Source organism: Stenotrophomonas lacuserhaii, assembly GCF_039674585.1.
Classification (GTDB): domain Bacteria; phylum Pseudomonadota; class Gammaproteobacteria; order Xanthomonadales; family Xanthomonadaceae; genus Stenotrophomonas; species Stenotrophomonas pennii_A.
Map to the genome: position 1 here is coordinate 57,672 of NZ_JBDJNU010000004.1, position 57,413 is coordinate 115,084.

Consider the following 57,413-nt stretch of genomic DNA (forward strand, 5'->3'; position numbering starts at 1 on the left):
CGGCGCGGCCAAGACCATGGCCCGCCCCACCCTGTCCAACCTGTCGCCGAGCGTCAGCGGCGGACCGTCCGCTTTCCTGGATGAAGACCGTTACTACTCCATCAACCTGGGCAACCCGAAGCTGGATCCGTTCCGCTCCACCAACTATGACCTGAGCGCGGAGTGGTACTTCAAGGAGGGTGCGCTGTTGTCGGCGGCGGTGTTCTACAAGGACATCGAGACCTACGTGCAGCGCACCCGCCTGCTGACCACCTGGGGCGACATGGGCTATTCGCTGGACCTGCTGCCGGCCGGCTTCAGCCCCAGCACGCTGTTCAACGTGCAGAGCTACTTCAATACTCCCGGCGGTCCTTTGAAGGGCTACGAGCTGACCTACCAGCAGCCCTTCAGCTTCCTGCCCGGGTTCTGGAAGAACTTCGGCATCCAGCTCAACTACACCCACGTGGACTCGAAGATCCAGTACCTGTTCAGTTCCGGCAGTGGCAACACCATCGTCACCACCTACACCGAAAACGACCTGCTGAACCTGTCGCCGAACTCGTACAACGCAACGCTGTACTACGACGACGGCCGCTTCAGCGCCCGCGTTTCCACCAGCTACCGCGACGCGTACATCAACCAGATCCTGGCGCAGGAAAACGTCTGGGACCTGGATGGCAACCTGCTTGCCACCGCCGATGTCACCGGCAAGTACAGCGTGGAGAACGTGGATTTCAACATGTCCTGGAAGCTCAACAAGCAGCTGACCGTCAGTTTCGAGGCGATCAACCTGCTGGATACCGCCGACGAGCGCTACGTGGATTCCGCGCTGTCCCTGCCCGACCGTTACACCCAGACCGGCCGCCAGTACTACGTCGGCCTGCGCTACAAGTTCTGACCCTGCACCGCCCTGTCGTCGCCCGCTGTTGAAAGGAAGGTTCCATGCCACACCGCTCCGATGCCGTCGCCCGCCTGCCCCGTCGCCACCTGCTGGCACTGGCCACTGCACTGTTCGCTGCGCCGGTGTTCGCCGCCGCCCCGCCAACGCTGCTGTTCCATGTCGATGCCAACCGCGGCCTGCAGGCGGACGTGGCGCACGGTGAAGCGATACCGAACTTCCGCGACAAGGTGGCGGTGGTCGACGACGGCGCACGCGGCAAGGCGATCCAATGGCAGGACGACGGCGTGCTGTCCTGGGATGCACCGGGCAACATCCTGGCCCAGCGCGGCACGCTGGCCTTCGACTGGCGGCCGCGCTACGCCGTGGGCGAAGCGCCGTTCGTGATCTTCCGCGTCGGCTATGCCGACCACAGCAGCTGGGACATGGCGTGGCTGCGCATCGACTGGAACGGGCACGGCTTCGATGCGTTCGTCACCGACGCCAACCTGGCGCGCACCCGCGTGTCGTTCAAGATGCCGCAGGCACCGCGTGCCGAGCAGTGGCTGCACTTGGCGTTCGGCTGGGACGAAGACCACGGCGTGCGTCTGTTCGTGGACGGCAAGGAGGTCGCGCGGGCCGAGGCCACCGCCGATTACGATGCCGCGCTGGACCAGCTTGGGCTGGCCGGACGGGTGATGGCGCCCTACCAGGTGCAGAGCCGTTACAACTTCCTGCGGGGCAGTGATTTCCAGCACATCCGCGTCTACGACCAGCTGCTGGACGGTCCTGCCGTGGCCGCGCTGGCACAGGGCAAGACAGCGGCCAGCGCGGTTGCCGCCGCTGCCGATGACCGCGCGTGGCGGCATCGTTTCGGCTGGGAAGGCGCGGCCCCGCCCGCACTGGCCGCCGAGGGCACGCGCATCCGCAAGGTGGAGTTCGCCGATACCAAGGACCTCAAGCAGTGGATGTGGAAGGCCACCGACGGCATCGCCGAGACCACCTGGCCGGGCGTCTACAACCGCTCGCGCCTGCCCGGCCGCAACGATTATTTCCAGCTGCCGGACTGGAATACCTACGTGGAGGGCGGCCAGCACCTGGACCTGACCCTGCCGGCAGGGGAAACGGTCAACCGCATCGAAGTGCGTGGCGCGGCGTCCGGTTCGCTCGCCCATGGCAGTGATGCAGCCAATGCCAGCACGGTGCTGATGCAGCGCCCGCGCGGCGTGGTGCGCAGCGTGGATGACATTCCGGCGCAGCAGGGCGGCGTGCTGCGCTTTTCCAACGTGGAACAGGAAACGCCGATCCAGGAGATCTGGGCGTACCACGTGGACACCGGCGCCGAGCCCGAAGGCAGCGTCAAGCAGACCTACCGGGTGGACAGTCAGGCGCTGCCGGACTACACCAACCTGGACAGCCTTCGCCATTACATCGAGGGGCGCTACCCGGCGGCCGAACGCAGCACGGTGATGGCCCTGCCCAAGGGCGCCGGTTCGCGCCGTCGCGGCACCGACAGCCTGCCCGCGCAACCGCGACCGATCGTGCACGTGCTGGTTCCTTCCGGCGTGGGCGATGCACCGGCCAACCAGCCGCTGATCCGCAGCTGGGCGCACAGTTGGGAAAACATGCACGACGGCCTGGACGGGGTGGCCATCGACCTGCCCGCGCTGGACCTGCCGGCCACGCACGACGGGCTGATTCCGCTCAATATCCGCATCAAGGATCCGATCTGGCCGGCCCGCGACATGATCGATGTGTCGGTGTCGGTGCAGCCGGGCAAGCCGCGCACGCTGTGGCTGGACCTGCGCGACCGCATCCTCACCGCCGACAGCCTGTGGCTGAGCATCGCCTCGGCCGCGCCGGGCTTCGATGCGGGCGCGCTCGACGGCGCCGAAATCCGCATGGTGTTCAAGCCGCGCCAGGAGGCCATCGCCGAGCACGTTGCCGACCGCTTCAACCAGGTACGCGACAACTGGGGCTTCCTGGTCGAAGAGCACACCACGTCCAAGCGCCAGCGCCTGTATGCGCGCGTGTACGCCGACCTCAGCGACCTGCTGCGGGTGGATCCGGACCATGAGCTGGGCCGCCTGTACTGGAATTACATCAGCTACAACAGCCAGGGCAAACCGCCGTTCACCGCGCCGGCCGTGCCCAAGGGCGTGCCGGCGTGGGCCTTCAACCAGGTGCAGGACCTTGCCCATGTGCGCCGCTTCATCGACTGGTGGATCGACCACCGGCAGGTCGCCTATGGCGATTTCGGCGGCGGTATTTCCGATGATTCCGACCTCACCCAGCAGTGGCCCGGGCTGGCCCTGATGGGCGTGCAGCCGGACCGCCTGAATGCCTCGCTGACCGCGCTGTCCGACGCGGTGTACCGCAACGGCATGTTCAGCAACGGCCTGAGCACGATCGAGACCGATGAACTGCATGCCTACGAAGAAGGCATCAACACCAACAGCGCCATGTTGTACCTCAACTGGGGCGATCCGCTGACCGTGGAGCGCCTGATGGAAACGGTCAAGGCGTTCGAGGAAAAGATCATCCTGCCCAACCCGCAGGGCCACCTGCTGTTCTCCAGCAACTGGTTCGGTGGCAACAAGGTCTACCGCGAACCGAACTGGCAGTGGCAGAAGCCGTATTCGTTCCCGGTGCTGCACCCGGCGTTCCTGCTCGGCCAGTTCAATGCCGATCCGAACAGCCGCCGGCTGGTCACCGGCCTGGCCGATGGCTACCTGGCGCACGCCTATACCGATGACAAGGGACGCTGGGCTCTGCCGAACGAGATCAACTGGGCCACCGGCGAAACCCGCGGTGGCGAGCTCAACAACGGCTCCGGCAGCGGCGACATCATGCACACCTTCTGGGCCGCATGGCGCTGGACCGGCGATGACAAATACCTGAAGGCGCTGGACTACCGGGTGGAGCGCGGTGGTCCTGGCGCGCTGTCCAACCTGGGCGAAAACTACGTCGAGGTACTGGGCCGCCAGCAGGACTGGTACCCGAAACTGACCGCCGATGCGAAGGATGGCAAGACCGGCTTCGCCAGCCTGATGGCCTGGCAGGCCAGCGGCGATACCGCGTACATCGAGGCCCTGCACGCCGATGGCATCCAGGCCAAGGCGCAACGCGAGTACATGAACACCGAAGGCCACTGGTGGTCGGACCGGGTGGAAGCGCCGAGCGAATTCCTGCAACGCGCGCGATTGGGCGGCATCGCGCTGAAGCGCAACCAGAGCTGGCCGGGGCACACGGTGAGCTGGCGCTTCGACCGCGATGAAGCGGCCGAACAGGTGGCACTGCTGGTGCATGCGCCGTCGCGCGAGCGCTTCACCGTGACCAGCCATAACCTGGGCAAACGGGTGATCCATGCCGACATGACCGGCTGGAACGTGGCCAGCGGCACCTGGCGGCTGCGCAGTGGCGTGGACGCCGATGGTGACGGGCGCATCGATGGCACGCCGCGCGAGCGCGCGTTCGTGCTTGAAAGCAGTGCAAGCACGGCGCTGCAGTTCCAGCCGGGCCGCACTGAAGTGTTCGAGTTCGAACGGGTGCGCGCCGGTACCCCCGTGGAGCAGCGTGCCGACCTGGGCGTAGGCCGCGGCGACGTGCGGGTGGATGGCCGCCAGGTGCATGTCACCGTGCACAGCCTGGGCCACGTGGCCACCGGCGTGGGCGAGGCGGTGCTGGAAGATGCGCGCGGCCGCGAGATCGCCCGGATCGAGATCCCGGCCATGCAGGCGCCGCTCGACCTGCAGCCGAAGACCACCACGGTCAGCCTGCCGCTGCCGGCCGGTGGGCGCAGCGGACTGCGCGTGCGCGTGGGGTTGGCCGATGGTGGGGAAGAAGTCACCCGCCTCAACAACAGCGTGGTGCTGCCGTGAGGGGAGTGACGGCCGCTGGCCGTCATCCCTGCGCTGATCAGGCAAGGCTTGCGGTGATGAACTCGATATCGTCGACGATCAGGAACTGCTTCCCGTACTGCGAGCGCGACGGCGTGCCGACCGCGAGGATATAAGCCCCCGCGAGGTCTTCCGGATCGTCAACGCGGAAACGGCGCTTGAACTCCGTCCAGATCGTGCCCGGGATCCCAACGCTGATGTCGCCGCGCCCGCCGGAGTTCAGCCAGACGGTACCGTCGCGTTCTTTCGCGTCCGTAACCAGGCCCCAGCAGCCTGCCAGCCGATCGAAGTGGTGGGGCTGCAGGGCCGAGAATTCGACGAAGAAATCGCGCAGGGTGCGGCCGTCGATCCCGCCGATCTCGATGGCCTGGTCAGAGGCGCCGAACGCCGCTGAGCTGCGCAGGTGTTTCAGCAAGGTGCTCAACCTGCGGTGGGTACGGGCCGTGCGTTGGCCGTCAGCGTGCAGGTGCCGGCCGCCGCGCCGGCCCGGATCCGCCTGGCCATCGTCCTGCAGGTGCGGCGCGCCTTGCACGGCACCGAAGTTGAGATCCACCACCAGCACGTCGGTGTTGCGGGTGATCGCTTCGTCCGGACCGATTCCACCGTCCGCGCGCAGGTGGTCTTCGGCGGCCAGGGCGCAGCCATTCCCGTGGGGGCGCGCACCGAAGCAGGCGGCGCGACCACTGGCGGCCTTCTTGCGGAAGAACGCCTGCTGCCTGCAGGTCACGCAGATCAGGTTGCGTCGTTTCGCTTCCAGGTCGGCGGGCGGCAGCTGCTGGAACCGGACGGCGGTGTAATCGTGCCCGTCCAGTGTGCAATGCGCGATATCCATGATCGGTCTCACTCCCTTCGTGTGCCTGCAAAAAATCCTACAGACCGCAACGCGGCGGGAGGTTGCAGAAATCGATCAACGGATGGGCACCTCAGCCGTCGCGGTCCAGTTCCTGCACGCGCGGCTGGTACCAGCCATCGCCGAGCGGATCGAACACCGTGCTGCGCTCCATCGGTCCCTGGTAGACATGCAGCGAGACCGCGATGTCCTCGCTGCTGGCGTTTCGCAGCGTGTGGTATTCGTGCGGAGGGATCAGGCTGCCGGCACTGCCTGTTTCACCGTACAGCACCGGCTGCGCGGCAAAGCGCCAGCGCGGGCCTCGCTGTTCCAGCAGCGCATACGGGGTGACCCGCAGGTCGCCTCGCCAGACCCCTTCCACGCACCACATGGCATCGTGGTCATGCAGCGGTGTTCCCTGCCCCGGACCCCAGCACATCGCGATCACGCTGTAGCCCAGCGTCGTGCTGCGGTGCAGCTCGCGACGTGCGTAGCGGCCCTGCAGCGGCTGGTGGACGCAGGAAGGCAGTTCGATCTCCGGATCATGGATCGCCTGCCGCAGCGTGTGCTGCAGCGCGCGGGTGATCACTCCGGCATCGCCCTGCCCGACCGCCGCATCCAGCGCCGCGATCAGTCGGTCTTTCCCGCGGAAGGCCGGTGGGGTGAAGTGCAGATCCATGCCTGCAGTCTAGGCGAGTGACGTCCGCGGAACGTCTGCACGGTGTCAACAGCAGACGAGAGTGCCTGTTTCCGTGCGTATGCGGTGCAGCAGAGCGGTGGGCAACCCCGGGGGCAATGAGCTGAATACGTCATGGCAGCAGCAAGGGGCGCATCGCGGGAACGGCGCGCGCAAGCTCTTCGGCCATGATCGTGGCGAACACATCCGCGCCCTTGTCGCCCAGATGGGTGTAGTCGAAGGCCCGCTTGGCCTGGCCCATCGGTTCCAGCAGCGCGTGCTGCGCCGCGCGGCCGGCCGCGCTGGAAGGGGCCGCATCGACGGTGGTGCCGGTCAGTGCGGCGGCGACCTGCTGCTGCGACGCAGGCGCCTGGGCCAGCTGCATCGCCAGCACCGGGCCCATCGCCTGCACCAGCCGGCGGCTGCGGGCGTGCAGGTCGACCAGCGGCACGTCCAGTTCGGCTGCCACCGTGCGCACGGCCTCTGCCCAGGGGCCGAGGTCGTCGATCAGCGTGCCATCGGCGAACTGGCGCCGGGTCAACGGCGTGACCAGCACCGGCACCGCGCCGCCCGCGCGGACGTCGGCAACGTAACGACGCAGGTTGTCGGGGAAGTCACGCTGCAGGTCGGTGGAACGCCCGGGCTTGCCCGGCTGGTCGTTGTGCCCGAACTGGATCACTACCCAGGTGGTCGCATAGCCCGGGGTGCGCAGCTCCGCTTCCACCAGCGCCCAAGAGCCTTCGGCGCGGTAGTTGTAGGTGCTGCGTCCGCCGCGCGCCAGATTCGTGCAGGCCGCGAAGGACACCAGGTGGTCCGCACAGAAGCGCGGTCCCCAGCCGCCCTGCACGGCCGTGGTGGAGTCACCGACCAGGATGACCTTGCTGGCGCGGATCGGCGTTGGCGCCGGCCGGTCGGCGGGCACGTCGGCCGACGCCGGCAGCGCAATGCAGCAGGAGAGCAGCAGCAGCAAGCGCGGCATGATCGGGGCAGGTAGCGCCGGGCCATGCCCGGCGGGATGCCTGGAGGGAATACGGGTCATCAACAGCTCCTTTGGACAGGACTCAGAACGTACCGCGCTGCAGGAACGGTGCCTGCCGATACAGCTCACGCTCACCGCCACGCGGGTCGTCAGCCAGCGTGCTGCGCACATCGAACAGCAGCGTCTGCCGGCGCGGCAGGCCGTACGCTTCCCAGTGCGCCAGGCCGGCGTGGTTGGGGTCGCCATGGCGGGCGAACTGCAGCAGTGCGCTGCTCATGGTGGCCGCCAGTGCGCGTGCCTCTGGACCATCGCCACTGCGCGCCCCGACTTGGGCGGTGTTGTCGAACACCAGCGGGATATCCAGCGTGTGGAAGGCGCCGAGCCTGCCGCCGTCCACCGGCGAACCCCAGTCCAGCTGGTAGGCCCAGGTGGGCGCCGCACCGGCGGGCTGGCGCGCGCGTGCTTCCAGCTCTTCCACCGCCCCGCGCCAGGAGCGTCCGGCGGTGGTGGCGGCGAAGAACACCTGCGACGGCGTGTAGTCCGGATACATCCGGCGGTACGCGTCGATCACCCGCTGCGGGCGCAGGTCGACGTACTGCTCGCGTTCCAGCTTCGCCGGCAGGGTGTCCCAGGTGAGTTCGTGGTTGGCCGGATCGTTGCCGAGGAACGCACGGGTTTCATCGCGCGTGTTGCCGATCACCATCGGGATGTGCGCGGACTGCGCCGGCGCTTCGGGGAAGAACGGATGCACCGGTAGCACCACGTCATCCAGCACCGGCCCCACATACAGCCCGCTGGTCTCGATCCGCGACGGATCGCGTGCCTTGCCGGCGGCCAGCAGCGCGGCCGGGGACAGCCGCAGCAGCGCTTGGACGTCCTTCGCGCCGGCTGCGTCCATGGCGATGGCGGTACGCTGCGCGGCGGCGCGCGGGCCGGCGGCGGTGACCTGCTGGCCGCTCATCGTCCACGCGCGCTGGAACAGGCCCTTGGCAGCGGGCATGGCCATCAACGTGGCGATCTTCGCGCCGCCGCCGGACTGGCCGAACACGGTGATGTTGCCCGCATCGCCACCGAATACGGCAGCATGCTCGCGCACCCATTGCAGGGCCTGCACCAGGTCGAGCTGGCCGACATTGCCCGACGCGGCCATGCGCGGGTCACCGAGTGCACCCAGGTACAGGTAGCCGAACAGGTTGAGGCGATGGTTGACCGTCACCACCACCACGTCGCCGCGCCGGCACAGCGCGCCGCCGTCGTACAGCGGGTCACTGCCGGAGCCGTTGTTGAAGCCGCCGCCATGGATGTAGAACAGGATCGGCCGCTTGCCGCCGTCGCCAAGCGCCGGCGTCCAGACATTGAGGAACAGGCAGTCCTCGCTGCCCGGTCCCTCGCCACCGCCCTGCGGCGCGGCCGCCCCATAGTCCAGTGCATCGGCGATACCGCGCCACGGTGTTTCCCGGCGCGGTGGCTGGAAGCGGTAGGCGGCGGTGTCGGCGCCGTAGCGAAGCCCGCGGAACACGCAGGTGCCGTGTTCGCGCTGGCCGCGCACGCGCCCCCCGCGCACCCGCGCCAGTACCTGCTGGTCGGCGTGCAGGCCAGGCTGGGCCAGTGCGGTCGGCAGCAGGGAGGTGGCGGCGGCAGCGAAGGCCCAGCGTGCCCCGTCGCGCAGGACGCGGCGGCGTTGCAGGTCGGCGTGATCGTCGTTCATGGATGACCCTCCGGGGTCTGGGTCTGGGCGCGCAGCCAGTGCTGCGCGATCTCCGGCCACAGGGCCGTGGTCGAATCCGCGGCGGCGCGCATGCCGAAGCCGTGGCCACCGCGGGCGAACACGTGGAGTTCGTGTTCCACGCCCGCCGCGGCCAGCGCACGCGCCATCAGCAGGCTGTTGTCGACGCTGACGACGCGGTCATCCGCCGCGTGCAGAAGCAGGGTCGGTGGCATGTCCGCGCGGACCTGTTCCTGCATCGAGTACCAGCGGACCAGGTCTGCGTCCGCCGGTTCGCCTATCAGCCGCTGGCGCGAGCCACCGTGGGCCTGCGACCCCATGTCGATCACCGGGTACACCAGCACCGCGCGGGACGGCCGCGCGCTGAGCCGGTCGGCCGCATCGGCCGGCGGATACACGGGGCTATCGAAGCCGACCGCCAGGCGCGCGGCCACATGCCCACCGGCGGAAAACCCCATCACCGCGATGTCTTCGGCGTCCAGCCCACGTGCGGCTGCGCCGGCACGCACCTGGCGCATCGCGCGCTGCGCATCGGCGAGCGCCGCCTGCGGGTCACGCCCGGTCCCGGGCAACCGGTAACGCAGCACGAACAGGGTATAGCCGGCGCGCCCGACCCACTGCGGGACCAGTTCGGTGCCTTCCTTGTCGATCACCACCCGCTGGTAGCCGCCGCCGGGAATCACCAGCAGCGCCTTGCCATTCGGCCGCGCCGGGGCGTGCACCACCAACCAGGGCGCATCGATCTGGTCGACATAGCGGTCAGGCCGATGAGGATCGGCGCTGCGCTCCACCACGTGCAGCGCGCGCGGCGGCCCGGACTCGCCGGGAACGTGGCCCGCCGGCCACAACGCGATGCGCTCGCCGGCGGCTTCTTCGGCACCCGCAACGGCTGCCGGCGGTGCGCGCTGCGGCGCAGCGGCGGCAACCGCCGGCGCGGCGCCGATGGACAGTGAACAGAACAGCAGAAAAAGCGGCGATCTCATGTGGCGCAAGGCTCCGGGCGAAAAGACAGGTGGCGGTCGGCCACTCCCCACGTGCCTTCTGACGCACTGCACATTGCCAGATGACACCGGTTTACCATATACACGTCATCCGAACGCTGTCGATGCGCAGCGCAACAACGCCAATGGGAGAACCTCCTTGAGCAACGAACCCGGCAACATGGACCTGCCAACCGCACCGGCGGCCGCCGCCGACCCTGCCATCGCCATCGCCAGCGCCTTCACCGGCGCGCGCCGTGCAGGCGCATCGCTGGCCGATTTCCCCGGCCAGATTCCCGCCGACCTGGTCAGCGCCTATCACGTGCAGGACCTGGCAATCGGCCAGTGGGAGCATGAGGTGGTCGGTTGGAAAGTCGGCTATATCGCCGAAGAACGCCGCGACAGCTCCGGAGACGATCGTCTGCTGGGCCCGATCTTCAATAATCGGCTGCAGGATGCTACCGGTGGAACACCGCTCGACATCGCGGTCTTCGAGGGCGGCTTCGCAGCGGTCGAAGCCGAGTATGTGATCGAACTGCTGGAAGATGCCCCGGCCGACCAGCTGGAGTGGACGCCCGAGCAGGCTGAAGCGCTGCCGGCCCGCCTGTACATCGGCGTGGAGGTTGCCAGCAGCCCGCTGGCCACGATCAACATCCTGGGCCCGCTGGTGGTGGTGTCCGACTTCGGCAACAACAACGGCCTGCTGCTGGGACCGGAGATCACCGACTGGACCCGGCGCGACGACAGCGAACTGCGCGCGGAAACGCTGATCGAAGGCGAGGTGGTCGGCACCGGCGGTGCAACCCGCCTGCCCGGTGGCCTGCGCACCGCGATCGCCTTCGCGCTGTCCCGCTCGGCCAAACGCGGCCGTCCGCTCAAGCGCGGCGAGCTGATCGCCACCGGCAATGCGACCGGTATCCACGATATCCGCGTAGGCCAGACGGCAGTGGTGCGGTTTGCCGGTTTCGGAGACATTGCCTGCCGGGCCGTCGCTGCGGGATGACCGCAGCGGCCCGGTGAACACGCGCGGGAGGGCGCAGATGATCACACGTAGAAATTTCCTCGCCACCAGCCTCGGCGCGCTGGCCGCGCCGGCACTGGTCGGCTGCAGCAAGGCCGGCGACAGCGCAGCTGGCGGCCACCTGCTGACCGCCACCGATGTGCATGTGGCGGACTATCCCACGGTGACCGCGGTCAAGTGGATCGGCGATACGCTGCAACGCGAGACCGGTGGGCGCCTGCGCCTGCGCCAGTACCACTCCGGGCAGCTGGGCCGCGAATCGGAAGCGATCGACATGGCCCGCTTCGGCGCCATCGACATCACCCGGGTGTACTCCGGCGCGCTCAACAACGCCTTTCCGCTGACCCAGGCCCTGTGCCTGCCATACGTGTTCGACTCGGTCGCGCACATGCGCGCCGCGCTGGACAGCGGCGTCGCCGAGGCGGTGCTGCGCGGCTTCGAAAGCCGCGACCTGGTCGGCCTGGCGATCTACGATTCCGGTGCGCGCTGCTTCTACAACACCAAGCATCCCATCGTGTCGCCGCAGGACCTGCGCGGCCTGAAGCTGCGCGTCGCATCGTCGGACATCTTCATCCAGCTGATGCGCCTGTTCGGTGCCAACCCGACCCCGATGTCGTTGGGCGACACGTTCTCCGGGATGGAAACGCACATGATCGATGGCGCGGAAAACAACATGCGCAGCTTCCATTCCAGCCGTCATTTCGAGGCTGCGCGCTACTGGTCGCAGAGCGATCATTCGTATGCGCCGGACGTACTGCTGATGTCGCGTGCCAGCTTCGACCAGCTGCAGCCGGCCGATCGCCAGCTGTTGCTGGAAACCGCGCGTGCCTCGGTGAAGGTCATGCGCGAACAGTGGGATGCTTCCGAAGATGCCGCGCGCAAGGCAGTGCTCGACTTCGGCATCAAGACCAACGAAGTGGACATGCCGGCCTTCCGCAAGGCCGCTGAGCCGCTGCTGCAGGCGTACCTGAAGCAGCCCGAGCTGGCCGCCATGGTCAGCCGCATCCGCGATCTCGCCTGAGGAACTCTGCCATGACCGACATGACGACGGGCACCGCCCCGATCGCCCCCGGCGCAGGACAGCGCCTGCTGGACCGCATCGCCGACTTCGCCATCTACATCGCCGTGGCCGCCCTGCTGGGGCTGGTGGTGGTGCAGGGTTGGCAGGTATTCGCCCGCTACGTGCTCAACGATTCGCCCAGCTGGACCGAGCCGGTGACGCTGCTGCTGCTGAGCACGGCGATGAGCCTGGGCGCGGCCTGCGGCGTCTACACCAACCGCCACTTCGGCTTCTTCCTGCTGGCCGGTTACATGGGCCCGCGATTGCGCCGTGCGGTGGATACCTTCGTGCAGCTGGTGATCGGCGTGCTGGGTGGCTACCTGGCGGTGTTCGCGATGGTGCTGCTGCGCGACGGCCTGGACATCAAGGCCGCCGGTGCCAACCTGCCGCAGAGCATCAACTACCTGCCGCTGTCGGTGGGCGGTGCGCTGATGGTGCTGTTCGCGCTCAACCGTGCCTGGCGGGTCCATTTCCCGCTCGCGGTGGTGGCCGACGAAGACGCTGAAGGAGATCGTTGAACATGGGCATTACCCTGCTTTTCCTTGTGTTCGCCGGCCTGCTGGTGATCGGCGTGCCGGTCGCCTACGCGCTGGCGGCCGCCGCCCTGGCCACCCTGCTCTACCTGGACATCCCCAGCATCGTGCTGGTGCAGCAGATCTCGGCGGGTACCGGCTCGGCGTCGCTGATCGCGATCCCGCTGTTCATCTTCGCCGGTGAGATCATGATGCGCGGCGGCATCTCCGAACGCCTGATCGCGCTGGCGTCTTCGCTGGTCGGGCGCATGCGCGGCGGCCTGGGCCAGGTGTCGATCCTGTCCTCGCTGTTCTTCGGCGGCGTGTCCGGTTCGGCCATCGCCGATGTGTCGGCGGTCGGCGGCACGATGATCCCGCAGATGGTCAAGCGCGGGTATGACCGTGATTTCGCGGTCAATGTCAGCATCACCGCTGCGCTGGTGGCGCTGCTGGTGCCGCCGTCGCACAACCTGATCCTGTTCTCGGCCGCTGCCGGCGGAGGGTTGTCGATCGCCGACCTGTTCGCGGCGGGCATCGTGCCGGCGCTGCTGATGACGCTGTCCTTGATGGTCACCGGCTACGTGGTGGCACGTCGCCGGGGTTATGGCGTGGAAGTGTTCCCGGGCTGGCGCGCGGTGGCCCTGCGCATCTTCTCCGCCCTGCCCGGCCTGGGCCTGGTGGCGCTGATCTTCGTGGGTATCCGTGCGGGTATCTTCACCGCGGTGGAAAGTGCGGCCATCGCCGTGGTGTATGCGCTGCTGGTCACCACCCTGCTGTACCGCCAGCTGCCATGGCGCGAGTTCTTCGGCACGGTCATCCATGCCGCGCGCAGCACCGGGGTGATCCTGTTCGTGATCGCCACCGCCGCCGTGTTCGGCTGGCTGCTGGCCTTCCTGCAGGTGCCGGTCGCGGCGGTGGACTTCCTGCAGTCCTTCGCGCACAGCCAGTTCATGGTGCTGCTGATGATCGTGATCATGCTGCTGCTGCTGGGTACCTTCATGGACCTGGCGCCGATGATCCTGATCTGCACGCCGATCTTCCTGCCGGTGGCCAAGGCCTACGGCATCGATCCGATCCACTTCGGGCTGGTGCTGGTGCTGGCCGGCGGCCTCGGGCTGGTGACCCCGCCGGTGGGATCGGTGCTGTTCATCGGCACCGCCATCGGCAAGATCAGCGTGGGCGAAAGCATGCGCAGCATCTGGCCGTTCTGGTTCGTGGCGCTGGGCGTGCTGCTGGTCGTGGCGTTCTTCCCCGGCCTGTCGCTGTGGCTGCCGCACCTGCTGCGTGCCTGATGTGGGGAGAGGGGGGCGGCCCATGGTCGCCATCCACCGAAGAAAGCGTGACGACCAACGGTCGTCACCCACCGTAGTCGCGGGTCGTCACCCACCGCGGCCGCGGGTCGCCACCTACACATGTTTCCTGGGAGGGAAAACGATGCAGTTGAAGCACACCCTGAAGATCCTGCTGGCCGGTGGCCTGCTGCTGGCCACATCGGCCGTGGCTGCTGCCGAACCGGTGGCCGCGACGAACTGGAAGCGCGGCATCGAGAACCAGCGCCAGGCCGACCTCGGCAATGGCACGTTCCTCAATCCGGTGTTCGCCGGTGACCGCCCGGACCCGTCGGTACTGAAGGACGGCGATGACTACTACCTGACCCTGTCCTCGTTCGACGCGTATCCGGGCCTGCCGTTGTGGCATTCGGGCGACCTGGTCAACTGGCAGCCGCTGGGCCACGCGATCACCCGGAATGTCGGTGCGATCTGGGCCCCGGACATCATCAAGCACGAAGGTCGCTACTACATCTATTTCCCGGCGCGCACCGGTGAAACGCGGAGCAACTTCGTGGTGTGGGCCGATGACATCAAGGGGCCGTGGAGCGAACCGATCGACATCGGCCTGGAGAAGTACATCGATCCGGGCCACGCGGTCGGCGAGGACGGCAAGCGCTATCTGTTCCTGAGTGGCGGTGACTACGTGCAGCTGGCCGACGACGGCCTGAGCGTGGTCGGCACCCCCAAGCACGTCTACGACGGCTGGAAGTACCCGGAAAGCTGGGACGTGGAGGCATACGCGCAGGAAGGCCCGAAGATCAACTTCCGCGACGGCTGGTACTACATGACCACCGCGGTGGGCGGTACCGCCGGTCCCCCGACCGGGCACATGGTCATTGTTGCCCGTTCGCGTTCCATCCACGGTCCGTGGGTGAACGACCCGAACAATCCGATCATGCGCACGCAGTCGGCGGCCGAGCCGTGGTGGTCGCGCGGACATGCCACGGTGGTGGAAGGCACCGACGACCGCTGGTGGATGATCTACCACGGCTACGAAAACGGGTACTGGACGCTGGGTCGGCAGGCCTTGCTGGAGCCGATCGAATGGACCGCCGATGGCTGGTACGTCGCCAAGGGCGGCGACCTCGGCCAGCCGCTGCGCAAGCCCTCGGGCGAATCGGTGGGACAGCATGGCATGGCCCTGTCGGACCCCTTCACCGGCAGCAAGCTCGGCCCGCAGTGGTCGTTCTTCAATCCCGCACAGGATGAATACAAGCGGCTGGGCTTCAGCGGCAACGGCCTGGTGCTGCAGGGCAAGGGTGAAACGCCGCGCGACAGCTCGCCGCTCACCGCCATCGCCGGCGACAAGGCGTACCAGTTCGAGGTCGAGATGGATGTCGCCCCCGGCGCGGTCGGCGGCGCCCTGCTGTACTACAGTGACCGCCTGTACGTGGGCGTCGGCAGCAACGGCGAGAAGTTCATCATGCACCGCTATGGTGAAGAGCGCCCCACCCGCCTGACGCCCAGCAGCACCGGCGGCAAGCTGTGGCTGCGGGTCACCAACAACCGCCATATCGTCACCATCCACTCCAGCACCGACGGCCGCACCTGGGAGAAGTACCCGGTTCAGATGGAAGTGTCCGGTTACCATCACAATGTGGCGGGCAAGTTCCTGGCCCTGAAGCCGGCGCTGTACGCGGCCGGCGACGGCGCGGTCACCTTCCGCAACTTCCGCTACCGCGCGCTCGACTGAGCGCGCGGCTAGAATCCCCGGACACCTCGAGTCGAAGACATGTCAGTGCGCAACAGCAACGATGCCGCCAAGCCGGCAGTGATGAAAGGCAAGGCGGCAACGATCAACGACATCGCGCGCTTGTCCGGGGTGTCGAAGAAAACGGTTTCAAGGATCATCAACAACTCCCCGCTGGTGCGCAAGGACACGCGCGAGAAGGTGGAAACGCTGATGCGCGAGGTCGGTTACACGCCCGACCCGCTGGCGCGCGGGCTGGCCTTCCGGCGCTCGTTCCTGATCGGGATGGTGTACGACAACCCGACCGCGCAGTACATCGTGGACATGCAGTACGGCGCACTGGATGCGCTGCGCGGTTCGAGTTTCGAACTGGTGGTGCATCCCTGCGACAGCCGCAGCCCCGGCTATATCGAGGGTGTGTGCCGCTTCGTGCAGCAGCAGAAGCTGCACGGGGTGATCCTGGTGCCGCGCGCGTCCGAAGACCAGGCGCTGGCCGATGCCCTGGAAGAGATCGGCTGCCGCTTCACCCGCATCGCCTCGCTGCCGCTGGACGAAACCTCGCAGATGGTGGTCACCCACGATCGCGATGGCGCCGCCGAGGCCGCCGACTACCTGCTCTCGCTCGGCCACCGCGACATCGCGCTGGTGACCGGCCCGAGTGCCTACCGTTCAGCACACGAGCGCACGTCGGGCTTCATCGAAGCATTGGCCAAGCGCGGCATGGAGCTGCCCAAGGACCGCATCGTCGAAGCCGGCTACACCTTCGAATCCGGCGTGGCGGCGGCGGAAAAGCTGCTGCTGGGCAAGAAGCGCCCGACCGCCATCTTCACCGGCAACGATGAAATGGCCGCCGGCATCTACAAGGTCGCGCTGCGCGCCGGTATCAACATCCCGCGCGAACTGTCGATCATCGGCTACGACGACAGTCCGCTGGCCTCGCGCCTGTGGCCGTCGCTGACGTCGGTGCGGCGGCACACGCGCGATACCGGCCGCACCGCCGCGGCGATGCTGATCCAGCCCGATGGCCAGCCGGCGATGCAGATCGCCAGCGTGCGACCGCACCTGATCGTGCGCGATTCCTGCCAGCCACCGCAGGATTGACCCCGGAGGGGTTGATCCGGTAGGTCACGACCTTGGTCGTGACGCCTTGCCGGGCTTCTCCGGCCATCGTGCGGTGCAAAATGACACCGGTGTCCAAGGCCGTTAGAATGGCCGCCACACCGCGCCGGCGCCGAGTCATCGGCCCGTCCCCTGCTCTGGAGAAGCCATGTACTGCAAGACCCATTACGCCACCCATCCCGATGCCATCAAGGGCGCCAGCAATGACGACCTGCGCGACCTGTACCTGCTCGATGGGCTGTTCAACGCCGATGCGGTGACCCTGAAGTACACCCACTACGAGCGCTTCGTGCTCGGTGGCGCGGCGCCGGTCAACGGCCCGGTTTCGCTGCCCAAGCAGACCGAACCGGCTTCGGCCGCCGGCCACGCGTTTCTGGAGCGTCGCGAGCTGGGCGTGATCAACGTCGGCGGCGGCAGCGGCACCATCACCGTTGATGGCACCCCCTTCAAGCTGGGCCCGAAGGACGGTCTGTACGTGGCCATGGGCAGCGAAGACGTGGTGTTCGCCTCGGACGATGCCGCCAACCCGGCGCAGTTCTACCTGGCCTCGACCCCGGCGCATGCGCGCTTCGAGACCAAGGCGCTGTCGATCAAGGACGCGGTGGCACTGGACCGTGGCGCGCTGGAAACCAGCAACGAGCGCACCATCTACCAGTACATCGTGCCGGCCACCTGCCAGTCTTCGCAGCTGCTGCTGGGCCTGACCGTGCTGAAGCCGGGCAGCGTCTGGAACACCATGCCGCCGCACCTGCACGACCGCCGCAGCGAAGTGTATTTCTACTTCGACCTGGGCCAGAACGATCGCGTGTACCACTTCATGGGCGAGCCGGAAGCGCAGCGCCACATCGTCATCCAGAACAACGAAGCGGTGGTGTCGCCGCCGTGGTCGATCCACATGGGCGCCGGCACCAGCAACTACGCCTTCATCTGGGCGATGGGTGGCGAGAACCTGGATTACACCGACATGCACGTGCTGGACATCTGCCAGCTCAAGTAAGCCTCAGTTCCGCCGCCGGCAACCGCGCCGGCGGCGGTCCGTCCATCGTGCGCACAGCGCACGTATCCACCAAGGAATGCATCAATGGCTAATCCGTTCAGTCTGGAAGGCAAGGTCGCGCTGGTCACCGGTGGCAACACCGGCCTGGGGCAGGGTATCGCCGTGGCATTGGCTGCCGCGGGCGCCGACGTAGCCGTGGCCGGCATCGCCCCGCCGACCGACACCGTGGCGAAGATCACCGCGCTGGGCCGCCGCTGCCTGGCCATCGAAGCGAACCTGATCAGCATCGAGCCGGTCGAGCGCGTGGTGCGCGAAACCATCGAAGGGCTGGGCGGGCTGGACATCCTGGTCAACAACGCCGGGCTGATCCGTCGCGCCGACGCGGTCGACTTCACCGAGCAGGACTGGGATGACGTGATGAACGTCAACATCAAGTCCGCCTTCTTCATCTCGCAGGCGGCCGGTCGGCATTTCATCGCGCAGGGCCACGGCAAGATCATCAACATCGCCTCGATGCTGTCCTTCCAGGGGGGCGTGCGCGTGCCGTCCTATACCGCCAGCAAGAGCGGCATCGCCGGCATCACCCGCCTGCTGGCCAACGAATGGGCCGGCAAGGGCATCAATGTCAATGCGATCGCCCCGGGCTACATGGCGACCGACAACACGGCGGCACTGCGTGCCGATGCAGACCGCAACAAGTCGATCCTGGAACGCATCCCCGCCGCACGCTGGGGCAACCCGGAAGACCTGGCCGGTGCTGCCGTGTTCCTGGCCTCGTCGGCGTCGGACTACGTCAACGGCGCGGTACTGCCGGTCGACGGTGGCTGGCTGGCGCGGTAACCGGGTAAAACGGTGGGTGACGACCGTTGGTCGTCACTCCGGCAATCCGCCGAGCATGGCTCGGCGCTACCAGAGGCCCTGCCGATGCTGCGCCTGACGCTGTTGTTGTTGCTGTCGTTCGCTGCCACCGCACACGCTGCGCCGCAGCGGGTGTTCATTGCAGGCGATTCCACCGCGGCCGAGTATGGGCCGGAGCGGGCGCCGCAGGCGGGCTGGGGGCAGATGCTGCAGAGCTATCTGGATCCGGCGCGCATCGAGGTGCGCAACCATGCCAAGGGCGGCCGCAGCACGCGCAGTTTCATCGCCGAAGGACGGCTGGACGCCATCGCCGGCGATCTCCGCCAGGGCGATGTGCTGCTGATCCAGTTCGGCCACAACGATGCGAAGTTCGAAGACCCCTCGCGCTATACCGACCCGGCCGGCGACTATGCCGCGTTCCTGATGCGCTACGTGCAGCTGGCACGCGACAAGGGCGCCACGCCGGTACTTATCACGCCGGTGGCACGCCTGCTGTATGACTTCGGTTCGCTGCTGGATACGCATGGCGTGTACACCCTGGCGATGAAACAGCTGGCCGCGCGCGAGGATATCGCGCTGATCGACCTCAACGACCGTTCCACGCGCTGGATCCGTGCGCTGGGCGAGCAGGGCGCCAAACCTTATTTCCTGTTCGTGCCGGAACAGCAGAAGGCCGATGGCACCCATTTCAGCACTGCAGGTGCGAACGCGGTGGCATGCCTGGTGCTGCGTGACTGGGTGGAACTGCAGCCGGCAGCGAAGCCTGCGCTGGTGCGTGACATCGACTGTGACGTGAGCGGCGGCGCGGGGCAGGGCAGCGACCCGCAGCGACCGTCGCAGGTCGTGCATGAGGACGACCTCGCGCGCCCGCAGGCCGGTCCGCATGGCGGTGCGGGCCCGACCACGGCGTATCCGTTCTTCGCCGACGCCGAGGGGCTGCCCTTCGTGCTGCGCAAGCGCGTGCTGCACAAAGGCGCCGGCATCGGCCTGCATCCGCAGCACAAGGACGAGATCTATTACATCGTCAGCGGCGAAGGCTCGTACGTGCTGGATGGAAAGCAGTTTGATGTGCGCGCCGGACATGCGCTGCTGACCCGCACCGGGAGTCGCCACGCCTTGCAGCAACGTGGCGAAGAAGACCTGGTGGTGCTGCTGGCCTACCCGCGCTGACACCACCGACCGATGACCGGTAGCGCCGACCCATGGTCGGCGGGCGCAGCGGAGGCTCGAGCTTCAGGCTGGCCGCGCGACGTGGGTCACCAGATAGCGCTTGACGCGATGCGAGCCCGGTGACATCAACGCGCGGGCATGCAGGGCGATTGCCCCTTCCTGGCCCAGGTTGTTCTGATGCAGCGACCAGGTGATCAGCGAGCGCTGCGCCATGTCCAGTTCGTCGACAATCTGGAACGACACCACGCGACGCTCATCGTGGCTGTAAAGCTTGCCCCACTCACTGATGGTGTTGTAGCGGGTTACGTGCCCGAGCACCGGCGCATCCAGGTGCTCGACGGTGGGCTGCAGCTGGCGGATGGTCTGGTTGTCAAAGCGTGCCAGCACCTGGCCGCGGGGACGCATCACCGTCAGCGTCATCTCCGGCGCCTGCGCGATCGGGCGATGCGCTTCCAGCAGGGCGGTTTCCAGTGCGGCAGGCAGCGCACCCATGGTCGGCTCGATGCGCTTCTGCAGCGCCGCAGTGTGTGCTTCGTCGGCGTCGTTGCCGATCGCCTCGTTGAAGGCGTACTTGATGAAATCGTAGGCGACGCCGGTGGCGACCAGCTCACTGAAGCTCATCACCAGCTCGTACACGAAGCTGCCACGCCTGGGCGGCGCAAGAAACACCTCGACCCCGCTGGCGGTATCGCCCTGCGTCCTTACTTCGTCGTTGAGCAACGCATGCAGCGTGATGTTCAGCGAGCGCGCGATGCCGGTCAGTGCCCGCGCGGCATCGTAGGCATCCAGCACATGGCCATCAGCCGATCCGTGCTCGAATTGAAATCTGATTCTCAGCGTTGTCATCCGGCTCCCTGGAAACAGCGCCATAAACGACGCAAATGAGTGCCGGACGATTAGATAGATGACATCAGGGCGTTGCTTTCAGAAATCGCGCATATCGGCGGTGCTGTGGCGACCAACAGTCGCCACCCACCGAGCCACGCACGCCACGCCTCAGACGTCGCCGCCGTCTGCCCAGCCTGCGCCGGTGCCGCGCTGGAACACGCGGTCGTCCGCCTGCACCTCGCCAGCCGGCAGCTGCGGCCGGTCCGCCAGGCTGGCGTAGATCGGGGTGAAGTCCGGCGCGGTGGCCTGCATCAACTGCTCGAAACTGTCGATGACGAAGTAGGTTTTCTGGAACGTATCGATGCGGTAACGCGTGCGCATGATGCGTCCCAGGTCGAAGCCGATCCGGTTCGGTGACGGCGACTCCAGCGAGTACAGCGACTCGCCCTTGGACGACACGATGCCGGCGCCATAGATGCGCAGCCCGTCGGCGGTGTTGATCAGGCCGAACTCAACCGTGTACCAGTACAGCCGGGTCAGGTTCTGCAATGCATCCGGGCCCAACGCATGGGCCTTCACGCCGCCGCGCCCATAGGCTTCCATGTAGTCGGCGAACACCGGGTTCATCAGCAGCGGCACATGACCGAACAGGTCATGGAACATGTCCGGTTCGGCGATGTAGTCGATCTGGTCGGGCCGCCGGATCCACCAGGTGACCGGGAAACGCCGGTTGGCCAGATGATCGAAGAAATCCAGCTCCGGCAGCAGCCCTTCCACGCCGACCAGGGTCCAGCCGGTGGCCGCCGCGAGGGCCTCGTTGAGCTGGTCGAAGCGCGGGATCATGTCCGCGCTCATGCCCATGGCGTCCTGCGCATCCAGGAATTCCTGGCAGGCGCGACCGTTGAGCAGGTCGCGCTGGCGCTTGAACAGCGTGCTCCAGGTCGCGTGGTCGTCGGCGCTGTAGCTGTCCCACGGCTGTTCCACCACGGCGGTGGCATAGACCGGCACATAGCCCTTGTCGGTCTGCTGGTGCTCGACGCGGCGGGGAGTGGTCTGGTCCATGGGAAGGTTCCTTGCGGGTGTCTGTCGATGCTAGGGCAGGGATCGCGCAACAGGGTTGCAAAGTTGCGCGTTGATCGCGTCCTGACGCAATATCGTTGCGTCCATCCCGTGTTGCGAGGCAGCAATGGCAGGTGAAGTCCAGTTCGACCGCACGGATCTACGCCTCCTGGCCGAGATCCAGCGTGATGGCCGCGCCACCAACGCCGAACTGGCGACGCGGGTCAACCTGTCTCCCTCGGCCTGCCTGCGCCGCCTGCAGCGGCTGGAAGGCGAGGGCGTGATCGCCGGCTATGGGGCGCGGCTGGAGCCGAAGCACATCGGCCTGGGGCTGCAGGCCTTCGTGCGCGTGCAGCTGGAAAAGCATGACCAGGCCGCCATCGCACGTTTCGCGGACAGCGTGGTGGAATGGGACGAAGTGGTGGCCTGCCATGCGCTCACCGGCGACATGGACTACCTGCTGCAGATCTACGTGCGCGACCTGGAGCACTTCTCCCGCTTCCTGCTGGACAAGCTGCTCAATGCCTCCGGCGTGGCCGACGTCAACTCCAGCTTCGTGCTGCGCACGGTGAAACCCTTCCGCGCGCTGCCCTTGTCGCAGCTGGGTGGGTGAACCGGTTTGACGGCAGCCATGCGGTAGCCGAGCATCGTCGCCAGCGGTAGCGTCGAACAGGGGCGTTGGCTGCAGCACCTCTTTCGATCATCGCCATGTACGACACCTCGCCTTTCGCCGACACCACCCATTTCCTGCCGCTGCGGCGACGGACCCTGGCGCAGTATCTGGGCCGCGGCACGCCGCCGGCGACGCCGCTGGAACAGGCCGGCCTGCTCGCCGCGCAGTTGTGCCGCCTGCACGCCCATCCCAGGGCGCAGCTGGAGCGCCTGCTGCACGATGCATGCGCGCTGTTTGCCGCTGACGACGGCAGCGCGGTCGCCGCCCAGCTGTCCGGAACGGGCGGTGAAGGGCAGCCGGCGCTGGATGCGTGGCTGGCCGAGCTGGCCATGCACGGCGTGCTGCTGGCACCGGACGAAGCCGTGGAGCGCTTCGTCGCCGCTTCGCCCGACGCCTATCCCGGCGCGGACTTTCAGGCCGCCTGCCAGGTCACCCTGGCCGAGCACACGATCCGTTACCCGGCCACCGCCGCGCCCGACGACGAGGGCGAAGCAGTCGATCCCGAATCCGATCCGGACGAGGAGGCGCCGCGTGCCACCGGGGCCATCGAGCGCAACGGGCTGTTCACCAGCGAACAGGCGCGCGTGCTGCGCGCCATCGCCGCCAACCCGGATGAACTGATCGACCTGGACGCCTACGCCGGTACTGGGAAAAGCCATCTGGTGCTGGCGTTGATGGACGCCCGGCCGGGCCGCTATACCTACATCGCGCCCTCGCGCGGCCAGGTCGAAGCCTTCCGCCCGCGGCTGCCGGCCGATTCCGCGACGCGCCTGCTGACCCAGATCGAACTGGCCAACCTGATGGTGCAGCAGGCCGCACGCAGCGGCCGCGGCAACGGCTTCGTGCCGACCTACCGGCTGAGCACGATCCCAGCCTGGGAGATCGCCCGCCGGATCGGCCTGCAGGGCATCGGCCAGCGCGTACCCGAGCAGGTGCTGATGACGGCCCTGGAGGGTATCAACCGGTGGTGCGCGTCGGCATCGCCGACGCTGCAGGCGGCGCACTTCGACCGTTCGCTGCCATGGGCGATGCTCGACGCGGCGCCCTATGTGGCCGCTGCCGAGCACGTCTGGCGCTGCATGTTCGATGCCGGTGTGCAGAAGGGCGGTTGCCTCAGCCTCAATACCGGCCACCTCGGCAAATGGCTGGAGCTGCAGGGCGTGGCGCCGCCGGTCGGGCTGGGCATGCTGCTGGTGGATGAGGCGCATGAACTGAGTCCGGCCTGGAAGCAGGTGCTGGCCCGGCATGCGCCCGGCGTGGTCAGCCTGGGCGATCCGCACCAGCGGCTGGTCGGGCGCGCATCGCGCTGGTCGAGCTCCAAGGTGCTGGAAATGAGCCAATCGGTGCGCCAGGGCAGCCAGGTGGATGGCTTGGTCAACCAGTCACTGGCGCTGGATGACATCGGTGCGTCCAGCGAACGCTTCATGGGCGCCAGCGACCGCGCCACCGGTGTGCGCCGTTATGCCACGTGGTCGCAGGTGCCGCAGTCCGGGGCACGCCTGTACGGCAGCCTGTGGCGGCTGCTGCAGGAAGCCCACCAGCTGCTCGCGCAGGGTGCGCGCGTGCATGTGCATCCGGCTTCGCTGCGCCTGCTGCAGAAAGAAGCGCAGGCGCCGATCGATGCCTGGCGAAGCGTCGGCCGGGGCGAGTCGAGCCGGCGCTGGGAGGCCTTCGTGGAAGCCTGCGAGCAGCGCGGGCAGGACGACATCCCGGCGCTGTTTTCCGGTGGATTCGATTCAACCGCGCTGGAGCAGCTGCTGGCGGCGCTGGTGCCCGCGCAGGACGCAGGCATCACGCTGTGCCTGGCCCAGCATGCCAAGAACCTGCAGTTCGACCGGGTGGCGATGTCGGCGTGCTGCTTCATCACCGGCTACGAGACGCGCCAGGCGCACAGCCCGGTGCGCGCGGCCTACCTGGCACTGACCCGTGGCAGCCAGCAGCTGTGGCTGCCGGGCGATGCGATGGAACAGCTGCAGCTGAGCGCGCAGCGCCATGCGGAAAGCCTGGAAACCCGGCGAATGGAAAAGCGCCGCGCCGCCGGCCACGTGAAACGCTGAAGCGGTAGCGCCGAGCCACGCTCGGCGAGCGCAGCGGCAAGAGCGCAACAGCCGGACGGCCAGCGGCCGTCACTACCGAGGGTCGCGGGTGCCCGGTAGCGCCGAGCCACGCTCGGCGAGCGCAGCGGCAAGAGCGCAACAGCAGGACGGCCAGCGGCCGTCACTACCGAGGATCGCGGGTGCCTGGTAGCGCCGAGCCATGCTCGGCGAGCGCAGCGGCAAGAGCGCACCAGCAGGACGGCCAGCGGCCGTCACTGCCGAGGATCAGCAGTCGGCCTTGCGGCCCATCAGCCGGCCAACGCGCGAGGGCTCATCGCACTTCGGCTTGGGCGGCGGCGGCAGCAGGGCGGCGGCCCGCGCGCGCTGGATCTGCTCGATCTTCGCGCGGATCTGCGGCATGGCGGCCATCGCCGCCTTCTCGCCTTCCAGGATGGCCTTGCCGCGCTGGCTGAAATCGGACGCGCCGATATCCAGCACGCGCGGTCGGATGATGATGTCCGCGCGCGCCAGTTCCTGTTCGCCCAGGCGCTGGCCCATGATCGCGATGGACTGGTTGACGATGCCCAGCATGCCGGTCGGCGTACGACCGCTGGCCTTGCTGGAGATATCCACGGCGATGACGAAATCGGCACCCAACTGGCGCGCCGCGTCCACCGGCACCGGGCTGACCACGCCGCCATCGACATAATTGTTCTGGCCGATCTTCACCGGTTCGAACACGCCCGGAATGCTGCTGGACGCACGCACCGCCTGGCCGACGTTGCCGCGCACGAACACCGCGCGCTCGCCGGTTTCCAGGTTGGTGGCGACCGCCGCGAACGGCTTGCGCAGGCGCTCGCCCGGCTTGTTGCCGACCTGTTGATTGACGTAGTCCTGCAGCTTCTGGCCCTGCACCAGTCCACCGGAGAACAGGCGCACGTCACGGATGCTGGCTTCGTCCAGTGCCACCGCCTTGGTCTGCATCTCGAAAGCATCCATGCCGCTGGCGTACAGCGCACCGACCACGCTGCCGGCACTGGTGCCGGACACCACCACCGGTTCAAAGCCGTTGGCTTCCAGCATCTTGATCACGCCGATATGCGCGAAGCCCTTGGCCGCGCCGCCGCCGAGCGCGATGCCGATCTTCACCGGCTTGGCGGGCTGCACCACGGTGGGCGCGGGTGGCGGAGTGGGGCGGGCATTCTCGCCACCACAACCGGCCAGCAGGCCGAGCAGGGCAACGGACAGCATCACACGGGTGCGGGACAGGCTCATCGGCAAGGAGACGCAGCAGGAAAGGGCGCCAGCATAGCCGGTAGTGACGGCCGCTGGCCGTCAATCGTGGTGGGTGACGACCGCAGGTGCCCGGTAGCGCCGAGCCACGCTCGGCGAGCGCAGCGGCAAGAGAGCAACAGCGTGACGACCAGCGGTGGTCACCCACCGGAGCAGGGGCCACAGCAGGACGGCCAGCGGCCGTCACTACCGAGGGTCGCAGGTGCCCGGTAGCGCCGAGCCACGCTCGGCGAGCGCAGCGGCAAGAGAGCAACAGCGTGACGACCAACGGTCGTCACCCGGGCAGAGGGGCGGAGGCGGGCGTCGCTCGCCTCAGAAGCGGTTGTCACCGTCCAGCATCCGGCCCAGGCCGCCCAGCACCGAGCCTTCGCCGCGGTTCTGGCCGCCGCCCTGCGGCGCGGCCATCCACATCCGGCCGGCCAGGCGCGAGAACGGCAGCGACTGCAGCCAGACCTTGCCGGGGCCGGTCAGGGTGGCCAGGAACACGCCTTCGCCACCGAACACCATGCTCTTGATGCCCGCAACCCGGCGTACGTCCATGTCCACGCTGGCGTGGTAGGCCACCACGCAGCCGGTATCCACATCCAGCCGCTCACCGGCCGCCAGCTCGCGTTCGACCACGCAGCCGCCGGCATGGATGAACACCCAACCGTCGCCTTCCAGCTTCTGCATGATGAAGCCTTCGCCACCGAACAGGCCGGTCATGATCTTGCGCTGGAACTGCACGCCGATCTGCACCCCGCGCGCGCCGGCCAGGAAGCTGTCCTTCTGGCAGATCAGCCGCCCGCCATGCTCGTCCAGCTTCATCGGCAGCACCGTGCCGGGATAAGGCGCGGCAAAGGCGACCTTGGCCTTGCCGTGGCCGGTGTGCGTGTACAGCGTGGCGAACAGGCTTTCGCCGGTCAGCACGCGCTTGCCGGCCGACATCAGCTTGTCCATGAAGCCGCCGCCCTGGCCGCTGTGCGAGCCGTCGCCGAACACGGTATCCATCTGCACCGCCGAATCCTTGAACATCAGCGCGCCGGCTTCGGCGATCGCGCTCTCGCCCGGGTCCAGTTCGATCTCCACGAACTGCATTTCATGGCCGACGATGCGGAAATCGATGTCGTCCGCGCGCTGGCCACGCGCGCCGTGGCCCGGTACCGGCGGCGGCGCGCTGGACATCCCGGAGGCCTCGCTGCGCAGCTCCGGGACTTCGCCGATGGCCATCCAGCCGCTCATGCCCTGGCACCAGGCCAGCGCGCGCGGATTGGCCTGGGCGAAGCGGCGTGCGGCCTGCTCATCGAAGGGGCCAACGCGGTCGGCCTGGCCGGGGACATGGAAGTACCACTGGTTCATCGCTGCGATTCCAAGGTGTGCGGAAACGACGAGTCTAGCGGGCCGGCCAGCGCCCCGGCGACGGCCATGAACGCGGGGCATTTGCGGCCAGCGTGTTGTATTGCAACAATTATCTGGTAGCGCCGTCCCACCACCCCTCCCAACACAGCCTACCGCCATGTCCCCGAACCGTTCCGTCCACGACCGCCGACCGGTCGTGCGTCCGCTCGTTCTCGCTCTCTCCGCCCTGCTGCCGCTGTCCGCAGTTGCCCAGCAAGCTCCGGCCAGCAAGGATCCGGTCGCGCTCGACGCGCTCACCGTGACCGCCCAGCGCCGCGTCGAGAACGCCAAGGATGTGCCGGTGGCGATCACCGCGATCCAGGGGGAGAAGCTCGATGTCCTCGGTTCGGCCGGTGACGACATCCGCTTCCTGGCCGGCCGCGTGCCCAGCCTGAACATCGAATCATCCTACGGCCGTGCCTTCCCGCGCTTCTACATCCGCGGCCTGGGCAACACCGACTTCGACCTCAACGCGTCCCAGCCGGTGTCGCTGGTATACGACGACGTGGTGCAGGAAAGCCCGCTGCTGAAGGGCTTCCCGCTGTTCGACCTGGCCGGCGTGGAAGTGCTGCGCGGGCCGCAGGGCACGCTGTTCGGCCGCAACACCCCGGCCGGCGTGGTCAAGTTCGATTCGGCGCGTCCGTCGCAGGACGCTGACGGTTACGTCAGGGTCGCCTACGGCAGCTATGACACCTGGAACGTGCAGGGCGCCTACGGCGGCCCGCTGACCAGCCGCTGGTCGGCCCGCGTATCGGCCCTTTACCAGCGCCGCGACGACTGGGTCACCAACACCCGCAGCGACGCACCGGCGCAGGGATTCGAAGGCTATGACGAAGGCGCCGCACGCGTGCAGTTCCTGTACGAAGGCGACGGTTTCGAAGGCCTGTTCAACCTGCACAAGCGCAAGCTCAACGGCACCGCGCGCCTGTTCCGCGCCAACATCATCCAGCCGGGCAGCAACAAGCTGGTGGAAAACTTCGATCGTGATGAAGTGTCCACCGACGGGCAGAACTTCTCCGACCTGGAAACCTGGGGCGGCAGCGCGCGCCTGAAGTGGGATCTTGGCCGGGTCACCCTGCACTCGATCACCGGCTACGAAACCGCCGAATCGCTCAACCACGGCGACATCGACGGTGGCTACGGCGCGGCGTTCCTGGGCGCCGGCAACTACGGCCCGGGCTTCATTCCGTTCCCGTCCGAGTCGGCCGATGGCCTGCCGAGCCACCGCCAGTGGACGCAGGAATTCCGCGTCGAATCCAACGAATGGGGCCGCTTCGACTGGCAGGCCGGCGTGTTCTACTTCGATGAAGACGTCACCATCGACAGCTTCAACTACGACTCGCTGACCCCGGGCAATCCGCAGAGCGGCCATGCCGTGCAGCAGCAGCGCAACAAGGCATGGGCCGCGTTCGCGTCCGGTGACTTCGACATCACCGAGCGCTTCAAGCTGCGTGCCGGCGTGCGCTACACCCAGGACAAGAAGGACTTCACCGCCAGCGTGCTGCAGGCGGTCGCCGGCGGTACCCCGGTCAGCGGTCCGTACGTGGCCAACAGCGATGTCGACGACGTCAGCTGGGACCTGAGCGGTGTCTACGCGCTGACCGACAACGTCAACGCCTACGCGCGCGTGGCCAAGGGCTTCCGGGCACCGTCCATCCAGGGCCGGCTGGCCTTTGGTGGGGTCACCCAGGCCGATTCGGAAAAGGTCATTTCGTACGAGGCCGGCATCAAGGCCGACCTGTTCGACCGCCGTGCGCGCCTGGGCTTCAGCGTGTTCCGCTATGACGTGGACGGGCAGCAGCTGATCGCCGTGGGCGGCACCAACAACACCGCCACCCTGCTCAACGCCGACAAGACCATCGGCCAGGGCTTCGAACTCGACTTCGAATCCTACCTGACCGACAACGTGCTGCTGACCCTGGGCAGCAGCTACAACGACACCGAGATCAAGGACCCCAGCCTGGCGGTGGCGATCTGCGGCGGTGGCTGCACCATCACCGATCCGACCACGGTGATCAACGGTGGCACCTACGCGCTGGTCAACGGCAATTCGCTGCCGCAGGCGCCGAAGTGGATCCACAACCTGACCCTGCGTGCCGGCTTCCCGGTCACCGATGCCAGCGAGTTCTACGTCTACACCGACTGGGCGTACAAGAGCGAAGTCAATTTCTTCCTGTACGAATCGCAGGAGTTCCGCAGCCGCAGCTCGCTGGAAGGCGGCCTGCGCCTGGGCTACAACTGGGATTACGGCCAGTACGACGTGGCCGTGTTCGGTCGCAACCTGACCGACCAGGTGCGGGTGGTCGGTGCGATCGACTTCAACAACCTGACCGGCTTCCTCAACGAGCCGCGTACCTTCGGCGTGGAGTTCACCGCGAAGTTCTGACCGACCGCCCTTCCGGGTGGCGGCCCACGGTCGCCGCCCGGCTGATGGTCATCCACGGCGCGGATTCTTCCGCGCCGTTTTACCTTTCAAAGCGCGCTGGCCGGGCGCACCTTCAGCACCGCTTCCTCGGCCGCGCAGTCGCGGCTGGAATGCTGCCCGGACCTGCGCGCGGCTTCGATTTCCCTACGCGCAGCGAGCAGGTCGCGCTGGAAAGCCGGATTGTCCTGCAACCGTGCCACGGCAGCGGCGCCCATGAAACGGCCTTCCAGGATGTCGCTCTGCCAGTGCACGTTGCACACCAGGCGGCTTTCACCGTAGTTGCGTCCGCGCGCGATGATGGCATCGGCGCGGTCGGGCACGATTTCCGACAGCAGCAGCGCCCACGCCCAGCCGATCGAGCTGTGGCCGGAGGGATAGGAGCCGTTGCCGCGCAGGTCGGCTTCGTCCTGCGGGGTGCAGGTGGGTTCGCCGTTGACCATGAACGGACGCGGGCGCTGGTGGTGTTTCTTGGCCGCGCGGGTGGCGGCACTGGCATCGATGCGGCTGCGTTCCAGCAGGCGGTACAGCGCCGGCGTGCGTTGCGCGTCCACGTCCAGGCCGATGGCGCAGGAGAACTGGTTGGCCCCTTCCGGGAAGCCCAGTTCGGCATCGTGCGTGGCCTGGGTGAAGCGCGGCGTGCCGCGCAGTGCCCGTGCCTCGCGGCTGACCTGTTCGTCCAGCGCCAAGCCGGCCGAGCCGGCCGCCGGCGGTGCAGGCACCAGCGCCAGGCTGGCCGGCACCGATGCCGCGTCCAGGTAGCCGACCGCCTTGGTGGTGATGGTCGCTTCAACGGCGGTCGGCCTGCTCGCGGTTGCCGTGCACCCCGCCAGGGACAGGGCGAGGGCAAGGCCGGGCAGGGCGCAGCCAAGGTGGGCGATCACGGACATGGGCAGGCTCGGGGCAGGGGCTCGCCGGCAATGATCGCAGTCCCGCCTGCCCTGCGCAGCGCCCATCGCGCATACGGCCAGAACCGGCACGGCCCCTCTGCATGGGACAACACCCCTGTCGAATATCGGAAATGCCTTGAGTCCCGGGCCAGCGCACGGATTTTCACGCGTGATCGCGCCGAGCATCAGCCCATCGACGACCGGGGGCCGCTGACAGGGAGACACGCAATGCACCGCATCGCATTACCCAGCACCGTACTGGCCCTGCTGGTGGGCTTGCCGCCCGCGCAGGCGGCTGATCGCCTCGGCGTAGCCTTCGTGCATGGCACCGGCGCGCAGACCAATGCAACCCGGGACTACTGGCAGCCGGGCATCATCGACAGCGTCCGCCAGGGGCTGCCGGACAAGCGCAGCCATGTGGTCATCAACTGCGATTTCACCCGCTACATGTGGAAGCCGAAAGCCGCCGGCTGCCTCGCCGACCAGCTGACCGGCTTCATCGACAGCCGTGGCATCACCCGGCTGGTGGTCATCACCCACTCCCACGGCGGCAACCTCATGCGCTGGATCCTGTCCAACCCGACCTACGACCGCCGCTATCCGAAGATCATCCAGACGCTGCAGAAGGTCACCGCGCTGGCACCGTCTTCGGCCGGCACGCCGTTGGCCGACGCAGTGATCAACGGCAACACCTTCGAAACCTCGCTGGGCTGGCTGCTGGGGTTCAGGAACGATGCGGTGCGCCAGCAGCAGGTCGGCCACATGGCCACCTACAACGCGCAGAACCTGTATGGCACCGCCGGTCGCCCGGCACTGCCCGGGTGACCGGCGGTGGTCGGCAGCGATGTCGACTCGGCGCCTACGGACGCGGACAGTTACTGCGGTGGTTATGCCGCCAACCTCGGCCTGGAGTTAACCCGGAACTGGTTGTCGTCGTGTTCGGACGGTTTCCTCGACTGCAGCAGCCAGGAGGCGGCCGGCACCGTGTGGTTCACCGACACGGCGCGCACCCACGGCGCCGAGCCGCTCAGCCACAACCAGAGCCGCCGCGCGTGCTTCGGTCTGGACACGATCCTGCGCAATGACCTGAGCCAGTGACGGAGCCCCTCATGACGACGATGCATTCCACCCTCCTGGCCGTTGGCATACTGGCGATCCTGTCCACCGCGCCCGCAGGGGCCGCACATCCACTGCGCGCCGCCGTGGCGGGCGACCAGGTACCGTCCACCCTGGTCGCCGCGCCGTTGCCCGCCGACGATGAAAGCGAGCGGGCAGCGCTGGCCTTCGCCTGGGCGCTGGACCCGGCGCAGCCCCTGCAGGCGCCTGCGCCCCATGCGGCCATCAGCCGCAGCTACTGGCAGCAGGTCGATGCAGCCGAGCTGCAGCGTGGCCTGGCGTTGCCATTGACCGCACCGGACGCGGTGATCCAGCTCAGCCCGGCGCCGGGCGCCCGCGCGCTGTCGGCGGGGTCATTGCAGCTGCGTGATCCGGCCGGGCGAAGCAGCGGGGCCCGCAGCATTGATGCACGTGCATTGCAGGATGCCGGCATGCCGGCAAGCGATGGCACGCGCATGCTGCGCACCGGCGCAACCAGCATGGCCGGGGTCTACCGCCTGCAGAGTCGCCAGGCACGGGGCCGCTACGTGGTGCAGGTGCTGGAGCCGAACAGCCCGCTGCGGCTGGAAGTCCAGGCCAGCCAGGCCCAGGTGCTGGCCGGCGGCAGCGTGCAGCTGCAGGCACGCCTGTTGGAAGACGGGGCCAGTGCGGCGCAGCTGCGCCGTCGCCGCCGCGATCTGGGCGGTGCAGCGCTGCTGGTGGCGCCCGACGGCCGCAGTTGGCCGCAGCGCCTGCTGCATGGCCGCGATGGCAGCCTGCGCGCGCAGGTGCGCATCCCCGCCGACGTGGGCAACACGCAGGGTCTGTGGGAGCTGCAGGTGTTCGCACAGGCCGACGGCATGCTGCGCGATGGCAAGGTCGCCTTCGCCGTGGCGCTGCCGACGGCGCGTTTCAGCAGCACCGCCACGCCGGATTCCGCCAGCCGACGGGTCGGCCTGGCGCTGCAGGTGGCGGCCGCCGGGCGTTACGAAGCGCGCGGCACCCTGTACGCCAGCGCGGCCGATGGCCAGTTGAAACCGGTGGCGCAGGCCCATGCCGCCGCCTGGTTCGACGGGCCCGGGCAGGGGACGCTGGTACTGCCGTTCGACCAGGCCGCGTTGCCGGCGGGATTTGGCCCGCCGTATGAACTGCGCGACCTGCAACTGCAGGACCAGAGCCGGATGGCGCCGATCGAGTCGCGCGCGGCCGCACTGCGGTTCTGACCCGGGAGCGGTGGGCCGGGGCAGCTGGCCCGCCCGCGTGGTGCCCGTTGCGACGGCCGTGCGGCACTATCCCGCGTACGCGGTCAGCCGTCCGTCCTGCTCCACCACGGAGATCGGGCCCCCGAACGCGGCCGACAAGGGCGCATCGCACAGCAGTTCGGCACGGGTGCCGTCAGCCAGCACGCGTCCATCGCGCAGCAGCACCACCCGTTCGATCTCGGGAATGATTTCCTCCACGTGGTGGGTGACCAGCACCAGCGTGATGCCCTGGCGCGCCAGTGACTGCAGGGTGGCGATCAGTTGCTGCCGGGCCACCAGGTCCAGGCCGGTGGACGGCTCGTCCAGCAGCAGCGCGTGCGGGCGGTTGACCAGCGCGCGGGCGATCAGCACGCGGCGGGTTTCCCCCGCCGACAGCTCCGCATAGGGACGCCCGTGCAGCGCCAGCGCGCCGGTCATCGCCAGGGTGTGGCGCGCGCGCTCGCGCATGTCCTGGCTGATCTCGCGGAACGCAGGCAGCACGCAGCTGGCGAAGAACCCGGTCAACACCGCCTGTTCCACGGTAAGCCCGGGCATGCCGGCAAGGTTGTTGCTGAGATCGCCGGTGACGATGCCCAGCTGCGAGCGCAGCCGGTCGACCTGCCAGCGGTTCTGGCCCAGCACCTTCACCGGCACGTGGCCGTCGGCATGTGCCAGCGGATACAGCTCGCGGGTGATGAGTTTGATGAAGGTGGATTTGCCGCAGCCGTTGGGTCCGAGCAGCGCGGTGTGCTGGCCCTGCGCGATGCGCAAGCTGAGGCCATGCAGCACCTTTACCTGGCCGCGCATCACGCTGGCGCGATCCAGTTCAATCAGCGGCGGGAGGGGGCCGGCATCGGCTGCGGGCGGTACGACGGCGGCTGGATTCAGGCTGGACAACGCAGGTTCCCGGCTGGAAGGAGCGCGGCCGTGGCGGCGCAGGGATGCAGTTTGCCAAGCCAGGGGCCATCATGTCTGCACCGCGGCAACCCCGCGCCGGACCCCGGCCTGGAGGCCGCCATGACCGACGTCACCCTTACCCTGCCGCGCGGACCCGGGGTCACCCTGCTGATCGCCTTGCTGCTGCCCGCTGCGGGCGGCGTGCAGGCGCAGGTGGCCGACACCGGCACGTACCTGCAGCGCATGGATGCCGATGGCGATGGCCGGGTCAGCGAGGCCGAGTACGTGCAGTGGATGATGTACGCGTTCGAGCAGATGGATGCCGATGGTGATGGCGTGCTGGACGCCAGCGAGCTGCCGGGCGGCAAGGGGCGTCCGATCACCCGCGAGCAGCAGCGGCAGACGCTGGTGCAGCGGTTCCACAAGCAGGATGCGAACCGGGATGGGTTCCTGGATGCGCGCGAGCTGGCGGCGCCGCCGCGGTGAGTCTGGCGCATGGCGCTGCAACGGGAGCGGGCCGGGGGCCTTCGAAACGCGGTAGCGCCGACCCAAGGTCGGCGGGTTCCGTCCGACGCCGTCAGCAACAGCCGCCGGGCGTAGAATCTGCGCATGCCTGAGTTGCCCGAAGTTGAAACCACCCGGCGTGGACTGGCGCCGCATCTGCTGGAACGTGCCATCCATGGGGTGATCCTGCGCCGCAGGGAGCTGCGCTGGCCGATCCCCGACGAAGTGGCCGCCCTGTTGCCGGGGCAGCGCATCGTGGAGGTGCGCCGGCGTGCCAAATACCTGCTGCTGGATACCGAAGCCGGTAGTGCGCTGCTGCACCTGGGGATGTCCGGCAGCCTGCGCGTGCTGCCAGGCGACACCCCGCTGCGCGCGCATGACCACGTGGACATCAGCCTGGACAACGGCCGCCTGCTGCGCTTCAACGACCCGCGCCGCTTCGGCAGCCTGTTGTGGCAGCCCCCGGGCCAGGTCCATCCGCTGCTGCAGGGGCTGGGCCCGGAGCCACTGGACGATGCCTTCGATGGCGACTACCTGTTCCAGCGCAGCCGTGGCCGCAAGGCGCCGATCAAGACCTTCCTGATGGACCAGGCGGTGGTGGTGGGGGTGGGCAACATCTACGCGGCCGAAAGCCTGTTCCGGGCCGGCATCAGCCCGCTGCGCGAGGCCGGCAAGGTATCGCGCGAGCGTTATGTGCGGTTGGCGGAGGCGGTCAAGCAGATCCTGCAGCATGCGATCACCCGCGGTGGCACCACCCTGCGCGACTTCATCAGTCCCGACGGGGCGCCCGGCTACTTCGAACAGGAGCTGTGGGTTTACGGGCGCGATGGCCAGCCCTGCCGGTCCTGCGGACGGCCCTTGAAGCACGCCACCATCGGGCAGCGCGCCAGCGTCTGGTGCGGTTCCTGCCAGCGCTGAGGGCTTTTTCGCCAAGCGTGCCGGACAGGACTATAGTCGCGCCACGACTCCCGTGGGAGCAGGCGCTGCGATGGACGAAGGATCCGACATCACCGTGTGGCTGGACTCTGCGCGCGGCGGCGATCGCGCCGCGCTGGACCGCGTGCTCACCGTGCTCTACCAGGAGCTGCACGGGATGGCGCGGCGGCAGCTGGCTGGGCAGCAGGGCCGTACCCTGGATGCCACCTCGCTGGTGCACGAGTCGTACCTGAAACTGCTCGGCAGCCGCGGGGGCGCGCGCTTCGAGGACCGTGCGCATTTCTTCGCCTACGCGGCGTCGGCGATGCGCAGCGTGGTGGTGGACTATGCGCGCAACCGGCTGGCACGCAAGCGCGGCGGTGACCTCAAGCGGGTGGACATTCCGGAAAACAGCAGCAGCGGCATCCGCATGGACGAGGACCTGCTGGCGCTGGACGTGGCCCTGGAGCGCCTGCAGGCGCTGGATCCGCACCTGGCACGGGTGGTCGAACTGCGCTACTTCGCCGGCCTGACCGAACAGCAGATCGCCGAACTCAGCCAGCGTTCCGAGCGCAGCATCCGACGCGACTGGCAGAAGGCGCGCCTGTTCCTGCTGACCGAAGTAAGCGGGGACTGAGCGCGAGCACCGGCCATGGATGCCCTGCGCTGGCGTGAACTGTCCTCATGGCTGGACCAGTTGCTGGAACTGGATGAAGACGGCCGCGTCGCGCGGCTGCGGCAGGTGGCAGCACGCGACCCGGCGCTGGCCGCGGCGCTGGAGAAAATGCTGGCCCATGCGCGCGACAGCGAGCAGTTCATGGCCCAGCCGGTGTTTTCCGCCCCTGCGTCATCACGCGAAGGTACCCGCATCGGTCCGTACCGCCTGCTGCGGCTGCTCGGCGAAGGCGGGATGGGGGAAGTCTGGCTGGCCGAGCGCTGCGACGGCATGTACGAGCGCACGGTGGCGTTGAAGCTGCTGCGCAGCGGTCTGGCCGAACCCGGCCTGCATGCACGCTTTGCGCGCGAGCGGCAGATCCTGGCCCGGTTGCAGCACCCTCACCTTGCCCAGCTGCACAACGCGGGCATCGACCCGCAGGGGCATCCCTATTTCGTGCTGGACTACGTGCAGGGCGAACCGATAACCGACTACTGCCAGCGCGGGATGCTGCCGCTGGACGAGCGGTTGCGGCTGATGCTGCAGGTGTGTTCGGTGGTAGCCCACGCGCATGCCAACCTGGTGGTGCACCGCGACCTGAAGCCGTCCAACATCCTGGTGGCCGAGGGCGGGGTCAAGCTGCTGGATTTCGGCATTGCCCAGCTGCTGGACCCGCAAGGCGTCGCCGCGGTGGCCGCGGCCGGCGAGCCGCGCGCGTTCACCCTGCACTACGCGGCGCCGGAGCAGGTGAGGGGCGATCCGCTGAGCACCCGCACCGATGTGTACTCGCTGGGCGTGGTGATCTACGAAGTAGTCACCGGCCACAAGCCCTATCGACTGCGCCGACACACCGACAGTGACTGGGAGCGCTGCCTGCTGGATGTCCAGCCGCTTCCCGCATCGCGGCGTCTGCTGCAGGGCGAAGCCGGCATCGCGGTGCCGCCTGCCGCGCGCCGCCTGGCCCGGCAGGTGCGCGGTGACCTCGACCTGCTGCTGGAAACGGCGATGGCCAAGGAACCGCAGCAGCGCTACGGGTCGGTCGATGCACTGGCCGAAGACCTGCGCCGTTTCCTGGATGGGCGGCCGCTGCGCGCCCATCCGCCCGGTGCCGGCTATCGGCTCAGGAAGTACCTGCGGCGCCACGGCTGGGGCGTGGCAGGCGCAAGCGTTGCCCTGGCAGTACTGCTGACGGCCTCCACGACGGCGGTCTGGCAGGCGCGCCAGGCCCGCCAGGAGACCGCACGCGCGCAGGCCATGCAGGACTTCAACATCGGCCTGTTCGATCGCGCGGCGAGTGTCCGCCACGGACATTTCGACGTGCGCCAGCTGCTGGAAACCGGACAACAGCGTGCGCACGCAGAGCTGGCCGGGCAGCCGCTGGCGCTGGCCGAAATGGAAGGGGTCATCGGACGCCTGCACATCGGGCTGGGCGACTACCAGACGGCCCTGCGCATCCTGGATCAACAGCGCACGCTGCTGCAGGCACAACGGGACGTGCCCGGGGCGCTGCAGCTGGAAGCGGTGACCCAGCGCGCGCGCGCGTTGCGCATGCTCGGTCGTGATCGCGAGTGCGTTGCCCACCTGCAGTCCCTGTCCTCCGTCGCTGACCAGCAGCAGGCGCTGCTGCCGACCGCCGTGGCCGGCTATGCCAGCGAACTGGGACGCTGCCAGACCCAGCTTGGCCACGCCCGTGCCGCGCGCGCTGCATTCATTCGCGCCCTGGCGCTGTACCAGCGCGGGGAGGGCAATCCGCGCGGCATCGCCGGTGCGCTGGCGGGGCTGGCCGGGCTGGATGCCGACGCCGGCCAGGACGCGCGGGCACGGGAGGGCTACCAGCAGGCGCTGGCGCTGCTGCAGCGCGCGGCACCGGGGACCCCGGAAGCCATCGGGATGCGCCGCCAGCTGGGGCAGATGCTCGCGCGCAGCGGGCAGCCCACGGACGCCGCCGCCGCACTGGACCAGGCATGGCAGTCGGCGGTCCAGGCATTCGGCCCCGACCATCCGGAAACCCTGGTGGTGCAGCGTGCCCGCGCACTGCTTGCGCTGCAGCAGGGGCGTCGGGCCTGGGCCGGGCCGGTGCTCGCCGGAGTACGCGACAAGCTGGCCTTCGCGCTCGGGCCGGAGCACCGTGAAGTCGGCCTGGCCGAGCAGGCATTGGGCGACGTCGCCCGGGCCGATGGAGATGCCGAGGGCATGCTCGGCCACTACCGCAATGCGGTACGGATCTGGCGCCAGCCTGACCATGTGGCCCTGCTGCCGCAGGGCCTGCTCGACCTGGGCGAGGCCGAGCGCGCGGCGGGTAGCCCCGCGCGGGCCGCCGCTGCGTGGCACGAGGCACGCCAGTTGTTGATCGCCCAGCGCGGCATTCCGTCTTCGGCGGTGCGCCAGCTGGACCTGCGCCTGGCCCGCCTGCCGCAGCCAGCTGAACAGATGTCGCCGGCCACTGCCAACAATTAACGAATCTGTTGGAATAATGGCCGACCCTCCATGCCCCGGCTGCCTTCGAATGCAACGACGCGATTTTATCCGCAACGCTTCCCTGGCCTTGGCTGCCTTCGGCCTGCCTGCATTGAACGTGGGCGCCGCGGCAAGCCGACAGGTCGGCCTGCGCCGCCTGGGACAGCCGGTGCCGTTCGATTTCGCCAGCCTGAAGGGCCAGGCGCGCGCGCTGGCCGCTGCGCCCTACAAGACCCACAAACGGACCCTGCCAGGCCCGGTGGAAGCGCTGAGCTGGGATGCATACCAGTCGATCCGCTACCGCCAGGACCATGCGCTGTGGGGTAATGAACCGGGCCGGTTCCAGGCCAAGTTCTTCCACCTGGGGCTGTACTTCCATTCGCCGGTGCGGATGTTCGACGTGGTCGACGGCAAGGCGCAGGAACTGGCCTACGACGGTGCCGCCTTCGATTATGGGAAGAGCGGGATCAAGGACGGCCAGCTGCCGGCCGATCTCGGTTTTGCCGGCTTCCGGCTCAACACGCGCAAGGATACCGATCGCGATTTCGCTGCGTTCCTCGGTGCCAGCTACTTCCGCGCGGTCGGCAAGGAAGGCCAGTATGGGCAGTCGGCGCGTGGCCTGGCGATCGACACCGGGACCGGCGGCCCGGAAGAGTTCCCCGACTTCATCGCCTACTACCTCGAACGCCCGGACAACGACTCGGACACCATCGTGGTCTATGCGTTGCTGGACTCGCCCAGCGTGGCTGGCGCCTACCGCTTCGCCATCACCAATGGCGATGTGCTGTTGATGGACATCGACAGCGCGCTGTATCCGCGCAAAGCCATCGAGCGGCTCGGCATCGCCCCGTGCACCAGCATGTTCCAGGTCGGCGAGAACGATCGCCGCATGGCCTGGGACTGGCGTCCGGAGATCCACGATACCGACGGCCTGGCGATGTGGACCGGTGGCGGAGAATGGATCTGGCGCCCGCTGGTGAACCCGCGCGAATTGCGCTTCAACATGTTCGTCGACCGCAATCCGCGTGGCTTCGGCCTGCTGCAGCGCGACCGCGAATTCGACCATTACCAGGACGACGGCGTGTTCTACGAGAAGCGCCCGTGCCTGTGGGTGGAACCCAAGGGCGACTGGGGCGAGGGCTCGGTGCAGCTGGTGGAGATTCCCACCGTGGACGAGACCTTCGACAACATCGTCGCGTTCTGGAACCCGAAGGACAAGCCGCAGGCCGGGCAGGAACTGCTGGTCGGCTATCGCCTGTACTGGGGCGCCGAGCCGCCGGCACGTTCGCCGCTGGCGCACACCGTGGCCACCCGCACCGGCCTGGGCGGCATCATCGGCAAGAAGCGCAACTATTTCTCTTGGCGTTTCGCGGTGGACTTCGCCGGCGGCGAGCTGGCCAGCCTGATCGACAAGGGTGAGGTGGAGGCCGTGGTGCAGGCCAGCCGTGGCAAGCTGGAGATCGTTTCGGCCCGTCCGTTGCGTGAGATCAACGGCTACCGGGCCATGTTCGACCTGGTGCCGGGCGATGACAGCACCGCGCAGATCGACATCCGCCTGTTCCTGCGCAGCGGTGGCAAGACGCTGACCGAAACCTGGTTGTACCAGTACAGCCCGCCGCCGGCCGGGGCGCCCGAGCGCACGCTGTACTGAGCCGTGTAAACGCGGGAGCGGTAGCGCCGAGCCATGCTCGGCGGAATCCTTCCGGCATCCTGACCGCCGAGGCACGCCGCGCTTCGCGCTCGCCGAGCATGGCTCGGCGCTCCCGGCGCTACCCGTTTACAGCGGCAGGGCGGCCTGCAGCGGGTCTATCCGGCCTTCGCCGCGGGTGATTTTCTTGAACTCGGCGCGGCTGACCGACACATAGCGTTCGTTGCCGCCGATTTCGACCTGCGGGCCGTCCTGCACGGCATGGCCGTGCTCATCCACGCGCACGGTCATGGTCGCCTTCTTGCCGCTGTGGCAGATGGTCTTGATCTCCTGCATCTCGTCGGCCCAGGCCAGCAGGTACTGGCTGCCTTCGAACAGCTCGCCGCGGAAGTCGGTGCGCAGGCCATAGCAGAGCACCGGGATGCGCAGCTGGTCGACCACTTCGCTCAGTTGCCAGACCTGTGCCCGGCTGAGGAACTGCGCTTCGTCCACCAGCACGCAGCCCAGCGGCCCATGCGCGGCGATATCCGCTTCGACCACGTGCTGCAGGTCGCTGTCGCGCTCGAAGGCCATGCCATCGGCCTTCAACCCGATGCGCGAGGCCACCACGCCACTGCCGGCCCGGCTGTCCAGCCGTGGCGTGAGGATCGCCACCCGCATGCCGCGCTCGCGATAGTTGTGCGCGCTCTGCAGCAGGGTGGTGGTCTTGCCGGCATTCATCGCCGAATAGTAGAAATAGAGCTTGGCCATCGGCAGATTCTAGCGGCTGTGGCCCTGCTCAGTCGCCGCGCACCGGCTGCAGGGCACCCACCCCGACGCTGCTGGTGTTGCCAGCGGCCAGCTGCTGGCCCTGCCATTTCCAGTAGGCTTCGGGCTGCCACAGACGCGGCGCGTAATAGATCTCCGGTACCACCCGCACCATCTGGCCGTTGAAGCGGACCTGCATGACCGTCGATCCCAGCGCGCCGGTGCGGCTGCCGGTCATCTCGCCCATGTTGCGGCGCATTTCGCGTTCCTGACGCGGCTTGGCCACCGGGTCGCCGTACTCGGCGTACAGCGTCTGGCCTTCACTGACCGCGCGCTTGCGCTCGGCTTCGTCCAGGGCGGCCCAGTACTGTTCGCGACGCACCACCAGCCATTCGGTGCCGCGTTCGGCCGCCAGGTCCATCCAGGCGTAGCCCAGTGCGCGATCAACCGGGCCACCCTTCCCATTCCACAGCAGCTCGGCCATCAGCGCCTGCGACAGCTTGTCGGCATGCTGTGCGCCCAGGCGGAAGTAGCGCCGGGCGTCCTCGGGCTTGTCGCGCTCGACCGCGGCCAGCCCCAGTTGCCGGAAACGCAGGTCCGGGTGCGCCTTGAGGTACGCAGGTGAACTGACCACGGCGTGTTCCTGCATGGACAGCGGGGCGTCCTCGGCGGCCAGCTGCGCGTGCGCGTAAGGCGCCGGTGACAGCACGGCGGCGGCAAGGACGGCGAGCGCGGTAAATCTATTCAGTTTCATCGGTCACTTCCTGTGAATCGTGGTCTGCGATCACTATCGCAGCAGCCCGCGCCAGCGCAACCTGCCGGAGGTCAGGGTGCCCCCGCTACAATCGGCACTACATGCACGGACTCAATCCCCCCCAAAGCGCAGCAGTGCTGCACATCGAAGGTCCCTTGCTGGTGCTGGCGGGTGCCGGCAGCGGCAAAACGCGCGTGATCGTGGAGAAAATCGCCCACCTGATCGGCTGCGGCCGCTATCCGGCCCGGCGCATCGCCGCGATCACCTTCACCAACAAATCAGCCAAGGAAATGCGCGAGCGCGTGGCCCGGCGCCTGCGCGATCAGGATGCCGAAGACGTCACCATCTGCACCTTCCATGCGCTGGGCTTGAAGTTCCTGCAGATCGAACACGCGGCGGTCGGCCTCAAGCGCGGCTTCTCGATCTTCGATGCCGACGACAGCAACGCCCAGGTCAAGGACCTGATGCATGGCGCCAAGCCGGATGACATCGAGGACGTGAAGAACCTCATTTCGCGCGCCAAGAATGCCGGCCTGTCACCGGAGCAGGCGATGCGCGAGGCGCGCAGCAACCGCGAGAAGGAAGCGGCCGGCGTCTACGAGCGCTACCAGCTGCGGCTCACGGCCTTCAATGCCGTGGACTTCGACGACCTGATCCGCCTGCCGGTGCAGGTGCTGGAGGAGAATCCGGAGATCGCCATCGCCTGGCGCGAACGCATCGGCTACCTGCTGGTGGATGAGTGCCAGGACACCAACGACGCCCAGTACCGCCTGCTCAAGCAGCTGGCCGGGGACAAGGGCAACTTCACCTGCGTGGGTGACGATGACCAGTCCATCTACGCCTGGCGCGGTGCCAATCCGGAAAACCTGCAGCAGATGGCGCGCGATTACCCCGCGCTGCAGATCATCAAGCTGGAACAGAACTACCGCTGTTCCAACCGGGTGCTGCGCGCGGCCAATGCGTTGATCGCCAACAATCCGCACGAACACCTGAAGAAGCTGTGGAGCGACCAGGCCGACGGCGAACGCATCCGGGTGTGGGAGTGCCGCAACAGCGAGCACGAGGCGGAAAAAGTGGCGGCGGAGATCGCCTTCATCGCCCAGGCGCGGCAGGTACCGTGGAGTGATTTCTGCATCTTGTTCCGCGGCAACTTCCAGTCACGCCCGCTGGAAAAGGCGATGCAGCTGGCGCGCGTGCCGTACCACCTGTCCGGTGGCACGGTGTTCCTGGAGCGCCAGGAAGTCAAAGACACCCTGGCCTGGCTGCGCCTGCTGGTGAATCCGGACGACGACACCGCCTTCATGCGCGCGGTGCAGGCGCCCAAGCGCGACGTGGGTGCAGGCACGTTGGCCAAGCTGGCGGAGCTGGCATCGGAAAAGAACATGCCGATGGCGCAGGCGGCCGAGGCGCTGGGCGCGCTGCAGCAGCTCCCCCCGCGTGCGGCCAACAGCCTGTCGCGCTTCACCGACATCCTGCGTGACCTGCGCGCACAGACCCGCGAGATCTCTTCCGGCGACATGATCCGCAAGGTGGCCAAGGAATCAGGGCTGCTCAGCGAACTGCGCCAGCAGGCCAAGGAAGAAGCCAGTTACCAGCGCCGCGCCAGCAACATCGAAGAGCTGGCGCAGTGGTTCGAAGGCGGCCCGCGCGGTGCCACCGCCGCCGACCTGGCCGGCCAGCTGGCGCTGTTGTCGCGCAACGACAAGGACGATGGCGGCAACCAGGTGCGCATGATGACCCTGCATGCTTCCAAGGGCCTGGAGTTCCCCTATGTCTTCATCGTCGGCTGCGAAGACGGCGTGCTGCCGCACCAGGTCAGCCTGGACGAAGGCACGCTGCAGGAAGAGCGGCGGCTGCTGTACGTGGGCATCACCCGGGCCAAGGTCCAGCTGTGGATGAGCCACAGCAAGCTGACGCGCAAGTTCGGCGAGCACGTGCGGCTCAAGCCCAGCCGCTTCTTCGCCGAGCTGCCGGCCGAAGAACTGCAGCGCGACGGCGCCGATCCGGTGGCCGATGCGGCGCGCAAGCAGGAACGGGCCACTGCCGGACTGGCGGCGATCCAGGCCTTGTTCGATTGAGCGCGCAGTGCGCACAATCGGCCACCCCAACGGCAACGGAAACGGCAGTGCAGATCCAAAGCGAACGGCTGCGCCTGCGGCCCATCGAGCCCGAGCGGGATGCCGGCCATATGCTGGCACTGCTCAACGATCCAGGTTTCCTGCGCTTCATCGGTGATCGCGACGTACGCAGCGAAGCGCAGGCCCGCGAGTACATCGCACTGCGCGTGCTGCACAGCTACGCGCTGAACGGCTTCGGCATGTATGCGATCGAGCGCCTTTCCGACGGGGCCTGGCTGGGCAACGCGGGCCTGGTGCGGCGCGACGGCCTGCCGGGGCCGGACGTCGGCTACGCGGTTCTGGGGCAATACGCCGGTCAAGGGTATGCCAGCGAGGCGGCGCAGGCGGTGTTCGCCCATGCGCGCGGCACGCTGGGCCTGCAGGACCTGTACGGCATCATCAGCCCGGACAACCTGGCCTCCGCCGCGATCCTGCGCCGGCTGGGGATGCAGCAGCGCGGCCCGATCCAGCTGCCCGGCAGCGAGGAATGGGTGACCCTGTTCGCCACGCCGGGCGCGGCCGACGTCGCCCGCTGACGGCAGCCCACCGCCAAGGCCGGCCGCCGCCGCTGGCCGGCAACCCGGGCTCAACCGCGCAGCGCTTCCAGCTCGGCGCGCAGCTCGGCGACTGCGGTTTCCAGCTGCGCCACGCGCTCGGCCAGCGCCGGATCGTGGCTGGCGGCACCCGCCGACGCCGCCCCCGAGGAAGCAAAAGCCGCCGCCAGCGCCGCGCCATCGACTTCACCGCACAGCAGGTGCATGTAGCGGTCCTCGCGCTGGCCACTGGCGCGCGGCAGCACCACCAGCAGCTCGCGCTGCTGCAGGCGTTCGATCGCGTGGCGTGCCTCGTCGGCATTGCCGAAGCGGTGCAACCGCTCGGCGCGCGTCATCAGCTCGGCCAACGTCTGCGGACCCCGCAGCAGCAGCAGCGCCAGCACCACGGTCTGCTGGCGGGTCAGGTCCAGCGCCGCCTGCAGGCGATGTTCATAGCGGTCCGCGCGCGAGGAAAAATGCTGGCGCGCCAGGCCCATGCTTTCCAGCTGCCGCAGCGCATGCTGGACATTGCCGGCATCCAGGTTCATCAACGGATCGCGCGCGGTCTTCTGGTTGGCCGCCGATTGTGCCGCATTGACCGTCAGCGGATAGGTGTCCGGCGTGGTGGCTTCTTTTTCCACCAGGCAGCCCAGCAGGCGTGCCTGGGTGGCATCCAGCAGCGGGCGGGCAGGGGCGTCGGGGGTGTCGGTCATGGCGGGCTCCGCTGGGTCGATGGAACAGCCATCAAGCATAGCCGCTGCCCCTGTCATCTTTGCCGTTAAAATGGCGGGGATCTGAACATGGTGAAGCCAATGCGTCGTCGTACCGCCCCCCTTTCCCTGTCCCTGCTCGCCATCGCGGTGATCGGGCTGTCCGCCTGCAAGCGCGTCGACGCCCCGCCTGCCGCCGCACCGGCGGATGCGGCCCCGGCAAAGGACAGCAGTGCCAACGACAACCTGAACGCGGTGCTGTGGATGCAGCGTGCCCAGGAATACAAGGCGATTACCGAGCAGACCTACCGTGCCGCAGCTGATCGCCTGGACGCGGCGCTGAAGGAGTCCCACTGGGATGCCCTGGTGCCGGAAGAGCGCGGCAACGATGCCAAGGGGCTGAAGCCGGCGGTGGTGCTGGACCTGGATGAGACCGTGCTGGACAACTCGCCCTACCAGGCGCGCCTGGTGCGCGATGGCAAGGAATACGACGAGATGACCTGGGACCAGTGGGTGGCCGAGAAGAAGGCCAGGGCGATTCCCGGCGTCGTTGATTTCGCCAGGGCGGCCAATGAAAAAGGCGTCACCCTGCTGTACATCTCCAACCGCGCCGTGCACCTGAAGGAAGCGACCCTGGCCAACCTGCGTGCCGAAGGCCTGCCCGTTGCCGACGACAGCGTGTTCCTTGGCCTGGGGACCGTGGTGGAGGGCTGTGAGCAGGCCGGCAGTGAAAAGAACTGCCGCCGCCGCCTGGCCGGGCAGCAGTACCGGGTGCTGATGCAGTTCGGTGACCAGCTCGGCGATTTCGTCGAAGTCACCGCCAACACCAACGAAGGGCGCGATGCCCTGCTGCAGCAGTACCACGACTGGTTCGGCGAGCGCTGGTGGATGTTGCCGAACCCGACCTACGGCGGCTTCGAGCCGGCGCAGTTCAACAATGATTTCAGCCAGCCGCGCCAGGCCCGCCACGACGCAAAGCGTGCCGCGCTGGACTATGCGCCATGAGCCGCGGACCGCTGCCACTGCGCGATGACGAGCGCCTGATCTTCGCCCTGGACGTGCCCGACCGCGCGCAGGCGCTGGCGTGGGTGGATCGCCTGGGCGACAGCGTCGGCTTCTACAAGATCGGCATGGAGCTGCTGGCATCCGGTGAGTACTTCCAGGTGCTGGAGGAGCTGGCGCGCCGCGACAAGCGGGTGTTCGTCGACCTGAAATTCTTCGACATCCCGGCCACCGCTGCGGCGGTCATCAAGCGCCTGGCGCAATGGCCGGTGAGCTACTGCACGATCCATGGCTGGCACCCGGCGATGATGGAGGCCTGTGCGGCCGTGGCCGGTGGCGACATGCGCCTGCTGGCGGTCACCGTGCTGACCTCGATGGCGCGCGAAGACCTGGCCGGGATGGGCATCGACCGCGAACCGGTGGACGTGGTCGTGGAACGCGCGCTGGCGGCGAAGGCGGCCGGCATCGATGGGGTGATCGCGTCCGGGCAGGAAGCGGCGCCGATCCGTACGGCAACCGGCGCCGGTTTCTCCATCGTCTGCCCGGGTATCCGCCCCGACGGTCCGGCCGGTGATGACCAGAAGCGCACCGTGGGAGTGGCCCGGGCCTTCGCCGACGGCGCCGATGCCATCGTGGTCGGCCGACCGATCCGGCTGGCGGCCGATCCGCAGGCTGCGGCGTGGGCCATCCAGCAGGACATCGCGACCGCGCTGCGGCGTTGAGCGGAGCGCGGGGCCGGCTCAGTCCCCGGTCCAGGTGGCGCGGATGAAGTCCACGATCCCGGCACTGGCCAGGCGCGCATAGACACCCGGGGAGTCACCCTGCGCACAGCCGATTCCCCAGCTGACGACACCGAGCTGGTCCCGGCTGCCCTGGTCGCCGGCCAGGAACAGGGGGCCGCCTGAATCACCCTGGCAGGCATCCTTGCCCGACCGGCTGGCACAGAGCTCCACCTCGGCATCGACAGGCAGGCGTCCCTGGTACAGCCGCTGGCATTCCGCGGTGGGGATGAAAGGAACGTCCACTTCCTGCATCCGCGAGGGAGAGCCCGCGCCGCTGGCCAGGCGGCCCCAGCCTGCAACGGTGAGCAGCTGGCCGGGCTGTTCGAACGCCGCCCCTTCCAGGCCCGGTAGGCTGACCGGCCGTACATCGGCCACCGGTGTCTTCAGGCGGATCAGGGCCACGTCGCTTTTACCGCTGGGGTAGGCAGGATGGACATGGATGGCGGCCACCGCGTGGCGACTGCCGGCAGCCCTGTCGAAATCGGTTGTGCCGGCGTGGACGTCGAGGCTGCCTGGGGAACGCCGCACCACGCAGTGGGCGGCTGTGAGTACCCACGATGGCGAGATCAGCGACCCACCGCAGAAATGGCCGGAATGGAGCGACCCCGCCCTGGCGTTCTGCAGGCTGACGATGAAGGGATAGCGGCCGTCCGGGACATCGGTTCCACCGACGATGGAAGGCCGCGGCAGCGCGTCACCCGCGGCCGGAGCGGCCACTGCAGGCCAGCACAGGGCGCTGGCGATCACAAGCGAAACGAAGGAACGCATGGTGGGACACCTCGGGTTCGGCAGGTTGCCGGGGCCTGTAGTGGGCGCCTCGGCGGGCGACGGATCTGCCGCGTCGATCACGCATCCGGTGCATCCAGCGCAATACCTACACGTGCATCAGCCGGTCAGCCCGCGCCGCTGCTCCGCCCAGCGCCAGCCTTTGTGGTTCAATGGCCTGCACACGACGCCGTGTCGCCACTGTCTTGCTGCTGACAGGCAACACCGGTCAAGATGCAGGCCGGTCTGGGGAGTCCGAACCATCATGTCGAAGACGAAACGGCGCGCGCTGCGCCATGCGGGTGGGTGGGCTTGCGCGGCCTTGCTGCTGCTGGCGATGGCCGCCTGCCAGCGCGACCCGGTCGATGCCGCCGCGCCCCCTGCCGAGCCGGTCGCCGCCGTGCAGGCGATGGCGCGGGCGATGGCCGACAACGACCTGGTGGCCTATGCCCGGTTGTCGGTGCCACCGGCGCAGTACGCGGCGCTGGACCAGGCGTGGAGCCAGGGCCACAGCCGCTGGCCGCTGACCGAACTGCCGCTGCACGACCAGCTGCTGCCGATGCTGCAGGCCCTTTCAGCCGAGGACGGCAGCCAGCGCCTGCAGCGCAGTTTCGACCGCCAACTGGCCGGGCAGACCGCCGCCGTCCGCCAGGCCGCGCAGTCCATGGGCCTGTTCGGTGTGCAGTACCTGCGCCATGAAACCGGCTTCACCGCCAGCCAGCAGGCGCACTACGTGCAGGTGGTGCAGACACTGTCGGCGTGGGCGGCGGATGCGCCGATAAGCGACCGGGCGCGGGCGCGGGCCAGCATCGCCGCGCTCACCAGGGCCGCCAGCGCGACCGGCATCACCGCCGATGCGCAGTTGCAGCAGGCGGGCATGGCGGGCAGCCTGGAACGGCTGGGGCCGTTCATCGCCACGTTGAAATCCGTGCTGGCCAGCTATGGGCTCGACCTGGACGCGTCGATGCGTGGCATCGTCGGCGAGGTGCTTTCCCAGCAGGGCGACAACGCGCTGGTCCGCCTGCAGTATCCCCTTGCCGGGCAGACGATCGGCCTGCAGATTCCGTTGACCCGTCGCGAAGGGCACTGGTATCTCACGCGCACGCTGGCCGATACCGACGCGCTGCTGCGCAACGCGCGCAGGGCGCAGGCGGCGGCGGAAGCTGAATCCGCCGCGGCCATCGCACTTCCAGCTGAGACCGGGGGCGATGAAAAGCCCGCGGCTACGCCATAATGGCGCCGATGTCGAAACAGAACCCGCTGCCGTTCCCCGGCGAACAACCTGAGCAGGCCCCCGCCGATCCGGCGCAGGTGTCCCCGATGACGATCGACGGCCCGGTGCCGGCGCATGTTGCCGCGCGCGCTGCGGCGGGCCGGCGTCCGTGGTGGGCACGGCTGCTGGGTCGCCTGTTCGAGCCCTGGCTGTCGCTGGACATCGAGCCGGAAGACCCGGGCCAGTACAACGACGGCCGTCCGGTGGTCTACGTACTGGAGGACTACGGTCTGTCCAATGCGCTGATCCTGGACAAGGCCTGTCGCCAGGCCGGACTGCCCTCGCCGCTGGTGCCGCTGCCGGGTGATCCCACCGGCCGCAAGCGCGCCTACGTGGCCCTGTCACGGCGCAGTTCGAGCAATTCCATCATTCCCGAACAGCGTGGTGCCAAGACCCACTCCGATTCGCTGGCCAAGGTGCTGCAGGCACATCGCGCACGCGACGAACTGGACGTGCACCTGGTTCCGGTGTCGATCTTCGTGGGCCGCGCGCCGGACAAGCAGAGTGGCTGGTTCGCCGTGCTTTTCTCTGAAAACTGGGCACTGGTCGGGCGCTTCCGGCGCCTGCTGGCGGTGCTGTTGAATGGTCGCAGCACGATCGTGCGCTTCGCCCCGCCGATCTCGCTGCGGGCCACCGTGGATGAAGGGCTGGATCCGGAACGCACGGTGCGCAAGCTGCAGCGCGTCCTGCGCACGCATTTCCGGCGCATCCGTGAATCGGTGATCGGCCCTGACCTGTCCACCCGCCGCCTGCTGGTGGACCAGGTGCTGCAGGCCGAGCCGGTGCGCGAAGCGATTGCCGCCCAGGCCCGGCGCGACAACAGCAAGCCGGCTGACGCGTGGAAGAAAGCGCACGCCTATGCCTGGGAAATCGCGGCCGATTACTCCAGTCCGGCGGTGCGTTCTGCCAGCTTCATGCTCAGCCACGTGTGGAACCGCATCTATGCCGGCGTGCTGGTCCATCACCTGGAAAAGTTCAAGGCGGCCGCGCCGGGCCATGAAGTGGTCTACGTGCCCAGCCACCGCAGCCACATGGACTACCTGCTGCTGTCCTACCTGCTGTACGACCGCGGCATCGTGCCGCCGCACATCGTGGCCGGCATCAACCTGAACCTTCCGGTGGTCGGTACGCTGCTGCGCAAGGGCGGCGCTTTCTTCATCCGCCGTTCGATCCGCGGCAACGCGCTGTATTCGGCGGTACTGAGCGAATACGTTGCCCAACTGGTCGCAGGCGGCTATTCCATCGAGTACTTCGTCGAAGGCGGCCGCTCGCGCACCGGGCGCCTGCTGCAGCCCAAGGGTGGCATGATCTCGATGACGCTCAAGGCGTTCCTGCGCCAGCCGCGCAAACCGGTGCTGTTCCAGCCGATCTACATCGGCTACGAAAAGCTGATGGAAGGCAGCAGCTACCTTGATGAGCTGACTGGCCGGCCGAAGGAAAAGGAATCGATCTGGTCGCTGCTGTGGGGCATCCCGAAGGTGCTCAAGCAGAACTTCGGCCAGGTGGTGGTGAACTTCGGCGAACCGATCGCGCTCAACGACGTGCTGGCCGAAAAGGCCCCTGAGTGGGACGGTCGTGCGGTGGCCGAGGATGAAAAACCGGCGTGGCTGTCGAACACCGTCGACACCCTGGCCGAACGCATCCAGGTGCGCATCAACGGCGCCGCCGACGTCAACCCGATCAACCTGCTGGCGCTGGCGCTGCTGTCCACGCCCAAGCACGCCATGGGCGAGGCCGACCTGATCGCGCAGATCCAGCTGTGCAAGACGCTGCTGGAGGAAATGCCGTACTCGGACCGGGTCACGGTCACCCCGCATTCGCCGGAACGGATCATCGCCCACGCCGAAGAAATCAACGTGCTCACCCGGGTCAAACACCCGCTGGGCGACGTGCTGAGCGTCAGCGGCGACACCGCCGTGCTGCTCAGCTACTTCCGCAACAACGTGCTGCACCTGTTCACGGCCTCGTCGTGGGTTGCGTGCTGCTTCCAGAACAACCGGCGCATGGGCCGCGCCGGCCTGGTGCGGCTGGGACGCACGGTCTATCCGTTCCTGCAGGCCGAACTGTTCCTGCCCTGGACCGAAGACGAGTTCGGCCAGCGGATCGAGCAGACCATCGACCTGTTCATCCGCGAGGGCCTGCTGCAGCAGGTCGGCGAAGACGAAGGCGGGGTGTTGTCGCGCAATACCGGGCAGACCGACGAGGTGTTCCGACTGCGCGCGATCGGCCACTCCCTGCAGCAGGCCTTCGAGCGTTACTACATCGCCATTTCGGTGCTGGTGAAGAACGGCCCCGGCACGCTGGGCGCGGCGGAGCTGGAAAGCCTGTGCCAGCAGGCCGCACAGCGCCTGAGCCTGCTCTACGCGCCGGCGGCACCGGAGTTCTTCGACAAGACCCTGTTCCGTGGATTCATCCAGAAGCTGCGCGAACTGCGCCTGGTCTGGCCGGATGAAAACAGCCGCCTGTTGTTCGACGAGCGCCTGGACGGTTGGGCAAAGGATGCCAAGTTCATCCTCGGCCGCGAGCTGCGCCACACCATCGAACGGGTGAGCCCGGAAGCGGCCCGCCCGGAAGAAGCCGTGCCGCAGGACTGATCAGGCAGGGTGTGGCGAGCAACGGTCGCCACCCACCGGAAGGGCCAAGGCCGGCCACCCGCCAGGAGGGCTCAGGCCGGCTCGTCGGGGATCTGCAGGCTTTCCAGCCGGGTGATGCAGTCTTTCAGCTGCAGCCGGTGACGCTTGAGCCGCTTGGACTCCAGGTCGTCTTCGCCATTGGCCGCCATGCGCGTGATGCGGTCGTCCAGCGCGCGGTGGTCGGCGCGCAGCGCGAGCAGGCGCTCGGTGATTTCTGCGGGAGTGTAGGTGTCCACCCGTCGAGCATACACAGCGCGGGTGACCACCGGGAGAACCGCCGTCCGCGAGGCCTCGGAAGCGCGCATGCCAGCCGGTAGAATGGGCGGATGACCGCCGTCCTGTCCCTGCCCGATCCGTTGCCGCGCGTGCCCCGCGAGGCCGGCGCGCAGGCGGACGTGCTGGGCCGCGCGCTGCGTCGGCAGGTCGGCCAGGCCATCGCCGATTACGGCATGATCGGGGCGGGCGACAAAGTGATGGTGTGCCTGTCCGGCGGCAAGGACAGCTATACGCTGCTGGACATGCTGCTGCAGCTGCAGCGCAGGGCGCCGGTTGCGTTCGAGCTGGTCGCGGTGAACCTGGACCAGAAGCAGCCGGGGTTTCCCGCGCATGTGCTGCCGGCGTACCTGGAGCGGCTGGGGGTGGCGTACCAGATCATCGAACAGGACACCTATTCGGTGGTCAGCCGGGTGATTCCCGAAGGGCGCACGCAGTGTTCACTGTGTTCCCGGCTGCGCCGTGGCGCGCTCTACCAGCATGCCACCCGCCATGGCTTCACCCGGATCGCGCTGGGGCACCACCGCGATGACATGGCGGCGACGTTCCTGATGAACCTGTTCCACCATGCCAAGCTGTCCGGCATGCCGCCCAAGCTGCGCAGCGACGATGGCCAGCACGTGGTGATCCGGCCGCTGGCCTACGTGCGCGAGCGCGACATCGCGCAGTACGCACAGGCTCGCCGCTTCCCGATCATCCCGTGCACGCTGTGTGGCAGCCAACCCAACCTGCAGCGCCGCCAGATAGGCCAGCTGCTGGCGCAGTGGGACGCCGACCACCCGGGACGCGTCGACCAGATCGCCCGTGCACTGGCGAGCGTGGAGCCGTCGCAGCTGGCGGACCCGAACCTGTTTGATTTCCATTCCCTGGAGCGCCGCCACCGCGACGCACCTCCTGAGACGCCGTTGGCCGACGATGGCCACGGCGCCCTTCACTCCTGAATCCGGAATTCCATGTTCTTTCGCAACCTGACTTTCTTCCGTTTCCCGACCGCCACCGATTTCTCCAGCGTGGACACCCAGTTGCCGAATGCCCTGCTCAAGCCGGTCGGCCCGCTTGAGATGAATTCGCGTGGCTTCATTTCCCCGTTCGGCCGCGAAGAGAAGGAACAGTTCTCGCACCGCATCGAAGAGCATCTGTGGCTGACCGTCGGCGGTGAAGACAAGATCCTGCCGGGCGCGGTGGTCAACGACCTGCTGGAGCGCAAGCTGGAGGAAATCGAGTCCAACGAAGGCCGGCGTCCCGGCGGCCGCGAACGCAAGCGCATGAAGGACGACCTGCTGCACGAACTGCTGCCGCGCGCCTTCGTCAAGAACTCGCGCAACGATGCCTTCATCGACCTCAAGCACGGCTACGTCGCGGTGGACTGCTCCAGCCGCAAGACCGCCGAATTCTTCATGTCGGACATCCGCGGCCTGCTCGGCAGTTTCCCGGCGATGCCGCTGAACGCCGAAGTGGCGCCGCGCTCCATCCTGACCGGCTGGATCGCCGGCGAGCCGTTGCCGACCGGCCTGTCGCTGGGCGAAGAGTGCGAGATGAAGGACCCGGTGGAGGGCGGCGCGGTGGTCAAGTGCCAGCACCAGGAACTGCGCTGCGACGAGATCGACAAGCACCTGGACGCGGGCAAGCAGGTCACCAAGCTGGCGCTGGTGTTCGAGGACAATCTGTCCTTCGTGATCGGCGATGACCTGATCGTGCGCAAGCTGAAGTTCCTCGATGGCGCACTGGACCAGCTGGAGCATTCGGATGACGACGGACGTCGCGCCGAGCTGGATGCGCGCTTCGCGCTGCAGAGCGCCGAGATCCGTCGCCTGTTCCTGCTGCTGGAAGAGGCCTTCAAGCTGAGCAAGGCCGACTGAACAGGGTACGGCGGACGTTGCTGACATCGCGCCGCCCGTGGCGGCGTATGCTGGTGGCATGAGTCGCCTGCTCCGCCGCCTGCTGTCCCCTGCGCCCAGTGCGACCGTGCAGCGCGATACCGTGCGGCTGCGGCTGGACGATGCGGAGATTGATGTGCTGCGCGTGCGCGACCCGCGTGCGCGTCGCATCAAGCTCAGCGTGGACGAACGCGGTGCGCGGCTGACGCTGCCGCTGCGGGCCAGCCTGCAGACCGGCGAGCGGTTCCTTGAGCAGCATCGTGGCTGGCTGTCCGAGCAGCTGCAGCACTACCGCGCCGACCGCATGCCGCCGCCGCTCGTGCCGGGCGAACCTGGACTGTTGCCACTGCGCGGCGAACTGATTCCGCTGCGCTGGCAGGAAGCGCGCTACGCCAAGCTGGAAATGGACGAACAGGGCGCCTGCGTGCACTGGCCCGCGCGCGCCACGCCGACCACGCTCAAACGCCTGCTGCGCGAGTTCTATGAAGCGCAGACGCGCGCCGACGTAGGGCGCTGGCTGCCATGCTACCTGCCCGGCCTGCCGCGCGCGCCGACCCGTATCCGGCTGAAGGTGATGTCCTCGCAATGGGGATCACTGGCCCCCGACGGCAGCATGGCACTGGACCTGGCACTGGTCCTCGGCAAGCCGGAAGCGTTCGAGTACGTGCTCGTCCACGAACTCTGCCACCTGCTGCAGGCCAACCACTCCCCCGCGTTCTGGCACGAAGTCGAACAACGCTTCCCCGCCTGGCGCCAACAACGCGACTACTTCCAACAAGAAGGCCGCAGATTGAAGGCAATGCTAAGGCAACTGCTGTAACCCGGCTGTGCCGGGCCACAGCAGTTGCCCACGCATTCCACCTTATCCCCCCGCCTTCGGCGCGCCCCCTTGAACAACAAGGGGGCTCCTGCATAGCAGGAGTGCCGTTGCCGGCTGCGCCGGATATAGCAGTGCCCCGCTTGTCACCTATTCCCCATTCCCCATGCGCCGGGCACTCGTGAACCGTCAGGGCGCCGGGTGGGCAGGCCAGGCAGGACCGTCTGTTCGCATGGATGCGAACAGCGAGCCTCCATGGACGGATTCACGGCGTGTCCTGCCTGGCCTGCCCACCCGGCGCCTCACACGTAGATCAAGGCGCCTCACACGTAACCCGCTTCAAAAACGCAGCGCCGCCGCAGAAGCCCACCGCGCCGCCACCCGCGGCGAAGTGATGCACACCGCCAGGTCGGTCACCGTGGTCACCGCGCGCTCCAGCAGCTGGATGTCGGCCTCATGCTGCCGCGCCACATGCGGATCTTCGAAAAACACCGCGCGCTGGCAGCGCCCCTCCAGCACCTGGTCGGCAATCTGCGCATCACCGCCCATCGGCCCACTCTGGTAGCGCGTCACCCACGGCGTATCGGCCGGCCAGCCACGGCTCCAGGCCAGCTCATTCAACCGCTGTCCGGTGGTACCCGTGCCGATCCGTGAAGCAAACCGCGACAACACATCGAAGTGCTCGTCGGCGAATGCCAGCATCGCCGGCTTCATCGCATCGTGCGCGATCAGCGCCAGCGTCTGGCGTTCAAACCGGTGCAGGTCGTCCGCCGCGGCGTCGGCGGCAAAGCCGGCGTGCAGGCGCTCCACCTCCACCCAGTCGCGCGCACTGGCCACGGTGGAAATGAACGGCTTGGCATGGATCACGCATTGGCGCTTGAGCGCGATGGCTTCCGGAAAAATCGATGACGGATCAACCGGATCGATCAGGTAGATGGCGCCGTCCAGGCTGCGCTCCGGCCCCATGCCGACCACCTCGGCCACCAGTTTCATCAACCCGCCGTCGCGGCCATACGGATACTGCCGGACCAGCGGATCCCCCTGCAGCGGACCATGCTGCTGGATGGCATCGAACGTGCGGCCGACCGCATGCAGTGAACACTGCAGGTCCCGCAGGCCCGCCTCGCTGGCGCGCAGGAAGCGGAACAGGGCGGCTTCGCCATCATGGTGGTGCAGCCGGTTGGCAGCCAGTCCAAGTCGCATACAGGAGTTCTCCAGGGGGGCACTGCCGAAGTGTATGCGCTGCATCACGCCATGCGTCGTCGCTTATGCAGCAATCCTGATGGTGCCAGACGGTGAGCCTGCTAGCGTCGATGGCCGATGGATTGCGGAAAGGACATCTTCGTGGCGCCGTGCGTTGTCACCGCCTGTCTGGCACTGGGGTCGCCCACGCTGGCCGGGCCCATGCGGGGCCCTTTCGTGGTCGCCGGGCTGCTGCTGGCATTGGCCGGCATCGCCCTCGTGCAGGCGCACGGATACTGGCGGCTGCGCGACGAAGTCCGCCGCCGGCGCGAGGTGCAGCGGTTGATCGACGAAGTGTCCGGCAACCTGCCGGTGGTCGTGTTCCAGGCGCGGCGCGCGCGCGATGGACGCATCCACATCGAACTGCTGGCCGGGGACACCCCACAGCTGTTCAGCGCATCACCGCGTGAACTGCAGGACGACCCTTCGCGCATCCTGGCCGCCATCCATGCCGGCGACCACAAACGGGTGCTGTCGGTGCTGCTGCGCGCGGTGCGTCGCATCTGTCCGGTGGCGGTGCGTTTCAGCGCCGACGGCGTCCGCGGCCCACGGCACATCGCCATGCAGGCATGGCCCAGCGTGGACGCCTCCAGGGAACAGCGCTGGACCGGTTACTGGATGGATGTTTCCGACGCCGACACCCGTGCACAGGCGATCCTCCGCGCGCACGCCCGGGCGGCGGCGGATGCGGCCGAACGGGAGCAGATGGTCGCGCGCCTGGGCACCGGGATCGGCGCGCCCATGCAGGCCCTGCTGGGGCGGCTGGCGCTGCTGCGCGGCGCATCGTTGGATCGGCACCAGCAGGCGCTGATGGGCACTCTGGAAGACGCCGCGTCCATGCTGGCGCGGATCCTGGACGACGTCGCCGCGCTGTCCGCCGGGCACGCCGATGGCATGGACCTGCAGGCGGGGCCGGTCGACCTGCGGATGCTGGTGCACAGCGTGGAGACCCTGCTGAGGCCGGTGGCACAGTCCAAAGGCCTGTACCTGCACCAGCGCGTGGGCGCACGCGTGGCCCCGCAGCTGCAGGCCGATGCAACACGGCTGCGGCAGGTGCTGTTCAACCTGGTCGGCAACGCGATCAAGTTCACCCGCCACGGCGGCGTGTCGCTGTCCCTGCAGCAGGTCGAAGACACCGGTCACTCGCAGCGTCTGCGGCTGATCGTGGCCGATACCGGGGTGGGCATCGCGCCGGAGCGGCAGCAGGCGGTGTTCGAGCCGTTTGCCCAGGCCGAGCACTCCACGACGCGCCAGCACGGCGGTTCCGGACTGGGACTGGGCATCTGCCGCCAGCTGGTCACCGCGATGGGCGGCAGCCTGACCCTGCGCAGCGTGCCGGGGCAGGGCACGGTGGTGGAGATCGAACTGGAACTGCAGCACGCACCGCTGCCGTACGCAGCGGATGCCGTGGCGGATACCCGCGCCGTGCCTGCGCGCGCGGAGGATGCCCCGCCGGGCAGCGGATCATCGCCCCGCGTGCTGGTCGCCGAAGACCATCCGACCCAGCAGCTGCTGATGCAGTGGTGGTTGCGTGGCATGGGCATGGACGTGGAGGTGGTCAGCGATGGCCTGCAGGCGCTGGCCTCGTGGCGCCGCGACCCGCCGCGACTGCTGTTCACCGACGAGCAGATGCCCGGGCTCAACGGCGCGGAGCTGGTGCAGCGGATCCGCCGCGAAGAACAGGAACGCGGCCGCGCGCCCGGGTTCATCATCGGCATGACGGCCGATATCGACGGCATGCAGGGGATGGCCCTGGACCACCTGCTGGCCAAGCCGATCAGTCGGCGCACCCTGCACGACGCCATCGCCAAGGTCGGCCCCGGGCTGCTCGCCAGTGGTGCCGCGGCTGCAGGATCCTGCCCTTCGCCGGATTGCCGCGATGCGCCGACCCTGGTGTCGCTGGTGTCGCGGTTCGGCAACGAGGACGTCGCCCGCCAACTGGTGGGTACGCTGCGCACCAGCCTGGAAGAAGACGCGGCGGTACTCCAGGACGCGTGGCGGCGTGCAGACCCAAGCGTCGCCTCGCAGCGGCTGCATCGCATGGCCGGCGGCGTGGGCAGCCTGGGGCTGGTCGCGCTGTCCGCCCACCTGCGCGAACTGATCGATGCGCCGCTGCCGCCGTCGGCCACCCAGCGTGAGCAGCTGCGCGAGCGGCTGCTGCGCTGCATCGCGCACCTGCGCCAGCTGGAAGGCTG

47 protein-coding genes and 1 pseudogene (2 of these 48 cut by a window edge) are annotated in these 57,413 nt (G+C 68.0%); 31 read left to right on the top strand and 17 right to left on the bottom strand.

The features are described from left to right. A protein-coding gene (locus tag ABE522_RS02650) for a TonB-dependent receptor (RefSeq protein WP_346590351.1) crosses the window boundary here: on the top strand, positions 1 to 877 show its final stretch. 2,309 nt of this gene lie to the left of the window's left edge; only the last 877 of its 3,186 coding nucleotides appear in the window; its start codon lies beyond the left edge, outside the window; its stop codon occupies positions 875 to 877. A gap of 44 nt (positions 878 to 921) precedes the next feature. Further along, positions 922 to 4,737: a LamG domain-containing protein gene (locus tag ABE522_RS02655; protein WP_346590352.1), complete on the top strand. Its 3,816-nt coding sequence runs from the start codon at positions 922 to 924 to the stop codon at positions 4,735 to 4,737. Between the two features lie 37 nt (positions 4,738 to 4,774). Here ABE522_RS02655 and ABE522_RS02660 read toward each other — a convergent pair whose 3' ends face one another. The 5 genes from ABE522_RS02660 to ABE522_RS02680 all read right to left on the bottom strand — a co-directional run bounded on the left by ABE522_RS02660 (position 4,775) and on the right by ABE522_RS02680 (position 9,948). Further along, a complete protein-coding gene (locus ABE522_RS02660) occupies positions 4,775 to 5,587 on the bottom strand; it encodes a hypothetical protein (RefSeq protein ID WP_346590353.1) in 813 nt (270 codons plus the stop codon). A gap of 91 nt (positions 5,588 to 5,678) precedes the next feature. Continuing rightward, positions 5,679 to 6,263, bottom strand: coding sequence for a cysteine dioxygenase family protein (locus ABE522_RS02665; RefSeq protein WP_346590354.1), 585 nt, complete (start codon positions 6,261 to 6,263; stop codon positions 5,679 to 5,681). Between the two features lie 130 nt (positions 6,264 to 6,393). Further along, positions 6,394 to 7,239: a rhamnogalacturonan acetylesterase gene (locus ABE522_RS02670; protein ID WP_346590433.1), complete on the bottom strand. Its 846-nt coding sequence runs from the start codon at positions 7,237 to 7,239 to the stop codon at positions 6,394 to 6,396. Positions 7,240 to 7,321: 82 nt separating this feature from the next. Then, positions 7,322 to 8,947, bottom strand: coding sequence for a carboxylesterase/lipase family protein (locus ABE522_RS02675; protein ID WP_346590355.1), 1,626 nt, complete (start codon positions 8,945 to 8,947; stop codon positions 7,322 to 7,324). Continuing rightward, positions 8,944 to 9,948, bottom strand: coding sequence for an alpha/beta hydrolase (locus ABE522_RS02680; protein WP_346590356.1), 1,005 nt, complete (start codon positions 9,946 to 9,948; stop codon positions 8,944 to 8,946). The genes ABE522_RS02675 and ABE522_RS02680 overlap by 4 nt, the downstream gene beginning before the upstream one ends. Positions 9,949 to 10,126: 178 nt before the next feature. Here ABE522_RS02680 and ABE522_RS02685 point away from each other — a divergent pair, with 178 nt between their 5' ends. The 9 genes from ABE522_RS02685 to ABE522_RS02725 all read left to right on the top strand — a co-directional run bounded on the left by ABE522_RS02685 (position 10,127) and on the right by ABE522_RS02725 (position 19,703). Beyond that, entirely contained in the window at positions 10,127 to 10,948 is an 822-nt protein-coding gene (locus ABE522_RS02685) for a 2-keto-4-pentenoate hydratase (RefSeq protein WP_346590434.1), read from the top strand. A 37-nt stretch (positions 10,949 to 10,985) separates the two neighbouring features. Next, positions 10,986 to 11,987, top strand: coding sequence for a TRAP transporter substrate-binding protein (locus ABE522_RS02690; protein ID WP_346590357.1), 1,002 nt, complete (start codon positions 10,986 to 10,988; stop codon positions 11,985 to 11,987). A gap of 11 nt (positions 11,988 to 11,998) precedes the next feature. After that, the gene (locus ABE522_RS02695) at positions 11,999 to 12,544 is read left to right on the top strand and encodes a TRAP transporter small permease (protein ID WP_191769161.1); all 546 of its coding nucleotides are present in this window, start codon (positions 11,999 to 12,001) and stop codon (positions 12,542 to 12,544) included. A gap of 2 nt (positions 12,545 to 12,546) precedes the next feature. After that, positions 12,547 to 13,830 carry a TRAP transporter large permease gene (locus ABE522_RS02700; protein WP_346590358.1) on the top strand — a complete coding sequence of 428 codons (1,284 nt, stop codon included), beginning with the start codon at positions 12,547 to 12,549 and terminating at the stop codon, positions 13,828 to 13,830. Between the two features lie 142 nt (positions 13,831 to 13,972). Then, positions 13,973 to 15,562: a family 43 glycosylhydrolase gene (locus ABE522_RS02705; RefSeq protein WP_346590359.1), complete on the top strand. Its 1,590-nt coding sequence runs from the start codon at positions 13,973 to 13,975 to the stop codon at positions 15,560 to 15,562. A gap of 39 nt (positions 15,563 to 15,601) precedes the next feature. Continuing rightward, positions 15,602 to 16,660: a LacI family DNA-binding transcriptional regulator gene (locus ABE522_RS02710; RefSeq protein ID WP_346590360.1), complete on the top strand. Its 1,059-nt coding sequence runs from the start codon at positions 15,602 to 15,604 to the stop codon at positions 16,658 to 16,660. Positions 16,661 to 16,826: 166 nt separating this feature from the next. Next, complete coding sequence (kduI, locus tag ABE522_RS02715) at positions 16,827 to 17,675, top strand: 5-dehydro-4-deoxy-D-glucuronate isomerase (protein WP_346590361.1); 849 nt, start codon at positions 16,827 to 16,829, stop codon at positions 17,673 to 17,675. A gap of 84 nt (positions 17,676 to 17,759) precedes the next feature. After that, on the top strand, positions 17,760 to 18,515 hold the full coding sequence (gene kduD, locus ABE522_RS02720) for a 2-dehydro-3-deoxy-D-gluconate 5-dehydrogenase KduD (RefSeq protein WP_042612108.1): 756 nt from the start codon (positions 17,760 to 17,762) through the stop codon (positions 18,513 to 18,515). Positions 18,516 to 18,599: 84 nt separating this feature from the next. Then, on the top strand, positions 18,600 to 19,703 hold the full coding sequence (locus tag ABE522_RS02725) for a GDSL-type esterase/lipase family protein (protein ID WP_346590362.1): 1,104 nt from the start codon (positions 18,600 to 18,602) through the stop codon (positions 19,701 to 19,703). Between the two features lie 63 nt (positions 19,704 to 19,766). On the opposite strand, the gene ABE522_RS02730 is transcribed toward ABE522_RS02725, so the two are convergent. Both ABE522_RS02730 and phhA read right to left on the bottom strand, forming a co-directional pair. Then, on the bottom strand, positions 19,767 to 20,549 hold the full coding sequence (locus tag ABE522_RS02730; protein WP_346590363.1) for a DUF7946 domain-containing protein: 783 nt from the start codon (positions 20,547 to 20,549) through the stop codon (positions 19,767 to 19,769). A 150-nt stretch (positions 20,550 to 20,699) separates the two neighbouring features. Continuing rightward, positions 20,700 to 21,593, bottom strand: a complete 894-nt coding sequence (gene phhA / locus ABE522_RS02735) for a phenylalanine 4-monooxygenase (protein ID WP_346590364.1) — start codon at positions 21,591 to 21,593, stop codon at positions 20,700 to 20,702. 124 nt (positions 21,594 to 21,717) lie between these two features. Here phhA and ABE522_RS02740 point away from each other — a divergent pair, with 124 nt between their 5' ends. Together ABE522_RS02740 and ABE522_RS02745 are read left to right on the top strand one after the other, a co-directional pair. Continuing rightward, positions 21,718 to 22,203: an Lrp/AsnC family transcriptional regulator gene (locus ABE522_RS02740; RefSeq protein WP_346590365.1), complete on the top strand. Its 486-nt coding sequence runs from the start codon at positions 21,718 to 21,720 to the stop codon at positions 22,201 to 22,203. Between the two features lie 65 nt (positions 22,204 to 22,268). Next, positions 22,269 to 24,320, top strand: coding sequence for a hypothetical protein (locus ABE522_RS02745; RefSeq protein WP_346590366.1), 2,052 nt, complete (start codon positions 22,269 to 22,271; stop codon positions 24,318 to 24,320). A gap of 264 nt (positions 24,321 to 24,584) precedes the next feature. Here the strand turns inward: ABE522_RS02745 and ABE522_RS02750 are convergent, their stop codons facing one another. Continuing rightward, a complete protein-coding gene (locus ABE522_RS02750; RefSeq protein WP_346590367.1) occupies positions 24,585 to 25,574 on the bottom strand; it encodes a patatin-like phospholipase family protein in 990 nt (329 codons plus the stop codon). A 330-nt stretch (positions 25,575 to 25,904) separates the two neighbouring features. Continuing rightward, positions 25,905 to 26,930, bottom strand: a complete 1,026-nt coding sequence (locus ABE522_RS02755; protein WP_346590368.1) for a TIGR00266 family protein — start codon at positions 26,928 to 26,930, stop codon at positions 25,905 to 25,907. Between the two features lie 157 nt (positions 26,931 to 27,087). On the opposite strand from ABE522_RS02755, the gene ABE522_RS02760 reads away from it, so the two are divergent. After that, entirely contained in the window at positions 27,088 to 29,355 is a 2,268-nt protein-coding gene (locus ABE522_RS02760; protein ID WP_346590369.1) for a TonB-dependent receptor, read from the top strand. A gap of 86 nt (positions 29,356 to 29,441) precedes the next feature. Here the strand turns inward: ABE522_RS02760 and ABE522_RS02765 are convergent, their stop codons facing one another. Beyond that, positions 29,442 to 30,281 (bottom strand): acid phosphatase, encoded by an 840-nt coding sequence (locus ABE522_RS02765; RefSeq protein WP_346590370.1) that lies wholly within the window; start codon positions 30,279 to 30,281, stop codon positions 29,442 to 29,444. A 228-nt stretch (positions 30,282 to 30,509) separates the two neighbouring features. On the opposite strand from ABE522_RS02765, the pseudogene ABE522_RS02770 reads away from it, so the two are divergent. Together ABE522_RS02770 and ABE522_RS02775 are read left to right on the top strand one after the other, a co-directional pair. Further along, positions 30,510 to 31,379, top strand: a pseudogene (locus ABE522_RS02770) (lipase family protein). An 11-nt stretch (positions 31,380 to 31,390) separates the two neighbouring features. Then, positions 31,391 to 32,599 carry a DUF4785 domain-containing protein gene (locus ABE522_RS02775; protein ID WP_346590371.1) on the top strand — a complete coding sequence of 403 codons (1,209 nt, stop codon included), beginning with the start codon at positions 31,391 to 31,393 and terminating at the stop codon, positions 32,597 to 32,599. A gap of 66 nt (positions 32,600 to 32,665) precedes the next feature. On the opposite strand, the gene ABE522_RS02780 is transcribed toward ABE522_RS02775, so the two are convergent. After that, positions 32,666 to 33,451, bottom strand: coding sequence for an ABC transporter ATP-binding protein (locus ABE522_RS02780; protein ID WP_406846292.1), 786 nt, complete (start codon positions 33,449 to 33,451; stop codon positions 32,666 to 32,668). A gap of 183 nt (positions 33,452 to 33,634) precedes the next feature. On the opposite strand from ABE522_RS02780, the gene ABE522_RS02785 reads away from it, so the two are divergent. From ABE522_RS02785 to ABE522_RS02805, 5 genes are all read left to right on the top strand, one after another. Next, positions 33,635 to 34,000 carry an EF-hand domain-containing protein gene (locus tag ABE522_RS02785; protein ID WP_346590372.1) on the top strand — a complete coding sequence of 122 codons (366 nt, stop codon included), beginning with the start codon at positions 33,635 to 33,637 and terminating at the stop codon, positions 33,998 to 34,000. A gap of 123 nt (positions 34,001 to 34,123) precedes the next feature. After that, positions 34,124 to 34,936 (top strand): bifunctional DNA-formamidopyrimidine glycosylase/DNA-(apurinic or apyrimidinic site) lyase, encoded by an 813-nt coding sequence (gene mutM, locus ABE522_RS02790; protein ID WP_346590373.1) that lies wholly within the window; start codon positions 34,124 to 34,126, stop codon positions 34,934 to 34,936. Between the two features lie 70 nt (positions 34,937 to 35,006). After that, positions 35,007 to 35,570, top strand: a complete 564-nt coding sequence (locus ABE522_RS02795; protein WP_057507727.1) for an ECF-type sigma factor — start codon at positions 35,007 to 35,009, stop codon at positions 35,568 to 35,570. A 15-nt stretch (positions 35,571 to 35,585) separates the two neighbouring features. Further along, positions 35,586 to 38,045 (top strand): serine/threonine-protein kinase, encoded by a 2,460-nt coding sequence (locus tag ABE522_RS02800; RefSeq protein ID WP_346590374.1) that lies wholly within the window; start codon positions 35,586 to 35,588, stop codon positions 38,043 to 38,045. A gap of 49 nt (positions 38,046 to 38,094) precedes the next feature. Continuing rightward, the gene (locus ABE522_RS02805; RefSeq protein ID WP_346590375.1) at positions 38,095 to 39,696 is read left to right on the top strand and encodes an OpgD/OpgG family glucan biosynthesis protein; all 1,602 of its coding nucleotides are present in this window, start codon (positions 38,095 to 38,097) and stop codon (positions 39,694 to 39,696) included. Between the two features lie 126 nt (positions 39,697 to 39,822). On the opposite strand, the gene ABE522_RS02810 is transcribed toward ABE522_RS02805, so the two are convergent. Then, complete coding sequence (locus tag ABE522_RS02810) at positions 39,823 to 40,443, bottom strand: thymidine kinase (RefSeq protein WP_346590376.1); 621 nt, start codon at positions 40,441 to 40,443, stop codon at positions 39,823 to 39,825. Positions 40,444 to 40,471: 28 nt separating this feature from the next. Then, a complete protein-coding gene (locus ABE522_RS02815) occupies positions 40,472 to 41,194 on the bottom strand; it encodes an SEL1-like repeat protein (protein ID WP_346590377.1) in 723 nt (240 codons plus the stop codon). Between the two features lie 101 nt (positions 41,195 to 41,295). On the opposite strand from ABE522_RS02815, the gene ABE522_RS02820 reads away from it, so the two are divergent. Further along, positions 41,296 to 43,272, top strand: a complete 1,977-nt coding sequence (locus ABE522_RS02820) for a UvrD-helicase domain-containing protein (RefSeq protein WP_346590378.1) — start codon at positions 41,296 to 41,298, stop codon at positions 43,270 to 43,272. A 47-nt stretch (positions 43,273 to 43,319) separates the two neighbouring features. Next, entirely contained in the window at positions 43,320 to 43,847 is a 528-nt protein-coding gene (locus ABE522_RS02825) for a GNAT family N-acetyltransferase (protein ID WP_346590379.1), read from the top strand. A 50-nt stretch (positions 43,848 to 43,897) separates the two neighbouring features. On the opposite strand, the gene ABE522_RS02830 is transcribed toward ABE522_RS02825, so the two are convergent. Next, entirely contained in the window at positions 43,898 to 44,557 is a 660-nt protein-coding gene (locus tag ABE522_RS02830) for a YceH family protein (protein ID WP_346590380.1), read from the bottom strand. A 99-nt stretch (positions 44,558 to 44,656) separates the two neighbouring features. Between ABE522_RS02830 and ABE522_RS02835 the strand changes: the two genes are divergently transcribed. Both ABE522_RS02835 and pyrF read left to right on the top strand, forming a co-directional pair. Then, positions 44,657 to 45,559, top strand: a complete 903-nt coding sequence (locus ABE522_RS02835) for a 5'-nucleotidase, lipoprotein e(P4) family (protein WP_346590381.1) — start codon at positions 44,657 to 44,659, stop codon at positions 45,557 to 45,559. Continuing rightward, positions 45,556 to 46,278, top strand: a complete 723-nt coding sequence (gene pyrF / locus ABE522_RS02840) for an orotidine-5'-phosphate decarboxylase (RefSeq protein WP_346590382.1) — start codon at positions 45,556 to 45,558, stop codon at positions 46,276 to 46,278. Before ABE522_RS02835 ends, pyrF begins: the two co-directional genes overlap by 4 nt. An 18-nt stretch (positions 46,279 to 46,296) precedes the next feature. Here the strand turns inward: pyrF and ABE522_RS02845 are convergent, their stop codons facing one another. Next, positions 46,297 to 47,106, bottom strand: coding sequence for a serine protease (locus ABE522_RS02845; protein ID WP_346590383.1), 810 nt, complete (start codon positions 47,104 to 47,106; stop codon positions 46,297 to 46,299). Between the two features lie 262 nt (positions 47,107 to 47,368). Here ABE522_RS02845 and ABE522_RS02850 point away from each other — a divergent pair, with 262 nt between their 5' ends. Both ABE522_RS02850 and plsB read left to right on the top strand, forming a co-directional pair. Further along, positions 47,369 to 48,337 (top strand): hypothetical protein, encoded by a 969-nt coding sequence (locus tag ABE522_RS02850; protein ID WP_346590384.1) that lies wholly within the window; start codon positions 47,369 to 47,371, stop codon positions 48,335 to 48,337. Next, positions 48,337 to 50,970 (top strand): glycerol-3-phosphate 1-O-acyltransferase PlsB, encoded by a 2,634-nt coding sequence (gene plsB, locus ABE522_RS02855; RefSeq protein WP_346590385.1) that lies wholly within the window; start codon positions 48,337 to 48,339, stop codon positions 50,968 to 50,970. The genes ABE522_RS02850 and plsB overlap by 1 nt, the downstream gene beginning before the upstream one ends. Positions 50,971 to 51,041: 71 nt before the next feature. Here plsB and ABE522_RS02860 read toward each other — a convergent pair whose 3' ends face one another. Next, the gene (locus tag ABE522_RS02860; RefSeq protein ID WP_346590386.1) at positions 51,042 to 51,245 is read right to left on the bottom strand and encodes a YdcH family protein; all 204 of its coding nucleotides are present in this window, start codon (positions 51,243 to 51,245) and stop codon (positions 51,042 to 51,044) included. 90 nt (positions 51,246 to 51,335) lie between these two features. Between ABE522_RS02860 and ttcA the strand changes: the two genes are divergently transcribed. From ttcA to ABE522_RS02875, 3 genes are read left to right on the top strand one after another with little or no spacing between them, the layout of a single operon-like run. Beyond that, the gene (gene ttcA / locus ABE522_RS02865) at positions 51,336 to 52,223 is read left to right on the top strand and encodes a tRNA 2-thiocytidine(32) synthetase TtcA (RefSeq protein WP_346590387.1); all 888 of its coding nucleotides are present in this window, start codon (positions 51,336 to 51,338) and stop codon (positions 52,221 to 52,223) included. Positions 52,224 to 52,235: 12 nt separating this feature from the next. Then, a complete protein-coding gene (locus tag ABE522_RS02870) occupies positions 52,236 to 53,141 on the top strand; it encodes a recombination-associated protein RdgC (RefSeq protein ID WP_346590388.1) in 906 nt (301 codons plus the stop codon). 58 nt (positions 53,142 to 53,199) lie between these two features. Beyond that, entirely contained in the window at positions 53,200 to 53,979 is a 780-nt protein-coding gene (locus ABE522_RS02875) for a M48 family metallopeptidase (protein ID WP_346590389.1), read from the top strand. A 336-nt stretch (positions 53,980 to 54,315) separates the two neighbouring features. On the opposite strand, the gene ABE522_RS02880 is transcribed toward ABE522_RS02875, so the two are convergent. Further along, positions 54,316 to 55,179, bottom strand: coding sequence for a methylglyoxal synthase (locus ABE522_RS02880; RefSeq protein WP_346590390.1), 864 nt, complete (start codon positions 55,177 to 55,179; stop codon positions 54,316 to 54,318). Positions 55,180 to 55,380: 201 nt separating this feature from the next. Between ABE522_RS02880 and ABE522_RS02885 the strand changes: the two genes are divergently transcribed. Beyond that, positions 55,381 to 57,413, top strand: the 5' portion of a protein-coding gene (locus ABE522_RS02885) for an ATP-binding protein (RefSeq protein ID WP_346590391.1). Its footprint extends 1 nt past the window's final position; the window shows 2,033 of its 2,034 coding nt (coding positions 1–2,033); it begins with the start codon at positions 55,381 to 55,383; the stop codon is cut by the window's right edge — 2 of its three bases fall inside, at positions 57,412 to 57,413.

Bases quoted from the DNA above. Each gene is read 5' to 3' on its own strand.
- ABE522_RS02655 (WP_346590352.1), top strand. From the start codon at position 922: ATGCCACACCGCTCCGATGCCGTCGCCCGCCTGCCCCGTCGCCACCTG.
- ABE522_RS02820 (WP_346590378.1), top strand. From the start codon at position 41,296: ATGCACGGACTCAATCCCCCCCAAAGCGCAGCAGTGCTGCACATCGAA.
- ABE522_RS02810 (WP_346590376.1), bottom strand. From the start codon at position 40,443: ATGGCCAAGCTCTATTTCTACTATTCGGCGATGAATGCCGGCAAGACC.
- pyrF (WP_346590382.1), top strand. From the start codon at position 45,556: ATGAGCCGCGGACCGCTGCCACTGCGCGATGACGAGCGCCTGATCTTC.
- ABE522_RS02725 (WP_346590362.1), top strand. From the start codon at position 18,600: ATGCTGCGCCTGACGCTGTTGTTGTTGCTGTCGTTCGCTGCCACCGCA.
- ABE522_RS02760 (WP_346590369.1), top strand. From the start codon at position 27,088: ATGTCCCCGAACCGTTCCGTCCACGACCGCCGACCGGTCGTGCGTCCG.
- ABE522_RS02685 (WP_346590434.1), top strand. From the start codon at position 10,127: ATGGACCTGCCAACCGCACCGGCGGCCGCCGCCGACCCTGCCATCGCC.
- ABE522_RS02815 (WP_346590377.1), bottom strand. From the start codon at position 41,194: ATGAAACTGAATAGATTTACCGCGCTCGCCGTCCTTGCCGCCGCCGTG.
- ABE522_RS02705 (WP_346590359.1), top strand. From the start codon at position 13,973: ATGCAGTTGAAGCACACCCTGAAGATCCTGCTGGCCGGTGGCCTGCTG.
- ABE522_RS02850 (WP_346590384.1), top strand. From the start codon at position 47,369: ATGTCGAAGACGAAACGGCGCGCGCTGCGCCATGCGGGTGGGTGGGCT.
- ABE522_RS02665 (WP_346590354.1), bottom strand. From the start codon at position 6,263: ATGGATCTGCACTTCACCCCACCGGCCTTCCGCGGGAAAGACCGACTG.
- ABE522_RS02795 (WP_057507727.1), top strand. From the start codon at position 35,007: ATGGACGAAGGATCCGACATCACCGTGTGGCTGGACTCTGCGCGCGGC.
- ttcA (WP_346590387.1), top strand. From the start codon at position 51,336: ATGACCGCCGTCCTGTCCCTGCCCGATCCGTTGCCGCGCGTGCCCCGC.
- ABE522_RS02660 (WP_346590353.1), bottom strand. From the start codon at position 5,587: ATGGATATCGCGCATTGCACACTGGACGGGCACGATTACACCGCCGTC.
- ABE522_RS02740 (WP_346590365.1), top strand. From the start codon at position 21,718: ATGGCAGGTGAAGTCCAGTTCGACCGCACGGATCTACGCCTCCTGGCC.
- ABE522_RS02730 (WP_346590363.1), bottom strand. From the start codon at position 20,549: ATGACAACGCTGAGAATCAGATTTCAATTCGAGCACGGATCGGCTGAT.
- ABE522_RS02680 (WP_346590356.1), bottom strand. From the start codon at position 9,948: ATGAGATCGCCGCTTTTTCTGCTGTTCTGTTCACTGTCCATCGGCGCC.
- plsB (WP_346590385.1), top strand. From the start codon at position 48,337: ATGGCGCCGATGTCGAAACAGAACCCGCTGCCGTTCCCCGGCGAACAA.
- ABE522_RS02750 (WP_346590367.1), bottom strand. From the start codon at position 25,574: ATGAGCCTGTCCCGCACCCGTGTGATGCTGTCCGTTGCCCTGCTCGGC.
- ABE522_RS02765 (WP_346590370.1), bottom strand. From the start codon at position 30,281: ATGTCCGTGATCGCCCACCTTGGCTGCGCCCTGCCCGGCCTTGCCCTC.
- ABE522_RS02670 (WP_346590433.1), bottom strand. From the start codon at position 7,239: ATGCCGCGCTTGCTGCTGCTGCTCTCCTGCTGCATTGCGCTGCCGGCG.
- ABE522_RS02755 (WP_346590368.1), bottom strand. From the start codon at position 26,930: ATGAACCAGTGGTACTTCCATGTCCCCGGCCAGGCCGACCGCGTTGGC.
- ABE522_RS02710 (WP_346590360.1), top strand. From the start codon at position 15,602: ATGTCAGTGCGCAACAGCAACGATGCCGCCAAGCCGGCAGTGATGAAA.
- ABE522_RS02875 (WP_346590389.1), top strand. From the start codon at position 53,200: ATGAGTCGCCTGCTCCGCCGCCTGCTGTCCCCTGCGCCCAGTGCGACC.
- mutM (WP_346590373.1), top strand. From the start codon at position 34,124: ATGCCTGAGTTGCCCGAAGTTGAAACCACCCGGCGTGGACTGGCGCCG.
- ABE522_RS02700 (WP_346590358.1), top strand. From the start codon at position 12,547: ATGGGCATTACCCTGCTTTTCCTTGTGTTCGCCGGCCTGCTGGTGATC.
- ABE522_RS02845 (WP_346590383.1), bottom strand. From the start codon at position 47,106: ATGCGTTCCTTCGTTTCGCTTGTGATCGCCAGCGCCCTGTGCTGGCCT.
- kduD (WP_042612108.1), top strand. From the start codon at position 17,760: ATGGCTAATCCGTTCAGTCTGGAAGGCAAGGTCGCGCTGGTCACCGGT.
- ABE522_RS02830 (WP_346590380.1), bottom strand. From the start codon at position 44,557: ATGACCGACACCCCCGACGCCCCTGCCCGCCCGCTGCTGGATGCCACC.
- kduI (WP_346590361.1), top strand. From the start codon at position 16,827: ATGTACTGCAAGACCCATTACGCCACCCATCCCGATGCCATCAAGGGC.
- ABE522_RS02675 (WP_346590355.1), bottom strand. From the start codon at position 8,947: ATGAACGACGATCACGCCGACCTGCAACGCCGCCGCGTCCTGCGCGAC.
- phhA (WP_346590364.1), bottom strand. From the start codon at position 21,593: ATGGACCAGACCACTCCCCGCCGCGTCGAGCACCAGCAGACCGACAAG.
- ABE522_RS02870 (WP_346590388.1), top strand. From the start codon at position 52,236: ATGTTCTTTCGCAACCTGACTTTCTTCCGTTTCCCGACCGCCACCGAT.
- ABE522_RS02880 (WP_346590390.1), bottom strand. From the start codon at position 55,179: ATGCGACTTGGACTGGCTGCCAACCGGCTGCACCACCATGATGGCGAA.
- ABE522_RS02785 (WP_346590372.1), top strand. From the start codon at position 33,635: ATGACCGACGTCACCCTTACCCTGCCGCGCGGACCCGGGGTCACCCTG.
- ABE522_RS02695 (WP_191769161.1), top strand. From the start codon at position 11,999: ATGACCGACATGACGACGGGCACCGCCCCGATCGCCCCCGGCGCAGGA.
- ABE522_RS02690 (WP_346590357.1), top strand. From the start codon at position 10,986: ATGATCACACGTAGAAATTTCCTCGCCACCAGCCTCGGCGCGCTGGCC.
- ABE522_RS02805 (WP_346590375.1), top strand. From the start codon at position 38,095: ATGCAACGACGCGATTTTATCCGCAACGCTTCCCTGGCCTTGGCTGCC.
- ABE522_RS02835 (WP_346590381.1), top strand. From the start codon at position 44,657: ATGCGTCGTCGTACCGCCCCCCTTTCCCTGTCCCTGCTCGCCATCGCG.
- ABE522_RS02775 (WP_346590371.1), top strand. From the start codon at position 31,391: ATGACGACGATGCATTCCACCCTCCTGGCCGTTGGCATACTGGCGATC.
- ABE522_RS02800 (WP_346590374.1), top strand. From the start codon at position 35,586: ATGGATGCCCTGCGCTGGCGTGAACTGTCCTCATGGCTGGACCAGTTG.